Annotated in this window: 53 protein-coding genes, 10 pseudogenes and 1 other annotated feature (2 of these 64 only partly in view); of the genes and pseudogenes, 36 read left to right on the top strand and 27 right to left on the bottom strand. The window is 64.5% G+C overall.

Annotated elements, in window-relative coordinates:
• Positions 1-1,678, bottom strand: partial view of an acyltransferase family protein gene (locus AC3B5T_RS04250; RefSeq protein ID WP_055476159.1) — the 5' portion only. Its footprint begins 515 nt before the window's first position; only the first 1,678 of its 2,193 coding nucleotides appear in the window; the start codon lies at positions 1,676-1,678; its stop codon lies off the left edge, out of view.
• Between the two features lie 138 nt (positions 1,679-1,816).
• Between AC3B5T_RS04250 and AC3B5T_RS04245 the strand changes: the two genes are divergently transcribed.
• The 3 genes from AC3B5T_RS04245 to AC3B5T_RS04235 all read left to right on the top strand — a co-directional run bounded on the left by AC3B5T_RS04245 (position 1,817) and on the right by AC3B5T_RS04235 (position 4,880).
• Positions 1,817-2,374 carry a dihydrofolate reductase family protein gene (locus tag AC3B5T_RS04245; RefSeq protein ID WP_055476158.1) on the top strand — a complete coding sequence of 186 codons (558 nt, stop codon included), beginning with the start codon at positions 1,817-1,819 and terminating at the stop codon, positions 2,372-2,374.
• A gap of 130 nt (positions 2,375-2,504) precedes the next feature.
• A complete protein-coding gene (locus AC3B5T_RS04240; protein WP_010843711.1) occupies positions 2,505-3,863 on the top strand; it encodes a styrene monooxygenase/indole monooxygenase family protein in 1,359 nt (452 codons plus the stop codon).
• 69 nt (positions 3,864-3,932) lie between these two features.
• The gene (locus AC3B5T_RS04235) at positions 3,933-4,880 is read left to right on the top strand and encodes an oxidoreductase (protein ID WP_055476198.1); all 948 of its coding nucleotides are present in this window, start codon (positions 3,933-3,935) and stop codon (positions 4,878-4,880) included.
• 18 nt (positions 4,881-4,898) lie between these two features.
• Here the strand turns inward: AC3B5T_RS04235 and AC3B5T_RS04230 are convergent, their stop codons facing one another.
• The 3 genes from AC3B5T_RS04230 to AC3B5T_RS04220 form a co-directional block, all read right to left on the bottom strand.
• Positions 4,899-5,984, bottom strand: coding sequence for an NAD(P)H-dependent amine dehydrogenase family protein (locus AC3B5T_RS04230; protein WP_055476157.1), 1,086 nt, complete (start codon positions 5,982-5,984; stop codon positions 4,899-4,901).
• Between the two features lie 27 nt (positions 5,985-6,011).
• A complete protein-coding gene (locus AC3B5T_RS04225; RefSeq protein WP_055476156.1) occupies positions 6,012-7,109 on the bottom strand; it encodes a Rieske 2Fe-2S domain-containing protein in 1,098 nt (365 codons plus the stop codon).
• 64 nt (positions 7,110-7,173) lie between these two features.
• Complete coding sequence (locus AC3B5T_RS04220) at positions 7,174-8,196, bottom strand: alpha/beta fold hydrolase (protein ID WP_055476155.1); 1,023 nt, start codon at positions 8,194-8,196, stop codon at positions 7,174-7,176.
• A 128-nt stretch (positions 8,197-8,324) separates the two neighbouring features.
• Between AC3B5T_RS04220 and AC3B5T_RS04215 the strand changes: the two genes are divergently transcribed.
• From AC3B5T_RS04215 to AC3B5T_RS04185, 7 genes are all read left to right on the top strand, one after another.
• The gene (locus AC3B5T_RS04215) at positions 8,325-8,969 is read left to right on the top strand and encodes a TetR/AcrR family transcriptional regulator (protein ID WP_055476154.1); all 645 of its coding nucleotides are present in this window, start codon (positions 8,325-8,327) and stop codon (positions 8,967-8,969) included.
• A gap of 125 nt (positions 8,970-9,094) precedes the next feature.
• On the top strand, positions 9,095-9,586 hold the full coding sequence (locus AC3B5T_RS04210) for a hypothetical protein (RefSeq protein ID WP_055476153.1): 492 nt from the start codon (positions 9,095-9,097) through the stop codon (positions 9,584-9,586).
• A 4-nt stretch (positions 9,587-9,590) separates the two neighbouring features.
• A complete protein-coding gene (locus AC3B5T_RS04205) occupies positions 9,591-10,820 on the top strand; it encodes an Nramp family divalent metal transporter (RefSeq protein ID WP_055476152.1) in 1,230 nt (409 codons plus the stop codon).
• Positions 10,817-11,185, top strand: a complete 369-nt coding sequence (locus AC3B5T_RS04200) for a PRC-barrel domain-containing protein (RefSeq protein WP_010843703.1) — start codon at positions 10,817-10,819, stop codon at positions 11,183-11,185. The genes AC3B5T_RS04205 and AC3B5T_RS04200 overlap by 4 nt, the downstream gene beginning before the upstream one ends.
• On the top strand, positions 11,182-11,535 hold the full coding sequence (locus tag AC3B5T_RS04195) for a PRC-barrel domain-containing protein (RefSeq protein WP_014928235.1): 354 nt from the start codon (positions 11,182-11,184) through the stop codon (positions 11,533-11,535). The genes AC3B5T_RS04200 and AC3B5T_RS04195 overlap by 4 nt, the downstream gene beginning before the upstream one ends.
• A gap of 47 nt (positions 11,536-11,582) precedes the next feature.
• Positions 11,583-13,019, top strand: coding sequence for a cytochrome P450 (locus AC3B5T_RS04190; RefSeq protein WP_084817275.1), 1,437 nt, complete (start codon positions 11,583-11,585; stop codon positions 13,017-13,019).
• Positions 13,020-13,165: 146 nt separating this feature from the next.
• Complete coding sequence (locus tag AC3B5T_RS04185) at positions 13,166-13,450, top strand: hypothetical protein (protein ID WP_014928233.1); 285 nt, start codon at positions 13,166-13,168, stop codon at positions 13,448-13,450.
• Positions 13,451-13,469: 19 nt separating this feature from the next.
• Here AC3B5T_RS04185 and AC3B5T_RS04180 read toward each other — a convergent pair whose 3' ends face one another.
• Positions 13,470-14,192 (bottom strand): cutinase family protein, encoded by a 723-nt coding sequence (locus tag AC3B5T_RS04180; protein ID WP_010843699.1) that lies wholly within the window; start codon positions 14,190-14,192, stop codon positions 13,470-13,472.
• Positions 14,193-14,366: 174 nt separating this feature from the next.
• On the opposite strand from AC3B5T_RS04180, the gene AC3B5T_RS04175 reads away from it, so the two are divergent.
• The 4 genes from AC3B5T_RS04175 to AC3B5T_RS04160 all read left to right on the top strand — a co-directional run bounded on the left by AC3B5T_RS04175 (position 14,367) and on the right by AC3B5T_RS04160 (position 17,679).
• Positions 14,367-15,092 carry a GAF and ANTAR domain-containing protein gene (locus AC3B5T_RS04175; RefSeq protein ID WP_055476151.1) on the top strand — a complete coding sequence of 242 codons (726 nt, stop codon included), beginning with the start codon at positions 14,367-14,369 and terminating at the stop codon, positions 15,090-15,092.
• Positions 15,093-15,154: 62 nt separating this feature from the next.
• Complete coding sequence (locus AC3B5T_RS04170) at positions 15,155-15,562, top strand: SRPBCC family protein (RefSeq protein WP_156354265.1); 408 nt, start codon at positions 15,155-15,157, stop codon at positions 15,560-15,562.
• 65 nt (positions 15,563-15,627) lie between these two features.
• Positions 15,628-16,164 (top strand): alpha/beta fold hydrolase, encoded by a 537-nt coding sequence (locus tag AC3B5T_RS04165; protein WP_055476150.1) that lies wholly within the window; start codon positions 15,628-15,630, stop codon positions 16,162-16,164.
• A gap of 42 nt (positions 16,165-16,206) precedes the next feature.
• Positions 16,207-17,679, top strand: coding sequence for a DHA2 family efflux MFS transporter permease subunit (locus tag AC3B5T_RS04160; RefSeq protein WP_055476149.1), 1,473 nt, complete (start codon positions 16,207-16,209; stop codon positions 17,677-17,679).
• Here the strand turns inward: AC3B5T_RS04160 and AC3B5T_RS04155 are convergent.
• Positions 17,676-18,095, bottom strand: a complete 420-nt coding sequence (locus tag AC3B5T_RS04155; protein ID WP_010843692.1) for a DoxX family protein — start codon at positions 18,093-18,095, stop codon at positions 17,676-17,678. The genes AC3B5T_RS04160 and AC3B5T_RS04155 overlap by 4 nt on opposite strands.
• A gap of 194 nt (positions 18,096-18,289) precedes the next feature.
• Here AC3B5T_RS04155 and AC3B5T_RS04150 point away from each other — a divergent pair, with 194 nt between their 5' ends.
• The 3 genes and pseudogenes from AC3B5T_RS04150 to AC3B5T_RS04140 form a co-directional block, all read left to right on the top strand.
• Positions 18,290-18,472, top strand: coding sequence for a hypothetical protein (locus tag AC3B5T_RS04150; protein WP_010843691.1), 183 nt, complete (start codon positions 18,290-18,292; stop codon positions 18,470-18,472).
• A 61-nt stretch (positions 18,473-18,533) separates the two neighbouring features.
• Entirely contained in the window at positions 18,534-19,148 is a 615-nt protein-coding gene (locus AC3B5T_RS04145) for a VOC family protein (protein WP_055476148.1), read from the top strand.
• Between the two features lie 390 nt (positions 19,149-19,538).
• A pseudogene (locus AC3B5T_RS04140) lies at positions 19,539-20,249 on the top strand (helix-turn-helix domain-containing protein); the annotation flags it as partial.
• A 58-nt stretch (positions 20,250-20,307) separates the two neighbouring features.
• Here AC3B5T_RS04140 and AC3B5T_RS04135 read toward each other — a convergent pair.
• Positions 20,308-21,699 carry an IS256 family transposase gene (locus AC3B5T_RS04135; protein ID WP_045540970.1) on the bottom strand — a complete coding sequence of 464 codons (1,392 nt, stop codon included), beginning with the start codon at positions 21,697-21,699 and terminating at the stop codon, positions 20,308-20,310.
• Positions 21,700-21,756: 57 nt separating this feature from the next.
• Between AC3B5T_RS04135 and AC3B5T_RS04130 the strand changes: the two genes are divergently transcribed.
• On the top strand, positions 21,757-22,182 hold the full coding sequence (locus tag AC3B5T_RS04130) for an integrase core domain-containing protein (protein ID WP_026920503.1): 426 nt from the start codon (positions 21,757-21,759) through the stop codon (positions 22,180-22,182).
• The gene (locus AC3B5T_RS04125; protein WP_026920504.1) at positions 22,172-22,813 is read left to right on the top strand and encodes a Mu transposase domain-containing protein; all 642 of its coding nucleotides are present in this window, start codon (positions 22,172-22,174) and stop codon (positions 22,811-22,813) included. The genes AC3B5T_RS04130 and AC3B5T_RS04125 overlap by 11 nt, the downstream gene beginning before the upstream one ends.
• Before the next feature lie 21 nt (positions 22,814-22,834).
• On the opposite strand, the gene AC3B5T_RS04120 is transcribed toward AC3B5T_RS04125, so the two are convergent.
• From AC3B5T_RS04120 to AC3B5T_RS04110, 3 genes are all read right to left on the bottom strand, one after another.
• Positions 22,835-23,161: a hypothetical protein gene (locus AC3B5T_RS04120; protein WP_020173285.1), complete on the bottom strand. Its 327-nt coding sequence runs from the start codon at positions 23,159-23,161 to the stop codon at positions 22,835-22,837.
• Between the two features lie 330 nt (positions 23,162-23,491).
• Positions 23,492-24,340 (bottom strand): TIGR02391 family protein, encoded by an 849-nt coding sequence (locus AC3B5T_RS04115; protein ID WP_006370051.1) that lies wholly within the window; start codon positions 24,338-24,340, stop codon positions 23,492-23,494.
• Positions 24,341-24,446: 106 nt separating this feature from the next.
• Positions 24,447-24,779, bottom strand: coding sequence for a hypothetical protein (locus AC3B5T_RS04110; RefSeq protein WP_193748650.1), 333 nt, complete (start codon positions 24,777-24,779; stop codon positions 24,447-24,449).
• A gap of 72 nt (positions 24,780-24,851) precedes the next feature.
• Here AC3B5T_RS04110 and AC3B5T_RS04105 point away from each other — a divergent pair, with 72 nt between their 5' ends.
• Positions 24,852-25,142, top strand: a complete 291-nt coding sequence (locus tag AC3B5T_RS04105) for a transposase (protein WP_005195137.1) — start codon at positions 24,852-24,854, stop codon at positions 25,140-25,142.
• Complete coding sequence (locus tag AC3B5T_RS04100) at positions 25,139-26,077, top strand: IS3 family transposase (protein WP_094601264.1); 939 nt, start codon at positions 25,139-25,141, stop codon at positions 26,075-26,077. Before AC3B5T_RS04105 ends, AC3B5T_RS04100 begins: the two co-directional genes overlap by 4 nt.
• Here the strand turns inward: AC3B5T_RS04100 and AC3B5T_RS04095 are convergent.
• The 5 genes from AC3B5T_RS04095 to AC3B5T_RS04075 form a co-directional block, all read right to left on the bottom strand.
• Positions 26,038-26,472: a hypothetical protein gene (locus tag AC3B5T_RS04095; RefSeq protein WP_488358259.1), complete on the bottom strand. Its 435-nt coding sequence runs from the start codon at positions 26,470-26,472 to the stop codon at positions 26,038-26,040. The two genes, AC3B5T_RS04100 and AC3B5T_RS04095, sit on opposite strands and share 40 nt — an antisense overlap.
• A complete protein-coding gene (locus AC3B5T_RS04090) occupies positions 26,459-27,625 on the bottom strand; it encodes an IS481 family transposase (protein ID WP_157226879.1) in 1,167 nt (388 codons plus the stop codon). Before AC3B5T_RS04090 ends, AC3B5T_RS04095 begins: the two co-directional genes overlap by 14 nt.
• Before the next feature lie 804 nt (positions 27,626-28,429).
• Positions 28,430-29,218 carry an IS21-like element helper ATPase IstB gene (gene istB / locus AC3B5T_RS04085; RefSeq protein ID WP_457138401.1) on the bottom strand — a complete coding sequence of 263 codons (789 nt, stop codon included), beginning with the start codon at positions 29,216-29,218 and terminating at the stop codon, positions 28,430-28,432.
• Entirely contained in the window at positions 29,215-30,726 is a 1,512-nt protein-coding gene (gene istA, locus AC3B5T_RS04080; RefSeq protein ID WP_488357826.1) for an IS21 family transposase, read from the bottom strand. Before istA (AC3B5T_RS04080) ends, istB begins: the two co-directional genes overlap by 4 nt.
• Before the next feature lie 542 nt (positions 30,727-31,268).
• Positions 31,269-32,285: a helix-turn-helix domain-containing protein gene (locus AC3B5T_RS04075; protein WP_005195135.1), complete on the bottom strand. Its 1,017-nt coding sequence runs from the start codon at positions 32,283-32,285 to the stop codon at positions 31,269-31,271.
• Positions 32,286-32,385: 100 nt separating this feature from the next.
• On the opposite strand from AC3B5T_RS04075, the pseudogene AC3B5T_RS04070 reads away from it, so the two are divergent.
• The 4 genes and pseudogenes from AC3B5T_RS04070 to AC3B5T_RS04055 all read left to right on the top strand — a co-directional run bounded on the left by AC3B5T_RS04070 (position 32,386) and on the right by AC3B5T_RS04055 (position 35,989).
• Positions 32,386-32,705: pseudogene (locus tag AC3B5T_RS04070) on the top strand (2Fe-2S iron-sulfur cluster-binding protein).
• Positions 32,706-32,730: 25 nt separating this feature from the next.
• Complete coding sequence (locus tag AC3B5T_RS04065) at positions 32,731-34,122, top strand: cytochrome P450 (protein WP_005195133.1); 1,392 nt, start codon at positions 32,731-32,733, stop codon at positions 34,120-34,122.
• Positions 34,119-35,318: an NAD(P)/FAD-dependent oxidoreductase gene (locus tag AC3B5T_RS04060; RefSeq protein WP_005195132.1), complete on the top strand. Its 1,200-nt coding sequence runs from the start codon at positions 34,119-34,121 to the stop codon at positions 35,316-35,318. Before AC3B5T_RS04065 ends, AC3B5T_RS04060 begins: the two co-directional genes overlap by 4 nt.
• Entirely contained in the window at positions 35,315-35,989 is a 675-nt protein-coding gene (locus tag AC3B5T_RS04055) for a transglutaminase-like domain-containing protein (protein ID WP_005195131.1), read from the top strand. Before AC3B5T_RS04060 ends, AC3B5T_RS04055 begins: the two co-directional genes overlap by 4 nt.
• Positions 35,990-36,211: 222 nt before the next feature.
• On the opposite strand, the gene AC3B5T_RS04050 is transcribed toward AC3B5T_RS04055, so the two are convergent.
• A protein-coding gene (locus tag AC3B5T_RS04050; RefSeq protein ID WP_085949120.1) for an IS3 family transposase occupies positions 36,212-37,350 on the bottom strand; the annotation gives its coding sequence in 2 pieces (ribosomal slippage) (positions 36,212-37,080 and positions 37,080-37,350; 1,140 coding nt in all).
• A gap of 208 nt (positions 37,351-37,558) precedes the next feature.
• Positions 37,559-38,035 carry a PaaI family thioesterase gene (locus tag AC3B5T_RS04045; RefSeq protein ID WP_005194688.1) on the bottom strand — a complete coding sequence of 159 codons (477 nt, stop codon included), beginning with the start codon at positions 38,033-38,035 and terminating at the stop codon, positions 37,559-37,561.
• Between the two features lie 108 nt (positions 38,036-38,143).
• Between AC3B5T_RS04045 and AC3B5T_RS04040 the strand changes: the two genes are divergently transcribed.
• The 4 genes and pseudogenes from AC3B5T_RS04040 to AC3B5T_RS04025 form a co-directional block, all read left to right on the top strand.
• A complete protein-coding gene (locus AC3B5T_RS04040) occupies positions 38,144-38,752 on the top strand; it encodes a TetR/AcrR family transcriptional regulator (RefSeq protein ID WP_005194691.1) in 609 nt (202 codons plus the stop codon).
• A 91-nt stretch (positions 38,753-38,843) separates the two neighbouring features.
• The gene (locus AC3B5T_RS04035) at positions 38,844-41,867 is read left to right on the top strand and encodes an MMPL/RND family transporter (RefSeq protein ID WP_005194693.1); all 3,024 of its coding nucleotides are present in this window, start codon (positions 38,844-38,846) and stop codon (positions 41,865-41,867) included.
• A gap of 113 nt (positions 41,868-41,980) precedes the next feature.
• Positions 41,981-42,289, top strand: a complete 309-nt coding sequence (locus AC3B5T_RS04030; RefSeq protein WP_005194694.1) for an IS3 family transposase — start codon at positions 41,981-41,983, stop codon at positions 42,287-42,289.
• A gap of 232 nt (positions 42,290-42,521) precedes the next feature.
• Positions 42,522-42,767, top strand: a pseudogene (locus AC3B5T_RS04025) (IS3 family transposase); the annotation flags it as partial.
• A gap of 61 nt (positions 42,768-42,828) precedes the next feature.
• Here the strand turns inward: AC3B5T_RS04025 and AC3B5T_RS04020 are convergent.
• The 3 genes and pseudogenes from AC3B5T_RS04020 to AC3B5T_RS04010 form a co-directional block, all read right to left on the bottom strand.
• Positions 42,829-43,347: pseudogene (locus tag AC3B5T_RS04020) on the bottom strand (transposase); the annotation flags it as partial.
• A gap of 30 nt (positions 43,348-43,377) precedes the next feature.
• Positions 43,378-44,630 (bottom strand): IS3 family transposase gene (locus AC3B5T_RS04015; protein ID WP_137811086.1). Its coding sequence is split into 2 segments (ribosomal slippage): positions 43,378-44,336 and positions 44,336-44,630, totalling 1,254 coding nucleotides; the frame shifts between segments, so codons are not numbered across the junction.
• Positions 44,215-44,346: a sequence feature (AL1L pseudoknot), on the bottom strand. (Overlaps the previous gene by 132 nt.)
• A 23-nt stretch (positions 44,631-44,653) precedes the next feature.
• A pseudogene (locus AC3B5T_RS04010) lies at positions 44,654-45,421 on the bottom strand (IS256 family transposase); the annotation flags it as partial.
• Positions 45,422-45,558: 137 nt separating this feature from the next.
• Between AC3B5T_RS04010 and AC3B5T_RS04005 the strand changes: the two are divergent.
• Positions 45,559-45,891, top strand: a pseudogene (locus tag AC3B5T_RS04005) (IS3 family transposase); the annotation flags it as partial.
• A 105-nt stretch (positions 45,892-45,996) separates the two neighbouring features.
• Entirely contained in the window at positions 45,997-46,347 is a 351-nt protein-coding gene (locus AC3B5T_RS04000; RefSeq protein ID WP_005194698.1) for an integrase core domain-containing protein, read from the top strand.
• Positions 46,348-46,670: 323 nt separating this feature from the next.
• Here the strand turns inward: AC3B5T_RS04000 and AC3B5T_RS03995 are convergent.
• Positions 46,671-47,929, bottom strand: a protein-coding gene (locus AC3B5T_RS03995) for an IS3 family transposase (RefSeq protein ID WP_085949121.1) whose coding sequence is annotated in 2 segments (ribosomal slippage) — positions 46,671-47,584 and positions 47,584-47,929 — 1,260 coding nt in all. Because the reading frame shifts where the segments join, the coding sequence is not laid out codon by codon here.
• 309 nt (positions 47,930-48,238) lie between these two features.
• On the opposite strand from AC3B5T_RS03995, the gene AC3B5T_RS03990 reads away from it, so the two are divergent.
• The 3 genes and pseudogenes from AC3B5T_RS03990 to AC3B5T_RS03980 all read left to right on the top strand — a co-directional run.
• On the top strand, positions 48,239-48,529 hold the full coding sequence (locus tag AC3B5T_RS03990; protein ID WP_005195137.1) for a transposase: 291 nt from the start codon (positions 48,239-48,241) through the stop codon (positions 48,527-48,529).
• Positions 48,526-49,464: an IS3 family transposase gene (locus tag AC3B5T_RS03985; RefSeq protein ID WP_020169764.1), complete on the top strand. Its 939-nt coding sequence runs from the start codon at positions 48,526-48,528 to the stop codon at positions 49,462-49,464. The genes AC3B5T_RS03990 and AC3B5T_RS03985 overlap by 4 nt, the downstream gene beginning before the upstream one ends.
• An 82-nt stretch (positions 49,465-49,546) precedes the next feature.
• Positions 49,547-50,512, top strand: a pseudogene (locus AC3B5T_RS03980) (IS256 family transposase); the annotation flags it as partial.
• A gap of 33 nt (positions 50,513-50,545) precedes the next feature.
• Here AC3B5T_RS03980 and AC3B5T_RS03975 read toward each other — a convergent pair.
• The 6 genes and pseudogenes from AC3B5T_RS03975 to AC3B5T_RS03950 form a co-directional block, all read right to left on the bottom strand.
• The gene (locus AC3B5T_RS03975; RefSeq protein WP_020169764.1) at positions 50,546-51,484 is read right to left on the bottom strand and encodes an IS3 family transposase; all 939 of its coding nucleotides are present in this window, start codon (positions 51,482-51,484) and stop codon (positions 50,546-50,548) included.
• Positions 51,481-51,771, bottom strand: a complete 291-nt coding sequence (locus AC3B5T_RS03970; RefSeq protein ID WP_005195137.1) for a transposase — start codon at positions 51,769-51,771, stop codon at positions 51,481-51,483. Before AC3B5T_RS03970 ends, AC3B5T_RS03975 begins: the two co-directional genes overlap by 4 nt.
• A 44-nt stretch (positions 51,772-51,815) precedes the next feature.
• A pseudogene (locus AC3B5T_RS03965) lies at positions 51,816-52,253 on the bottom strand (ATP-binding protein); the annotation flags it as partial.
• Positions 52,254-52,259: 6 nt separating this feature from the next.
• Positions 52,260-53,556, bottom strand: a pseudogene (istA, locus tag AC3B5T_RS03960) (IS21 family transposase).
• An 82-nt stretch (positions 53,557-53,638) separates the two neighbouring features.
• A pseudogene (locus tag AC3B5T_RS03955) lies at positions 53,639-54,233 on the bottom strand (IS256 family transposase); the annotation flags it as partial.
• Between the two features lie 172 nt (positions 54,234-54,405).
• Positions 54,406-54,882 (bottom strand): PaaI family thioesterase, encoded by a 477-nt coding sequence (locus tag AC3B5T_RS03950; RefSeq protein ID WP_005194983.1) that lies wholly within the window; start codon positions 54,880-54,882, stop codon positions 54,406-54,408.
• Between the two features lie 256 nt (positions 54,883-55,138).
• On the opposite strand from AC3B5T_RS03950, the gene AC3B5T_RS03945 reads away from it, so the two are divergent.
• Positions 55,139-55,873: an MlaE family ABC transporter permease gene (locus AC3B5T_RS03945; protein WP_005194985.1), complete on the top strand. Its 735-nt coding sequence runs from the start codon at positions 55,139-55,141 to the stop codon at positions 55,871-55,873.
• Positions 55,874-55,883: 10 nt separating this feature from the next.
• Positions 55,884-56,735, top strand: the 5' portion of a protein-coding gene (locus AC3B5T_RS03940; RefSeq protein ID WP_006369623.1) for an ABC transporter permease. It continues 12 nt past the right edge of the window; 852 of the gene's 864 nt are visible here — the first part of the coding sequence; its start codon is at positions 55,884-55,886; its stop codon lies off the right edge, out of view.

Below are 56,735 nucleotides of genomic sequence, written 5' to 3'. Positions count from 1 at the left end.
CGTGCTCGGTCGTGAGAGCACACCCGACCTTGAGGTAGGTGGTCACGCGGAAGCCGTGGCGTTTGCCGATGGCGTCGAGGGCGGTGATCCACTGTTCGGCGTGCGAACCGCCGACGAGCGCGATCGTGCGAGTGGCGTCGACGTCGCCGTAGTACCCGACCTTGATGGACGGGTCCTTCCATCCGCTGATGATCGAGTCGTAGGAGGTGATCGGCCAGTCCATGTCGACGACGTCGGGGCTCGGTTGCGCGGTCACGTTCGGCACCGGCGCCCCGTCGAGGAACGCCCGCGCACCCGGGTAGAGGCGCGGGTCGAGATTCTGGGTGTCGAGGGTGGCGTTCGCGGCGTCGCGCTGCCAGGTCACCGCGGCAGCCCCGGCCGCGACGCTGATGACGACCAGCACCGCGACGAGCGCGCGACGGTAGCCGCGGGTGTCCTGCGGCGCCGGCCGCGCCGTGTCCGCCCGCTTGCGGTCGGCCTTGCCCGCACGCAGCGGCGCCTCGACGTACTTGGTCGTCAGCCAGGCCAGTAGGACCGACACGGCCAGGATGGCGGTGCCCTCGAACCACGAGACGTCGTCCTGATAGCGCCAGGCCAGGTAGAAGATGAGCACCGGCCAGTGCCACAGGTACAGCGCGTACGCGATCGAACCGAGCCACACGAGTCTCGGATGCGCGAGGCCCCGGCTGACCCCGGACCGGATGGAGGTCTGGCCGGCCGTGCCCGCCCGGTCGATGGGGGCGGTCTGCGACGATCCGACCCAGATGAGCAGGAGGGTCGCACCGACCGGGACGAGCGCCCACGCGGCCGGATATTCCTGGACCCCCGCGATCCACCACCCGCACGTGACGATGAGGCCGAGGGCGATGATCCCGAGCAGATCACGCACCCGCTGCGACAACGGGATACGTGGCATCCACACGGCGAGCAGACCACCCACGAGCGGTTCCCACAGGCGGGCGACGGTGTCGTAGTAGGTGAACGGCTGGTTGATCCCGTGGCGGTGGTTCGCCCACGCGAACGAGCCCAGTGCGACGACGCCGAGCGCGATCCCGACGACTCCACGGACCACCTTGGGGTCGGCGAAGAACGCGGATCGGCGGCCCAAGGCGCGCAGCACCGCGCCCAGCGCCAGCGCGCACACGAGGGTGAGGACGAAGAACTGGCCCTGCATCGACATCGACCAGAGATGCTGCATCGGGCTGTTGGCGGAATCGGCGGCCGCGTAGTCCTGTGACTCGAACGCGAGATGCCAGTTCTGGTAGTACAGCGCGCTGGCCTGGAGTTCGGCGCCGAGCGGTCCCCACCGGGTCGTCGGCATGATCAGCGCGATCAGGCCGGCCGTGACCGCGAGCACCAGCAGCAGGGCGGGCAGCAGCCGGCGGAGGAGCCGGGAGAACCGCGGCCACGGATTGATCGCCGCACGCCACGAACTCGTCGCGGGCTGCGTGGCCAGGACATGTTTGAGCAGGGAGGCGACGAAGAAGTAGCCCGACAGGGTGAGGAAGACGTCGACGCCGCCGGACACCCGGCCGAACCAGACGTGGAAGATCGCCACCAGCGCGATCGCGACACCGCGCAGCCCGTCGAGGTCCAACCGGTACCCGGACGTGTTACCGGTCGCGGCGTCCTCGTTCGGGGTTGCGACGGGTGTCGCTTCGGTCAGGGGCGTACGCACAGAGGGCGATGGTACTTGCCGGCACCTGAGGCCGGCCTGGCACGAGCGGGGTGTCGTCGGACCTCACAGCAGACTCATGGGAACACGCTCTCCACGAAGTCCGCGTCGCGGGCCCGGCAGCGCCGTACCATCCCTCGCATGCTGCTCTTGTCGATGGGCGTGTCGGTCGACGGCTTCATCTCCGATCGCGACGGCGACTTCAACTGGACGGTCCCCGACGACGGACTGTTCGCCTTCCACACCGAACGGGTGGCCGAACTCGGCGCATTCGTGTGCGGTCGACGTCTCTACGAGGCGATGGTGGTCTGGGAGACCGACCCGCGGATGCGTGAGAACGAGGCCCACGCCGCGTTCGCCGACATCTGGACGGCGCTGCCCAAGGTGGTCTTCAGTCGCACCCTCACGGCGGTCGAGGGCAATGCCCGGCTGGCTCGGGGCCCGCTGGCCGACGAACTCACCGCGGTGCTGCACTCGACCGACGCCGACGTCGAGATCGGTGGTGCCGACCTGGCGCGGCAGGCCATCGAACTGGGATTCGTCGACGAGTTCCGCATCTTCCGGTATCCGATCATCGTCGGTGGCGGTACACCGTTGCTGCCGCCGGTCACCTCCCCGGTGCAGCTCCGACTCGCCGAGACCCGCACCTACGAGCAGGTGGTCTACGAGCGCTATCTCCGCGTGCGCGACGAGGCGTAGTCCTCCACCCCCAACGGGCGCCGGCGCGCGAGCCATTCGTTCTCGATGCGTCTAACCCTTCATCCGCACCGATCGCCCCGGCACCCTGTCGAGCAGCCATTGCACGCCGACAACCAGGGGAGATCCACACATGACAGCACGACGATCGGTAGCGATCATCGGGGCCGGGCTGGCCGGTACCAGCGCGGCGCTCGGCTTTCTCGACGCCGGGTTCGACGTCACGCTCTACAGCGATCGCGACCGCGAGTCGCTGCGCGACAAGGTGCCGCCGACCGGTGTCGGCGTCCTGTTCGGCAAGTCCCGTGAGTGGGACGCCGAGATCATCGAAGACCTCTACGAGGTCGGCAACACGACCGGCATCAGCGCTCGCCTGTACTCGGGCGTCGGTGACGAGCGTGCCCCGGTCCTCGAGTTCAACCCGGACTACGGCTACGTGGCCCAGGCCGTCGACCTGCGCCTGAAGGCCGACGACCGTCTCGGCCGATTCCTGGACCGCGGTGGCCGATTCGAGGTGGGTCAGGTCGACACCGACCGCCTCGACGCGATCGCCGCCGACGCCGACATCACGCTCGTCGCCACCGGCAAGGGCGGGCTCTCGACGCTCTTCCCGGTCGACGAGTCGCGCACGCACTACCGGGAACCCCAGCGCCGTCTGCTGCAGGTCACGCTCACCGGAGTCGATCACGGCCCCGAGTCCTTCGCCTACCGCAGCAGCGCCGGCGGTGACCACTCGCTGTTCAACCTCGACGCGCAGAACGGTGAGATCTTCGTCGGACCGTTCCTCCACAAGGACGCCGGACCGACGTGGTCCTTCATCGTCTTCGCCAAGCCCGACGGAGCGTGGGCCGGCCGGATCGACGACGTCCACGACGCGGTGTCCGCCCGGCAGACGATCTCCGGCATCTTCGCCGAGTTCTTCCCGGAGGACGCGCCGGTCATCGATCGGCTGCAGGTCATCGAATCCGACCCGGTCTCGTGGCTCAAGGGCGCGGTCACCCCGACGGTCCGGCAGGCCGTCGCCACCACCGCGGGCGGGCACCCCGTCGCGGCGATCGGCGACACCGCGATCGCCGTCGACCCGGTTGCGGGACAGGGCGCGCAGAACACGCTGATCCAGGTCGCCGAGCTCGTGAAGGCTGCGCGGGACCACGACGGCGAGTTCACCGCGGAGTGGCTGTCGGCTGAGTTCGAGAAGCACTGGGAACGACGCGGACGGGCCGCCGTCGAGGTCACCCGGCTCTACCTGGGTGATCCCGACTACGCGACCCACCTGGAGCTGTCGTTTCCGGCTGCCGCCGTCAGTCCCGCGATCGCGTCGGCCCTGTTCGGTCTGCTGTCCGAACCGAATCCGCTCCTCGGTCTGCGGACCCGCGAGGACGTGGAGGGATTCATCTCCGCGGTGGCCGGAGAGCCGCACGACGAGGTCCTCGCCCGGTTCGCGCCGGCCGGGCGGTTCAGCAGCGCCACCCCGGCGGCCGTGAGCGCCTGACACCCGCCCCTCGGCGCCGATGTGATACGAACGACACCGTCGTTCGAGTCGGCGTCGAAGGGGGCAGATGTGAAGTCGGGGTGGACGCTGGCCGACGCGCCGCCGCAGACCGGCCGGGTTGCGGTGGTGACCGGTGCGAATTCGGGGATCGGACGCGAGATCGCGCTCGGGCTGGCGACACTGGGCGCACGTGTCGTGCTGGCGTGCCGCAATCCGGAGACCTCCGCGGAGGCCCGCGACGACATCGTCGGGAAGGTCCCGGGCGCCGAGCTGGAGATCGTCGATCTCGACCTCGCCAGTCTGGATTCCGTCCGTGCGGCCGCCGCCGAGATCGGCGCGCGTCATACCCGGATCGACCTGCTGGTCAACAACGCCGGGGTCATGCGGGCGCGTCGTGACCTGACGCCCGACGGTTTCGAGATGGACTTCGGCACGAACTACCTCGGTCACTACGCGCTCACCGGACTGCTGATGGACCGGATTCTGGCGGCCGATGCCGGGCGGGTGGTCACCGTCGGCAGCCACGCCCATCGAGCAGGCACCATCGACTTCTCCGACATCCCCATGGACCGGACCTTCAGCAGCGCGGGTGCGTACTCCCGTGCGAAGCTCGCACAGATGCTGTTCGCGCTCGAACTCGACCGGCGCATGAGAAGTGCCGAGGTGTCGGCGATTTCGCTCGCCGCCCACCCCGGCGGCACCCGCACCGGGGTGATGCGCGAGCAGAGCAGATTCCTGCAGTGGGCATACCACGCGTCCTCGCTGCGATGGCTCACCGATCGTTTCATCATGGATCCGCCGGACGGAGCCCTCTCGGTCCTCCGCGCCGGCACCGATCCGAAGGCGCAGGGCGGCGAATACTACGGTCCCGTGGGAGGTTTCGGGCTGGCCGGTCCGCCGGTGCTGGTGGAGCCGTCGGCGAAGGCGAAGGACCGCGGCGTCGCTGCGCGACTGTGGGACCTCGGTGCCGAGCTCACCGGGGTGACCATCGACCTCGGCTCATCCTCTGCTCCCTGAGGGCCGCAGCGACTCTCGTCAGATCGCGAACCGTCCGGCGAACGACCGCAGCGGGAGGTCGGTGCTCGTGACGATTCCCGGAGCGGCCTCGACGACCGAGCGGATGGCGTTCAGGGCGGGCAGCCCGGTGACCGTCATGCCGATCGAGGCGAAGTTCTCCGGCTTGGAGAGGTCGAAGCCCTTGCGCGGGAAGATCATGTGTTTGGAATAGATGTTGGGGTCGCCGGTGACCTGGGTGATGTAGCAGGCCTGGATGTTCCACGACGGGTCGGTGTGCGGGGTCATCTGCCATTCGAGATGGGACTCGACGCGGGCCACCCCGTCGACCATGCCCTGGTACTTGATGTGGCTGCCACCGAGTGAACCCTGCGGCAGCTGATACCAGCCGAGGTCGACGTCCTTGGTGCAGGCGCCCAGCTCGTAGGAGAACGCCACCTCGTCGAGTTCGAGTTCGAAGGCGTCGGCCATCAGATAGACCGAGTCAGCGAACACCGCGGTGTACTTGTACAGCGAGTCGGGGATGCTCGGGTCGTCGACCGGCAGGCCGTATCCGACAGCCTTCCAGGTGTCGACGGAGTGGTGACACGAGACGTCGACGGATTCGATGACCGTGACGTTCTCGATGTCGGCCACGTCGGCGGTGTGCACGATGCCGAGAATCTGCGCCAGGCCGGGATTCATGCCGGTGCCGTAGAAGGTGGCGCCACCGCGTGCGCAGGCCTCGGCGATGACGTCGCTGACCTTGCGGCCGGAATGGTGCGGGTGATTGGTGTCGCGATGGAAGCCGGTGATCCAGTCCGCGGTGGTCACGATGTCGATCCCGGCCTCGAGGACTTCGACGTAGAGGTCCTCGTCGGGGAACACGCCGTGGAATGTGAGCACATCCGGACGCGCGGCGATGATCTCGTCCACCGTGCCCGTGGCCGTCACCCCGACCGGATCGAGCCCGACGATCTCGCCGGCGTCGCGTCCGATCTTGTCGGGCGTGTAGCAATGCAGGCCGACCAGTTCGAGGTCGGGGTGGGATCGGATGCGTCCGATCATCTCGGTGCCCAGATTTCCGGTGGCGACTTGGAAGACCCGGATGCGTTCGGCGGCGGTCATGGGAGATCCTTTCGGCGGAGCGACTTGTCAGGGCTGCGCGGCGGCGCGCAGCGCGTCGAGCTCGGATCGGCGGATGCGGACGAACTCCTCGCCCGTCGGGGTCACCGCGCCGCTCGGTGACGAGGGATCGGCACCGTCGGGTCCACCGCCGGGGTAGAACTGACGCGCCCAGTTCCGGAGGGCGGTGAAGCCTTCGAACTCCTTGCGGGACAGCGCGGGCGGATCGGAGTAGCGCTGGTGCGCCCAGATGTCGATGTCGGCGGCGAACTGCTCGATGACGAGATCGGCCATGATGGTGCCGTAGCGGGTGATCTCGCCGGTTTCCTCGCCCGGCTTGCGGCCGATCCACACGGTGAACCGGACGTCGGAGGTGTGCTCGTCGACCGGGGTGACCGCCGGCATCGTGCGATTGTCGACCATGCCCCAGCTCTTGGTGACCGAACAGCCCAGCCCGGCATTGATGGATTCGACTCCGCTCGTGGCATTTTCGAGCGTCGCACCTTCGTCGAAGGCGATGGTGAAGTCGACGTAGGACACCGGTCCGCCGAAGTCGTGCCGCGTGAACTCCGGCATGAACGGTGTCTTGTGGACGAACTTGAAATGGGCGAAGTCGACGCCGTTCTCCATGATGTACTGCGGATGGATCTCGAGTCCCGGCCGGAAGAGGGTGGCCTCCGGGACCGGCGGGTAGTAGTCGGCCGCGGTGCGGTCGTCGCCGAAGTCGCCGAAGATGTCGGGCACGTCGAAATGCGGTGGGCGTCCGTCGATGTCGTGCCAGATCCAGACGGCCTCGTTGCGTTCGACGACGGGGTAGCTGCGGATGCGACGCCCCCGGTTGGGGTGTCGTTCGTACGGGATGCACACGTTGCGACCCTCGCGATTCCACTCCCAGCCGTGGAACGGGCAGACCAGGTTCTCGCCCTCGACGTGGCCGCCGTGTCCGAGGTGGGCGCCGAGGTGCTCGCAGAAGGCGTCGAAGACGGAGACCGTGCCGGACGCGGATCGCCACGCCACCATCTCGCGCCCGAAGTACTTCATGGTGTGGACCGACCTCACCGGGATCTCCGAGCACCAGGCGACCTGGAACCAGCCAGTGGGTGTCATCGAGAGGGGCGTTCTCGCCATGCGGCAACGGTAGGTCTCGTCGCCGCAGAATGCAAGAGGGTTCTATGAAAAGTATCGCGCCTGGTCAGCTGGCGGTTTCGGTGATCTCCGGACTCGGCGACGCCGTATGCATGACGCGGTGTATCTCCGCGGTGAAGTCCTCGGCGGCCTCGATGTTCGACGCATGGCCGGTGTCGAGGACGACGAGGCGGTCGAGTTGGCCGCGAACCGACAGCGCATGGGCGATGCGCTGGGTCATCGCATGTGGGAGGAGCAGGTCGTGCCGACCACCGATCACCGTGGTGGGCACCGAGATCGCTTCGGCGCCGGTGGGGCCCATCGCCAACTGCAGAAGGGCGACCGCGGCCTTGGCGCGGGAGCTCGGCGTGCACGAGCGGGTCATCGCCAGGACGAACGCGGCATGATCGGCGGTCGCCGACCGGCTGTTCAGGATGCGATGCCGGATCACACTTCTCGTGAATCGGTCGCCGGGTAGGGGGAGCGGCACCGCCAGGGCCATCTGCAGCAACCACAGCGGTGCCTTGATGGGGCCGTTGACGAACGGCAGGACACGACTCTCGGTGGCGATCCCGCCCCAGGTCGTGTTGGCGAGAACCATTGCGGCGGCGCGGTCCTCAGCCTGTTGCCGGTGCCGGTGTGCCCACGCCTGGAGCGTGATGCCGCCCATGCTGTGCCCGACGAAGACCGCTTTCGAACCGTCCGGAACCGTCTGGGAGACAACCGTGTGCAGGTCGTCGGCGAGCACATCGGAATCGAACTTCCGCCGGCCCCACGTGCTGTCGCCGTGTCCGCGCTGGTCGTATGCGATGACGTGATAGCGCTCGGCGAGGGCGTTGATCTGCGGATTCCAGTATTCGATGCAGCACGACCACCCGTGGATGAGCACCAGAACAGGAGCCCCCGAAGGGCCGTGATGGTGGACCCGGAGACGTGCGCCGTCGTCGGTGACCGCCCACGACGTCCTGTCCGGTTCTCTCGAGTTGAAGAGGGCGTCGACGTACTGCCGCCGGCGGAGTCGTCGACGTGCTTCTGCCGGACTCAGTCGCGACCGGGCCCGACGGGCGACGGCTGCTCCGCTCACACTCATGGTGTCCTCCTCGACCCCGTGACACGCGTCACAGCAGACGCCCAATGATACAAACCGGGTAACCCCTCGTTCGCAAACGAAACATCTCGCCGGTCACGGCGTCGGCCATCCGGCTACGATCGGCGACCATGCCCACCTCGGACTCCGGCATGCCGGCCGACGGCCCCGCGACAGCCGTCCGACGAGTCAATCGTCGTGGGCAGGCGACGCGCGACGCGATGCTCGACGCCGCGATCACCTCGCTGGCGTCGGGTGACCCGGCATCGGTGTCGGGCAACCGCATCGCCAAGGACATCGGCGCCACGTGGGGTGCGATCAAGTACCAGTTCGACGACATCGACGGTCTGTGGGCCGCGGTGCTGCACCGCACTGCCGAGCATCGCGGCGACCTCCCGGTGAGTGTGAAACCCGAAGCGCCACTGGACCAGCGGGTCGCGGCCATCGTCGACCTCATGTACGACGGGCTGACCGCGCCCGAATCGCGGGCGATCGAGACACTTCGGGCGGCACTGCCGCGGGATCCGGACGAGCTGCGCCGGCAGTTCCCCAAGACCGCAGCCGAGTTCGCTTCTTGGGGGCCGTCGTGGATCGACTCGTGCCAGCGAGCGTTCGCCGACCTGGACGTCGATCCCGAACGTGTGCGCGAGGTGGCGGCATTCCTCCCCGGGGCCATGCGGGGACTGGTGTCGGAGAAGCAGCTCGGCACCTTCCAGGATCAGCAACTCGCCCGCCGCGGCCTGGCCAGGGCCATCGTCGCGCTTCTCGCGGCCTGAGCGCAGGCGGGGAGCAGCGTTCAGGACCCGGTGCCGCTGTCGGCGGCTCCCTCGTCTGGTTTCGTCGCAGGCCGGTTGGGTTATCCCGCGTCCGGAATGTCACGCCTTCACAGAAGGGGACGGTGATGCTTCTGCCGACCGGGCCGAGGGCCGAATCGTTCGCGATGCGCCGGGCGTTGACGTGCGTGCTGTGTCTCCTCCTGCTCGCCGGATGCGCCCGGCAGCCCGGTGGCGTGACGGCCGAACTCTCGCACTCGTCCGGTGACGTGGTCAGCGCGGTTGCTTCCGGAGAGGAAGGGCTGCGTTCGTGGGCCGAGGGTCGTGCACCGCGACAGTACGTTCGCGTCCTCTTCGACGACCTGATCGAGCAGTCGCTGTCCGCCTATGGAGCGGTCGTCAACCTCGACATCGACGACGTCGCGGACGAGCCGATGCGGGCCGGGGCCGAGGACGCGATGGCAGAGGCCACCCGGGTGCTCGTGGCGGCGCGGTCGGTGACGCTGCTCGAACGGGCGGACCCACGGGTGTCCGACTCGCTCGGCGCGCTCACCGAGATCGGCGAACGGCTGCAGCGCTTCGTCGACGATCCGCGTTCCGCGGCCGGTGCGAGGGGATGAGCCGGTGAAGAACGTCATCGGCGTCGCTCTCGGCATCCTGACCGCCATCGGCGGCTTCCTCGACATCGGTGACATCGTGACCAACGCGGTCGTCGGCTCCCGGTTCGGGTTCGGCCTGGTATGGGTCGTGGTGGTCGGCGTCATCGGGATCTGCCTGTTCGCCGAGATGTCGGGACGGGTCGCCGCGGTGAGCGGCCGGAGCACTTTCGAGATCATCCGGGAACGGCTCGGTCCCCGCATGGGCGCCGCCAACCTGGTCGCATCGCTGTTCGTCACCGGTCTCACCCTCACCGCCGAGATCGGCGGTATCGCTCTCGCTCTGCAGCTGGCCAGTGGGGTCGCACCGTTGCTGTGGGTGCCCGTCGCCGCGTTCGGCGTCTGGATCATCGTGTGGCGCGCCAACTTCAAGATCATGGAGAACGTGACGGGCCTGTTGGGGCTGTGCCTGGCGGTGTTCGGCGTGGTCTTCTTCCTGTTGCAACCGCCCTGGGGCCAGGTCTGGGATCAGATCACCGCGCCCGCCATCCCGTCGCAGGAATCGGTACCGACGTACTGGTACTACGCCATCGCGCTGTTCGGTGCGGCCATGACACCGTACGAGGTGTTCTTCTTCTCCTCCGGTGGCATCGAAGAAGGCTGGCGGCGCAAGGATCTCGCCCGTGAGCGATGGAATGTGCTGATCGGCTTCCCGCTCGGGGGTCTGGGGTCGATCGCGATCGCCGGTGTCGCAGCGCTGTACCTGATGCCGGCCGACATCTCGGTGGACTCGTTGTCGCAGGTCGTGTTGCCGGTCGTCCAGGCCGGCGGGCAACTGGCACTGTCGTTCGCCATCATCGGGCTGGTCGCGGCCACGACGGGTGCGGCCTTGGAGACGGCGTTGTCGACCGGTTACACCATCGCCCAGTACGCGGGGTGGCCGTGGGGCGCGGCCAAGAAGCCGCGTCAGGCAGCCCGCTTCCACCTGGTGATCATCGTGTTCCTTCTCGGGGGTGTCCTGATCCTCCTCACCGGGGTCGACCCGATCATGGTCACCGAGTACTCGGTCGTCTTCTCCGCGGTCGCCCTGCCACTGACCTACCTGCCGATCCTCGTCGTGGCGAACGATCGGGAATACATGGGAGACAATGTGAACGGACGAGTGCTGAACTTCTTCGGAACCATCTATCTGGGCATCATCGTGGTCGCCTCGGTGGCGGCGATACCGTTGCTGATCGTGACGGGGGCAGGAAGATGAGCTCCGACGACGACCGTCGGCTGTCGCGCCGCACCACGATCGACCTCCGCCTTCATCTGCTGGACAGGCAGATCCACGACCGGGACGGTGTGCCGCTCGGCGTCGTCGACGACGTCGAGATCGACATGCCCGACGACGGACCGCCGCGGGTGTCCGCGCTGCTCACCGGACGGGCGCTCTTCTATCGACTCATCGGCGGAGGTCCGCATGTGAGCGAGCTCGACCGGATCCCGTTCGACCGCGTCCGCGACATCGACGTCCGGGTCGCGATCGACGACAAGCAGGACGATCTCGAGCTCGCGTGGCCCGAACGATGGTGCCGGGACCACATCGTCGCGCGTATCCCGGGAAGTGGGCAGCGATGATCGCCAGCGACCTGTTGAGCTGTGCCGTCCACGATTCCGGCGGCGATCACCTCGGTCACGTGATCGACCTCCGCTTCGAGGTGGAGGACGACGAACTGCGGCTCGTCGGGTTGCTCGTCAACCGCCGAAACCGCGTGTCCTTCCTCGGCTACGAGCGCCAGGGCGTCTCGCGGCCCTGGGCGCTCAACCGGTTCTTCGCCTGGCTGCATCGCGGCACGGTGCTCATCCCGTGGGCGGACGTGACTTCCGTCGAGGACGGGGCGGTGTGTGTCCGGGACGGTTTCCGTCGCCTCGACGCCTCGCTGGACACCGCGCACGCCGACGGTTTGGGGCGCCCGGTCGACGGGTAGATCTGGGACGGCCGACGCCGCGGTCCGCCCGGCGTGAATACTCTGCGATGGGAGTGTTGTCGCTGATGACGCAGGGACGCGATGATGGCGTGCAGGACAGCGGCGGTGCGGTGACAACGACACCGCGCCTGGCCCGCGCGGGGCTCGGGGACACCGGGCGAGTCCTGCTCGGCGTGCTCGCCCCGGTGATCGCCGAAGGTGTTGTGGCGCGCCGGAAGACGATGGTCCGCCTCGGTGGGCGATTCGACACCCACGGCCGGGCCGCCCGGGTACTCAACGGCCTGCGGTCCCGCCACGACGCCGACGCGCTGGCTCTGACCTTTCCGCGCTCGATGGTGCTCGCGCTGCGCCCGCCGGCGGTGACGGCAACCCTCCACGGCACGCCGGAACCCTTCACCCCTGCGTCGAAGGAGAAGGTCGCAGCACTCTCCCGGTTTCAGCCGACGGGTGTGCTGATCTCGGACAACCGGCATCGGCAGGCGAGGCGGGAGCTGAACGAACTCGCCCTGCAGACATCGGCGGACGTGCACTCTCTTCACCGGCGGTGTGGGGAGATCATCGAATCCGAAGTCGCGGAACTGCTCCCGACCCTCCCCGAGGGCCGTCTCACCTGGGACACCTACGTGGTCGCACACTGGCGCACGGTGCGCCGCTTCGTCTTCGGGGATGCAGCGCGTGACGACGAGACGGTGACGGACCTGCTGACGGTGCTCCGACGAGACGCCAACTGGGGGTACGCCTTCCCTCGTCGATCCGCCACCTACAACAACTTCCGACGACGTCTGGACCATCTGGTGGCCGCGGCTCTCGAGGACTCGTTGGCCGCAGTGGTCCGCGACGCGGTGGGCAAGCCCGGCTCGTTGGACCCGATCGGTCAGATCCCGCACTGGCTGTTCGCGTTCGACGCCGTCGCGGTGGCCATCCATCGGGCACTCGCACTGCTCGCGTCCCACCCCGTGACCGCGGCCGCCGCCCGAACGGAGGCCGCGGTTGTGGACTCCGCGGTGCCTCGGGTCCTGCCGACACTTCGGGCGACCGTCCTCGAATCCCTGCGTCTGTGGCCGACGACCCTCGCCATCCTGCGGGAGGCGACCCGGGATGTCCCGTGGGACGGCGGCGTCGTCGCCGAGGGCGCGACCACGATCGTGATCGGGGAGTTCTTCCAGCGCGACGACGATGCGATGGACTTCGCACAGCGCTTCACCCCGGACGCCTGGACAGATGGACGAGCTCAGGAACTCGCCGGCGTCGTCCCGTTCAGCGACGGGCCGGGCGTATGCCCGGGACGCAATGTGGTGCTGATGTTCGCCACGGCAGTGCTGGCGGCGATCTGCCGCGACGTCGATCTCGACGACAACGTGCTCTCGCCACGGGCGCGAGCCGGTGTCGTGGACATGCCGCACTCGCTGGACCACTTCGGCCTGAGGATCGAGCTCCGAGCCGTGCCGGGGTCGACGCGAGAAATCTCCCGTCCGCACGATTGACCAAAGCGCTTGTTGGGTAAGGACACCGAACCGACGAGCGGTTCGCGAGCGGGAACGACACCGGAGTCCGAGAAGTGGGCTGGTCGTGACCGGGAGAACCGGGGTGCCCAAGGCTGGGTTCGGTGCGGCACGATAGGAGACGACCGATGGGGTCTCACTGCAAGACGACGCGCGATCACGACGAGATCCGGGAATGGGTGACCACCCATCAGGGTGTGCCGGCGCGCGTTCGCGACGTCAGAAGCGTCGGCGGAACCGGAGTGCTCCGTATCGACTTCACCGGCCGGACCGCCGACGAGTGCCTCGAGCACATCAGCTGGGACGAGTGGTTCCGCAACTTCGAGCGTGCCGAGCTCGCTCTCGTCTATCAAGCGGAGAAGTCCGACGCCGGCAGGACTTTCGCGAAAGTCGTGCCGGCGCCGGACTTCTGAGCCGTGTGAACTTCTCCGGTCAGACGCGCCGGGCGACGTATCGGGCGCCCTCCAGCGTCATACCGTTCACCGAGTACAGCACGTGCAGGGCGTTGGGACCGCCGACCGGAGCTCCGTCGCAGATGGTGTCACCGGGGATGCAGTAGCGAACCGTGCGGCTGCGGTACGGCGCGGCGACCTTGACCGGGGGAGCGCCGATGTCGTCGATGAACCGATCCGACGGGGCGCCGTAGAGCACGATCGCGGCGACATTGCGGGCCATGTTCGCCGGCAGCGGCGGCGGGACGAACCGGTCGTAGGTGGCGTACCGCGCCGGCAGGTCGAGTCCCGCGTGGACGGAGTATCCCGCGACGACGGCGCCCTGGGAGTAACCGCCGAGGACGACCTTGGTACCCGGGCACTTCGCCGCCAGGTACTTGATGCGGTTCTGCGTGGTGCGGACGCCGTCGGCGACCGTCTGGGCGAACTTCAGCCGATTGTCGAACTTGTCGCTCGCGGGGTAGGGGACGCCGTAGGAGCTGACGGACTTGCCCGGCAGCTGCGAGCGAACGGCCTCGACGAAGGAGATGCCGGTGAGACCCAGCGGCGGAGACGTCTCGACGGTGCCGCGCGCGAACACCACCTCGACGTCGGAGCACGATGGTGCGGCCTGCGCGGTCGGTGTTCCGACGGCCACCGCCCCCGTGATCGCAGCGATGACACAGAGGACGGAAACACTCAGGCGTTTGATCACCCGCCCCATGGTAGAGATCACAGCGCGGCGGGGTAAGGGCCTCATCGTCTCAAAGAACGAGGGAGTCCACACCCATCCGCGACCGGGTGCGCAACGAAGGACCCCGATGACCAGCCCATGGATTTTGTAGGATCACGTGACGTGCCGGACTCGACCGGCCGCTCGAAGCAGAGGTGAGTGCCGGTGGACGCAGATGTGCATTTCAAGATCGCCGAACTGGCGCGGCAGATGCATGCGGTGCCGGAGACCACCGAGGACACCACCGGTAGGGTCCTGGAGTCGATCACCGCCGGGGCTGTCCAGTATGTGCCCGGCGCGGAGCACGCAGGTGTCCTGGTGGTCGACCAGAAGAAGAACTTCGACACGCTCGCGCCGACCGATCCGCTGATGAACGAGGCCGACCGGATCCAGCGGGAAACCGGGGAGGGTCCGTGCCTGCAGGCCGCCTGGGACCATCACACCGTGCTCGTCAACGACATCCGTCGCGACGAGCGGTTCCCGGCGTTCTCCGCCCGGGTCATCGACGAGACGCCGCTGCGCTCGAGCCTGTCGTTCAAGTTGTTCACCGACAAGGGAACCATCGGTGCGCTCAACGTCTTCTCCGACGAGACCGACGTGTTCGGGGAGGAATCCCTGGAGATCGGGCTCCTGTTCGCGACCCATGCCGCACTGGCGCTGCGGGCGGCTCGCCAGCAGCAGCATTTCCAGAGCGCCCTGGCGAGCCGGGACGTGATCGGCCAGGCCAAGGGCATGATCATGTACCGCTTCCGCATCGACGCGGTCCAAGCGTTCGCGCTGCTCCGGCGGCTGTCCCAGGACACCAACACGCCGCTGGCCAAGGTCGCCGAACAGCTCATCGAGCGGGAACTCGCCGAGCCCGTCGAGGCGGGAAACGGCTCGCCGTCCTGATCCCGGTCTTCCGTCGACTGGGCGCCGTTTTACGTCGACTGTGCACCGGCTAGGTTGGGCTCATGCGCAGCCGGCATGTGAGCGTGGTCATCAACGCCGAGCCCGCGAGGGTCTACGACTTCGCGGCCGAACCCGACAACCTGCCGCGATGGGCCGCTGGGCTGGCGACGTCGGAGGTGACCCGGCGTGGTGACGAACTCCTCGTCGAGTCGCCGATGGGCACCGTCACCGTACGGTTCGTCCCGCGGAACACACTCGGCGTCGTCGACCACGAGGTCGTGCTCCCCACCGGGGACACCGTGCTCAACCCGCTGCGCGTGCTGGCGCATCCGCAGGGCGCGGAGGTGGTCTTCACCATCCGGCAGCTGGCCATGTCCGACGACGAGTTCGACCGCGACACCCAGATGGTGGAGAAGGACCTCGCACAGCTCAAGTCGCTGCTGGAGGCGGGCGGTCCGACTGCACGGTGAGGCGATGAGAACGGCCACGCGCCGAAGTCAACCTTGATGACCGAACGCGACTTCGAGGAGATCCCATGCCCCAGCGTCGACTGTTCTTCATCCACGGTGCGGGCGGTTACGTCGAGGACGGGCCGCTCGCGGACTCGTTGTCGGCTGCCTTTGGCGCGTGTCTCGACATGCCGAGGTTCTCCGACGACGACATGTCGATCGAGGCGTGGGCTCGACCGATCCGACAGCACCTCGTCGGGTTGGGTGCCGACGATCTCGTCGTCGCGCATTCCTTCGGTGCGACGGTACTGCTGCACGTCCTCACGGCGGACGGCGTACCAGAACCGAGAAACGTTGTGCTGCTTGCGATGCCGAACTGGGGACCGGAAGGCTGGGATGTTCCCCAGTACGTACTGGCCGACCACTCGCTCCCGAGCCACGGAGGGCTGACTCTCTCCCTCCACCACTGCATCGACGACGACGTGGTGCCCGTCGAACATCTGGATCTGAACACGGCGCTCCTCCCGGCGGCGACGGTGCAGCGGCACCCGATGGGCGGCCACCAGTTCGACGGGCTCGCCGATGTGCTTGCGCGCGGGCGAGGTGGCCCCGACCCTGGGTAGGTACGCGACCCAGGTCCGGAGGGCACACATGGACGACAACCGATGAGCGAGCACGGCTCGGCCGAGACCGGGTCCCGAGGGGTGCCGGCCGCGTCGCCGGCGGGTCGATGGTTGATCGTCGCCGCGGTCCTCGGTTCGGGCGTCGCCTTCATCGACGGGACCGTCGTCAACGTCGCACTACCGGCCATCGCGCGTGACCTCGACACGGGCTTGCGCGGTCAGCAGTGGGTGCTCGACGGGTATCTGCTGACGCTGAGCTCGCTGTTGCTCATCGGTGGCGTCGCCGGTGACCGGTACGGGCGCCGGCTGGTGTTCGCAGGTGGTCTGGGTGTGTTCGCGGTGGCGACGGTCGCGTGCGGGCTGGCACCGACCGTCGAGCTGCTCGTCGTCGCGCGGATCGTGCAGGGGATCGCCGCGGCCGCCGTGGTCCCCGGAAGTCTGGCGCTGATCAACGCCGAGATCCAGCCGTCCGACCGGGGCGCTGCCGTGGGCTTGTGGGCCGGGATGTCCGGCGCGACCACCGCGCTCGGACCATTCCTCGGCGGCTGGCTCGTCGACGCGGCGTCGTGGCGATGGACGTTCCTGCTGAGCGTGCCGCTCGCCCTGGGCGCGCTGTGGATCGCGGTCCGGCACGTGCCCGAATCGCGGGGCGCGCCGTCCGACGCCCGGCTCGACATCGCGGGCGCGATCGCGATGACCGTCGGTCTCGCCGGCGTGATCTATGCGCTGATCGAGGGGCCGTCGACCGGGTGGAGCGGCGCAACCCTCGCCGCCGGGGTGACCGGTGTCGTGTCGCTCGTCGGTTTCGTGGTGATCGAGTCACGGGTCGAGGCGCCGCTCCTGCCGCTCGGACTGTTCCGCTCGTCGCAGTTCACCGGCGCCAACCTGACGACGCTCCTCGTCTATGCGGCGCTCGGTGGTGCGCTGTTCCTGCTGGCGCTGCAACTGCAGCAGAGTCTCGGCTACTCGGCGTTGGAGGCCGGCGCGGCGATGTTCCCGAGCACGTTCATCATGCTGTTCGGGTCGCCGCTGGTCGGCAGACTCGCGCAGCGCACCGGGCCTCGGCTGCCGATGACGGTCGGCCCGCTCATCGCGGCCGGCGGGTTCGCGCTGATGTCCCGGGTCGAGCCCGGCTCGGGATACGTGGATGCCGTCCTGCCGGGAGTGTTGCTGTTCGGGCTCGGGATGACGGTGACCGTCGCGCCCCTCACCTCGGCGGCACTCGCCGCCGTCGACGACGAACTCGCCGGAACCGCGTCGGGCGTGAACAATGCGGTGGCGCGGCTCGCGGGTCTGCTGGCGGTGGCCGTGCTGCCGGCCGTGGCTGGGATCGATGCCGGGCCCGGGGATCCGCTCGGCGACGGTTTCCGTATGGCGATGTACATCTGCGCGGCGTTCTGCGCGGTCGGCGGTCTCGTCGCGGCGTGCACGATCAGGTCGAGCACCGACGTGCGGCCCCAGGTGCGGGCGGGCATGGACACCGCCTGCCAGGATGCGGCGACCCGGGCGGGTTAGTCGCGACGTTCGCCGGTGCCGGCCGCGATGGCCCAGAGTACGAGGACGGGCTGGAAGAACAGTCGCGTCAGTCGCTTCTCGTCGGTGTCGAGGCCGAAGGCGTCGATGTGCTCGACGTACTGGTTGATGTTGCCGGGGAAGATGACGACGAAGAACGCGGCCACGATCCACGACACCACCTTGCGGTGACGGGGCAGCGCGATGAGCGCGGCGCCCAGAGCGATCTCGACCCCGCCGGAAGCCAGCACCACGAAGTCCTTGCTGAACGGCACCCAGTCGGGCACCTGCGCCTGGAATTCTTCGCGCTGGACGGTGAGATGGCCGACGCCGGCGATCGCCAGTACGGCTCCCAGGGCGATCCGCGCGATGGCCCGGCCCAGCGGCTGACGAGTGGTGGTCGGCGTGACGATCGACATGCAGGCTCCTCGATGGGGGTGGGTTCGGTTCTACCGCACTTCGTGGCGGAAGAGGTTTCGGACGGCCGGCATCGGTGACTTCGCGTCGTCGTGGGTCTTGGGGATTTTCTGGCACAGAAGTACCCACCTGTGATTGCATGTTGTGACCCCGGCCACTCCGACCGGGGTTGCTCGTTGCTCGCAGAGGACCGCCCATGACACTCGACACCGCACAGCCGCACCGACTTTCCGCCCCGTGGCTGCACTCGATGTCCGACGTAGTGCGAGGTGCGGCCGGCGTCGTGGTCACCACCGCGGCGTTCCTCGTCGCCGTCGCGGTCCTGGTGATCGCCCAGATCGTCGTCGTCGTCACCCGGGCCGCGGTCGACCTCACCTGAGGTTCGCGACCGGTCAGGAATCGAGAAGCATCCGGGCGGCTCGACGTCTTAGCGTCGAAGCATGACGAACATCAACGCACTCACACTCGAAGTCTCCGACATTGCGGCGGCACAGACGTTCTACGACAAGGCTTTCGGACTCGGTGACCGGTTGCGCCTTCGCGCGGGAGATTCACCGACGACGGGCTTCCGCGGCTTCGTGGTCTCGCTCGTCGTCGCCGATCCGACGGTCGCCGACTCCTTCCTCCAACCGGCGTTCGACGCCGGCGCCACCGTCCTCAAACCGGCCAAGAAGTCCTTCTGGGGATATGGCGGCGTGGTCCAGGCGCCCGACGGCACGATCTGGAAGGTCGCCACTTCGTCGAAGAAGCCGACTGGCGCGCCGGAACGTAAGGTCGACGATCTGGTCCTGCTGCTCGGCGTCGACGACGTCGCGGCCACCAAACAGTTCTACGTGAGCCACGGATTCGCCGTGGCCAAGAGTTTCGGCCGGAAGTACGTGGAGTTCGAGAGCGGACCCGGCTCGATCAAGCTCGCGCTGTACGGCCGCAAGGCCGCGGCCAAGGATGCGGGTGTTCCCGCGGGCGGTTCGGGTTCCCATCGGCTGGTGATCGGCGGCGACGCCGGGGAACTGACCGATCCGGACGGGTTCGCGTGGGTGCCCACGGCCCTGTAGGATCTCATCCTCTTTGTCAGTCGCGAACTGGGGTTTCTCATGATCTTGTCACCTGTGGGTTCTCACTAACTTGTCAGAATCCTCAGGCCAGCACTGCTCCCCGGCCGGCGCGTCATAGTTCGAGGTTGCAGTGCTGAAGCGGCGGGTTGCTAGGAGACCGCTACGCGACGTGAACTGCGGCTTGTGAATGGTCGAACCGTCCGACCGGCTGAACAAGGGCGATCGAACGCCGGCCGGTGTCGTGGCGATGTTCCCGGATGTGACGTGTAAGGGCTCGGGACATGCTTGACGTCGTGTCGTCGGGACATCGTTGACGTCTCACGCTTGTCGGTGGTCGCAGTCAGAGTGTGGGGGGTGTCCTTCTCTGCTGAGACTGAATCCGATGCTGAGATCGCTGCACGGGTGCGTGTGGAGGTCAGGTTCCGTGCGGTCACCGAAGTCGCCGACGGTGCTCCGGTCATCGAGGTCGCTAACCGTTACGGTGTCTCTCGCCAAACGGTCACGGCGTGGCGCAAGCGCTATGCCGCATCAGGTCTGGGCGGTTTATCGGATCGATCTCGCCGACCGCGTACTAGCCCGAACCAGATCTCTCCACAAGTGGAGGCGACGATCTGCGAAATGCGACGCACCCACCGGCGGTGGGGTGCCCGGCGCATCGTCTACGAACTCGGACGCCTCGACCCTTATGCGCCCGCGCCCGCGCGGGCCACGGTGCACCGCGTGCTGGTACGCAACGGATTGGTCAATCCTCAAGAGCAGCTACATAAACGGGTCTACAAGCGATGGGAGCGGGAAGCTCCGATGCATCTGTGGCAACTCGACCTGGTTGGAGGTGTGTTCCTGGCTGGCGGCCGGGAATGCAAACTGTTGACCGGCATCGACGACCATTCCCGCTTCGTCACCGTCGCCGCGGTTCTCGAGCAGCCCAGTGGCAGTGCCGTGTGTGAAGCGTTCGTCGGGGCGATGAATCGATGGGGCGTGCCGTTCGAGGTGCTCACCGACAACGGCAACCAGTTCACCGGCAGACACACGCGGCCGTTGCCGGTTGAGGTGCTCTTCGAGCGGACGTGTCGCGAGTACGGCATCACCGCGCGGTTGACGAGCTTGTCAAGATGTCTGTGTAAGAACGTGACTCCTGATTTTCTTGTGGTCCGTGGGTTTAGCCGAGGTGCGGTTCGATCCGGTCGGGGTAGGCCAGAGCGAGCTGTCCGAGGGCTTGCTTCCAGTTGGTGACGACCTGTCCCTCGACCAGTCGTCCGAGGGCCTTACGGGGCTGTGACCGCCTGGTCCCGCGTTCTTTGAGGCGTTGAGCGGCTCGTTTGTCTTCGATGTCGCAGATGGCCAGCCACAAGAGTTTGCGGACCGCGATGTCGTTGGGGAAATGTCCGCGGTTCTTGATGACCTTGCGGAGCTGGTAGTTCAGCGACTCGATCGAGTTGGTGGTGTAGATGACTTTGCGCAGCTCGGGCGGGAATGCCAGGAAGGGGATGAACCGATCCCAGGCTCGGTCGAAAGCCATTGCCGCACTCGGATATTTGGCGCCTAGTTCCGAGTCGCGGAAGGCTTCCCACTCGCGGCGGGCGGTCTCGGCGTCGGGGGCGGTGTAGATCGGTTTAATCGCCCGAGCGACGTCTTTGCGGTCTTTGTAGTTCACGAACCGCATCGAGTTGCGGATCAGATGCACCACACAGGTTTGCACGGTGGCCAGCGGCCAGGTCGCCTCGATCGCTTCGGGGAATCCGGTGAGCCCGTCACAGCACACGATCAGCACGTCCTTGACGCCGCGGTTGGCCAGATTCGCACACACCCCGGCCCAGAACTTGGCGCCTTCTTCGGCCTGTATCCAGATTCCCAGCACATGCTTGACGCCGGCCATATCGACGCCAATAGCAATGTGGGCGTGCTTGTTTCGGACATGGGCGCCGTCTTTGACCTTCACCACCAGGGCATCAAGGTAGATGACGGGATACAACGGCTCCAGCGGCCGGTTCTGCCATTCATCGACCGCGTCGAGGACCTCGTCGCAGATCTTCGAGATCGTCTCGTGCGAGAGATCGGTGCCGATCGTGGAGGCCAAATGGTGTTGGATGTCGCGCAACGTCATGCCGCCGGCGTAGAGCGAGATGATGATGTCGTCGAGGCCGCCGAGGCGGCGCGAGCCCTTCGGGACCAGCCGCGGGGTGAACGTGCCGTCACGGTCACGAGGAATGTTCAGCTCGACCGGCCCGGCCTCCGAGGCCACCGTTTTCGGGCTCGACCCGTTACGGGCGTTGGGCAACTCCCGCCCGGCCGGATCGCCCTTGGCATAGCCGAGGTGATCGGTCAGCTCGGCCTTCAGACCGCGTTCGAGGGCCAGTTTGATCAGACCTGGGATCAACCCGCCTTCGCCGGTGATCTGGATCTGGCCGGTATCGATCTGGGCGAGCAGCTCATCGACCATGCCCGAGGCCTGTAATGCCTCGGCGACTTCCGCGGTCGAGCGCGGCTCGGCCAGTTCAGGCAACTGCTCGTCGTCGTGGCCCTGCTGCTTGTCGTCTAACGCCATGCTCATAGATCTTCCTCTCACTGATGAGCACTGGACTTACACAGACCATCTGACACCCCCCGGTTGACCAAACGCCGGTCACCGACCACGACCGGCAAAATCGAACGATTCCATCGCACATTGCGCCGGGAGCTTCTCGACGAGACTGGCGCCTTCGACACCATCGAGACCGCGCAAACGGCTATCGACGAATGGGTCCACGCCTACAACACCTGCAGACCGCATCAGTCGCTGAACATGGCCACCCCTGCCAGCGTGTTCCGCAGTCGCAGCACCGATCCCGACACCATGCCCAGCAAGCCTGTTGGTGCCGAGATCCGACCGGAAGCCGAAGTCGTTCGGCCAGCTCCAACCGTGGCCGATCAGTCGAGTTCCGCCATTGAGTTCGACACTGTCGTGCCGCCGTCCGGTGTAGTGACTATTGCCGGTGTGCAACAGGTGTGGGTCGGAAAGAAACTATGCGCAGCGCAGTGTCGTGATGTGGGCTGACCTGTCGAGCGTGTACATCATCTGCGACGACATCGTGATCAAGACGGTCCGGTCGAAGCTGACCACCGCAGACCTGCAACGACTCCGCGCCCGCGGCACCCGCCCGGGCCGGCCCAGACCGGCGCAAGCCGCGTTCGACACCTCCACCGCCACCCATCGGCCGCGAGCTATCGAGATCGACCGGACCGCGAACCGCGACGGCATCGTCATTGTTCGTGGACATGAACTCGCCCTCGGCGTCGTGACGGCCGGCAGCCGGGTCACCCTGCGGATCGACGGCGAGTTGATCCACGCGACCAACGGCACCCACCTGATCAAGACGCTACCCAATCCTCTTGACCTAGAGAATATTCGCCGCTTGACCGGAGTTCGGGAAGCCAGCACCCCGCTGCCGCCTGCGCCACCGTCAGGGCCGCAGAGCGTGCAGCGCCGGGTTCCCAAGAGCGGTCAGATCATGGTGGCCGGCCAACGCCTCCGAGTCAGTCCGACCTACGCCGGCACCATCGTCACCATCATCGTCGACGATCACCACCTACGAGTGCTCGACGGCGCCAGAGAACTGTCACTGCACGCACGAACCACCACCAAGACCATTCGCAACTTCAACGCCCACCGGCCCCACCGCCGGTAAGCATCTCCCGAGAACACGACGTCACGCATCTCCTGAGACCGCACACGTCAGCTCATTCAAGCTCACGATGGCCGCGGTCGATCGAGTCTCCTCGTACTCTGCATACGCTCGCTCGATCTTCGAACGTGCTATACAGAAATCCATGGCCGCAGACGCCATCGCTCCTGCGAGCTGCTCCACAGCAGGCGCTCCGTTGGCATCATGTGCGAGAAAGTGCGTCCGCACGATAGTCGATGTTTCCGGAACTGTGACGGCGTCCTCGAACGCCGGCAGGAAGCTGATCAGCGAGCTGCTCGTGCCCCGAGCTAGCTCGAGGAACTGTTCGACGACCGCCGATTCGTCAATCATCACTCACCCTTGATCGCGCAGCACGTCCTCCCGCGACCGGGGAGGCACGTAGGCAGGATATCGGCGCGATAGGACATTCTGGCGGCGCCACTCGCTGGGCGCGCTGATCTGCCGCCCTCCCGGAGGTCGGCAGCCGCATGAGCAGATTGGTGACGTTCGCAGCGAGGGGGTGGGCACCCAGAAAGCCGGTCGTGATGAAACGGATGAGAGGACTCGTCATAGCGGATCTAGAGCGGGCCGTTGGTTCTGGTGTGGTCCGGACCTGAGACCGTGAGCAGCGACCCGAGCAATCGTTCCTCGGCGCGGATAGCCGCAAGCCAAGCTTTCGGCTCAGTGGGGTGCGGTCAATCTCCTCATTGAGTCGAGCCGACGATGTACGTAGGAGGAGAGCGAGAACGCGTCGTAGAAATCGTTCAGAACCTCATCATTGAAGATTCGGCTGGAGTGCGCGCGCGGGTTTCGGAAGTGCCCGTGGATCCCAACGAGCAGGCTTTTAAAGCCGCGGTGCTCGCTGATGTCGGAGTCTGATTCATGGGCGTTGATGGACCAGGCGGGATGCTCGCGATTGGTTCCGAGGACGCCGTCGTAAAGAGCTGCGCCATCACCCGCCAACCCCGTGATGCCGCGGACTCTTGCTGGGATGCTCTTCGACGCTTCCGACATTGCATGAAACAGAGAACGCCCGATGAGTTCCTCGTCGCAGTAGCGGAATAACTCGCTGTGACACCCTCGGCGCCTCAGCTCAGTTTGAAGTCGTCCGGCCAGGGCGGCACCCTCGGAGATGCTGGATGCCTTCGCTCCGGATGCGAGCTTGCCCGCTTCGTTAACTGCGTAGCCGTAGTACACGAGGAACTGGTTGAGCTGGTCGCGCAGCTCGTCGAAACGAGCTGGCTGAGCGGCATACCGGCTAGGATTCATGGCCTTTGCGATGAATCCGCCCATGACGTTGCCGGCTTGCTGTCGAACCTGGACGTTGTAGAGAGTGACGTACAGGCTGTCGCGCTTGTTGCCGCCCGGCTCACGCTGCCTGACTCCCACCATCTGGAGCAAGGAGTCGATCTCGGAACCGGTGAGTCCCGGATGATCTGTCTGCGAAAGCACGTCGCACACGCCCTTGACGAAATCCGGGGTGAAGGGAGCAATCTTCGGGGGCGTTTGTTTGGGCATAGTGGTCGACATCGAGTGGCTCTGCTCTTAGAGGCGACTGACCAAGGTCTGGCGCCTTGCGATTAGGTGTTATGACGTTCTTATCATTTCGGACGTGGGTCGGACTCGGAGACTTGGCCTACTCGTCCTCCATCACAGGCTCGGGTTGCTGACCGTGCCGTCGACGCCACAAGTCGCCCATGTCGTCGGCGAACTGGAGATCGACCCGTACGTCGGCTGCTCCGGGAGCGCTGTACATCACCTCAGCTGACTGATCACGCGCGATCACGTCAGGGTATTTGTCGACCATCTGCTTCTGCGCGTTCTGAAAAAGCGAGGAGAGGCCAGGCGCACTCATAAGGTGATCCGAGAACATCCCACCGTAGGAACCGAGGTTCACCGGAACACCGAACATCCCCGGCGGGTATATCGAGTTGGCGCGAGAGCCGATGGCATCAAGCGTTCCGCTCATCCCACCCGCCAAACCCTCACGGAAGAGTGAGGTTCCCCCCGAACCGTAGAGGCATCGATAATGAGGAGCACGATGCCAGAGAAGCGGAAGAAGTACGACCGGGAGTTTCGTGATGGGGCGGTCCGGATCGTCGAGGAGACAGGTAAGCCGATCGCCCAGGTCGCTCGAGACCTGGGGGTCAACGAGGGCACCTTGGGTAACTGGGTCAACCGGGCGCGCGCCGAGCGGGAGGGCCGCGGCGAGCTGACCGTTGATGACGCTGCTGAGCTCAAACGGTTGCGTGACGAGGTCGCCGAGCTGCGCATGGAGCGTGATGTCCTCAAGCGATCAGTGGTCCTGTGGGTGAAGGAGGCGACGAAGTGAGCGTGGCACGCTTTATCGCCGACCAGAGGACCAGCTATCGGGTGCCACACGCGGTGTCCTGCCGGCTGCTCGGGGTCAGCGAGGCGTGGTTCTACAAATGGCATAAGCGGACCCAATCGCCGGGTGCGGCAACGGGTTTGCACACCACCCGCGACTATCGCCGGGACACCATCGACCGGGCCGTGGCGGTGGCGTTCGACAAGGCCCGCGGCCTGCACGGGTCACCGCGCCTGCATGCGGATCTGCGTGCTGACGGGTGGACGGTGACCGAGAAGACTGTCGCTGATTCGATGTGTCGTCAGGGCCTGGTCGCGCGGCGGATCCGCCGGCGCAACGGGCTGACCCGTCAGGACAAGACCGCCCCGAAGTTCCCCGATTTGTTGGGTCGCGATTTCACCGCACAGTGCCCCGATCAGCGGTGGGTCGGCGACATCACCGAGATCCCGACCGCGGCGGGCAAGCTGTATCTGGCCACGGTCATCGACCTCTACAGTCGCCGCCTGCTGGGGGCGGCCACCAGTCGTCACCCGGATGCAGCGTTGGCGTGTGCGGCGATCGAGATGGCGGTCGCCACGCGGGGCGGTATGCAGGCGATATGGCGTGATGACGATGCGCAGAAGCTGATTTTCCACACCGATCGTGGGTCGACGTACACCGCGAAACGGTTCACCAGGCTGTGCCAGAAGATGGGTATCCGGCAGTCGATGGGCCGGGTCGGATCGTGTTTCGACAACGCCGCAGCGGAGGCATTCTTCTCTTCTTTGGAGTGGGAAGTGTTGTCACGCAACGAGTTCCATACTATCATGGAGGCGCAGGCGGTCGTGTTGGAGTGGTGCTACGGCTTCTACAATCACCAGCGTCGCCACAGCGCGATCGGGATGATGAGTCCGGTCGACTACGAGAACACCGCAGTCACCGAGCCCGAAGCCGCATAGAGGAGTCCTCCACGATTCCGGGGGAACCACATATTCTCTAGGTCAAGAGGATTGGGTAGCGTCTTGATCAGGTGGGTGCCGTTGGTCGCGTGGATCAACTCGCCGTCGATCCGCAGGGTGACCCGGCTGCCGGCCGTCACGACGCCGAGGGCGAGTTCATGTCCACGAACAATGACGATGCCGTCGCGGTTCGCGGTCCGGTCGATCTCGATAGCTCGCGGCCGATGGGTGGCGGTGGAGGTGTCGAACGCGGCTTGCGCCGGTCTGGGCCGGCCCGGGCGGGTGCCGCGGGCGCGGAGTCGTTGCAGGTCTGCGGTGGTCAGCTTCGACCGGACCGTCTTGATCACGATGTCGTCGCAGATGATGTACACGCTCGACAGGTCAGCCCACATCACGACACTGCGCTGCGCATAGTTTCTTTCCGACCCACACCTGTTGCACACCGGCAATAGTCACTACACCGGACGGCGGCACGACAGTGTCGAACTCAATGGCGGAACTCGACTGATCGGCCACGGTTGGAGCTGGCCGAACGACTTCGGCTTCCGGTCGGATCTCGGCACCAACAGGCTTGCTGGGCATGGTGTCGGGATCGGTGCTGCGACTGCGGAACACGCTGGCAGGGGTGGCCATGTTCAGCGACTGATGCGGTCTGCAGGTGTTGTAGGCGTGGACCCATTCGTCGATAGCCGTTTGCGCGGTCTCGATGGTGTCGAAGGCGCCAGTCTCGTCGAGAAGCTCCCGGCGCAATGTGCGATGGAATCGTTCGATTTTGCCGGTCGTGGTCGGTGACCGGCGTTTGGTCAACCGCGCGGTGATGCCGTACTCGCGACACGTCCGCTCGAAGAGCACCTCAACCGGCAACGGCCGCGTGTGTCTGCCGGTGAACTGGTTGCCGTTGTCGGTGAGCACCTCGAACGGCACGCCCCATCGATTCATCGCCCCGACGAACGCTTCACACACGGCACTGCCACTGGGCTGCTCGAGAACCGCGGCGACGGTGACGAAGCGGGAATGGTCGTCGATGCCGGTCAACAGTTTGCATTCCCGGCCGCCAGCCAGGAACACACCTCCAACCAGGTCGAGTTGCCACAGATGCATCGGAGCTTCCCGCTCCCATCGCTTGTAGACCCGTTTATGTAGCTGCTCTTGAGGATTGACCAATCCGTTGCGTACCAGCACGCGGTGCACCGTGGCCCGCGCGGGCGCGGGCGCATAAGGGTCGAGGCGTCCGAGTTCGTAGACGATGCGCCGGGCACCCCACCGCCGGTGGGTGCGTCGCATTTCGCAGATCGTCGCCTCCACTTGTGGAGAGATCTGGTTCGGGCTAGTACGCGGTCGGCGAGATCGATCCGATAAACCGCCCAGACCTGATGCGGCATAGCGCTTGCGCCACGCCGTGACCGTTTGGCGAGAGACACCGTAACGGTTAGCGACCTCGATGACCGGAGCACCGTCGGCGACTTCGGTGACCGCACGGAACCTGACCTCCACACGCACCCGTGCAGCGATCTCAGCATCGGATTCAGTCTCAGCAGAGAAGGACACCCCCCACACTCTGACTGCGACCACCGACAAGCGTGAGACGTCAACGATGTCCCGACGACACGACGTCAAGCATGTCCCGAGCCCTTACACGTCAGCATCGCCAGATTCGCGAGGATGACGAGCTGGATTACGTCTGGCTGTCAAGCGACGTCACCCCTGAGGGCGGCATGTCTCATGGAATGGGGCACTCCGGTGAAGGGGTGTTGGCCACTGCCGGAGAAGAAGCCGTAGCTGTTGGCTGAGCAAATCTGGTGCAGGACCAGATCGAGCGGACGGGGATTCAGTGGCCCCGCGGCCGCACGGGAGGCGCCATGGGCGCAGTTCTCATCGGAGGGATAGCAACATGGAGTGGCCGCGACGGCGAGCAAGCAGCGATCGGCTCCCTCTCTGCCTGACTTCGAACCATCGGCCGTCCGCGACATCGGCGGACGTTCGGCGCCGACAACTCGTCCTACTCTGACACGTTTCCTTACCAGCTAAAGCGGCTGTGGCAGAGTCGGTCATGCTCGGTGTCAAATGTATTCGTCACGGGTGCGCGTCTTGGCTGAGGGGTAAAGATGGCGCCCGAGTCGTCCTCCCGCGCCGGCCGGCATCATCCTCGGCCCCATGTCGTATTCGGCAAGCGGGAAATTGCGGCTAGTTAACATTAACATGGCGTGATCGTCGTCACTCGATGCGGCGAATGGCCTCGTTACGTGACGTAGCAGGCCGCCCAGATTGTCGGTCGGTCGGGCAGTTTGTCAACGGCCAGTTTGATGTCCCCGCTGGTGGCCAGGTAAAAGTCCCCACCCTGTGCGGGATGTTCTAGGTGGGTGGCACCTCCGTTCGGTGTGTCATGCGGTAGGAGTCGCCGTCGGTGATGACGATGGTGGCGTGGTGTAGGAGCCGGTCGAGGATGCTGGCGGCGGTGGTGTGTTCGGGCAGGAATCGTCCCCATTGTTCGAAGGGCCAGTGGCTGGCGATCGCGAGAGATCGGCGTTCGTAGGCGCCGGCGACGAGCCGGAACAGTAGTTGGGTGCCGGTGTCGTCGAGTGGTGCGAATCCGATCTCGTCGAGGATGAGCAGATCTTGGCGTAGCAGGGTGTCGATGGTTCTGCCGACGGTGTTGTCGGCCAGTCCGCGATACAGGGTCTCCACGAGGTCGGCGGCGGTGAAGTACCGCACTTTGTGTCCGGCGTGTACTGCGGCGATCCCCAGCCCGATCAGGGTGTGACTCTTACCCGTCCCGGCTGGGCCGATCAAGGCCAGATTGTGTTGGGCTCGAACCCATTCCAGTGAGGATAGGTATTCGAAGGTATTGGCCGGGATGGAGGATGCGGCCACGTCGAACGATTCCAAGGTTTTGGTGACCGGGAACCCGGCAGCTTTTAGTCGGTTGCGGATGTTGGAGGCATCACGAGCGGCGATCTCGGCTTCGACCAGGGTTCGCAGTACTTCTTCGGGTGTCCATCGCTGGGTTTTCGCGGTGAGCAGGACCTCGGGTGCGGTGCGGCGGATCGAGGCGAGCTTCAATCGGCGTAGCGCTTGGTCGAGGTCGGCCGGTAGTGGCGGCACTGTCTGAGGTGCAACGGGTGTCGATGTTGTGGTGGTCATGACACCTCCTTGTCGCCGGCGCCGAGCTTGTAGGCATCCAGCGAGCGGGTGGGCGCGGTAGGCAGGTGCCCGAGCAGTGCTGTGCCGGCCGGTCGCGGGTTGGGGGTGCCGGCTCCGGCATCGAGGATCGAGCGCACATCGGCGGCCTTGAACCGTCGGAATGCCACCGCCCTGGTCAGGGCGGTGAGCACCTGTTCGTGGCCGTGGGAGGTGACGAGCCCGAGGATGTCGTCGAGTTCACCGCCCAGGCGGGTGTTCCCGATGGCCGCGGCACCGACCAGGAACTGCTCAGCAACCTCACCGAGATCGCAGAACTGCTTCTCTGCTGCGGTTTTGGGTCGTGGTGCACGACTGGGCGGGGTGCGTGGCCCCCCGTAGTGGGCATCGTTGAGGACGACCTCTCCGGGTGCGGCCAACAGATGATCGGCGACCACCTCACCGGAGGTAGGTTCGGCGATCAGGAGCCGTTCACCGTCCTGGATGAGGGTCACGGTGGTGCCGATGAGCCGGTTGGGTACCGAGTAGCGGGCCGAGGCGTACCGGATACAGGAGAGGCGATCGACCTTACGGGTGACCGGCGGTGGACCGACCTGGGCCCGCAGAGACGGCAACGGGCTCAATGTGTCTCGTTCGATCGTGAGTTGGTCAGCAGGCACGCACAGTGTGTCGCTGTGACGGCGGGTGTTGACCTCGACACACCAGTCCCGCGCGGCCCGGTTCGCTGCGTGCACATCCAGCTGCACGTCGTCACGACCAGCAGCGATCTTGGCTTCGGTCCACAACGGCTGCGCCAGATCCGACTGCGCGTACCCGCAGAGGTTCTCCACGATCCCTTTCGATTCCGGATCGGCGCCGTGACAGAAGTCCGGGGAAAACCCGTAGTGGGTGGCAAACCGCACATACGTGGGGGTGGGTACGACGACGTTGGCGACGACTCCACCTTTGAGGCAACCCATCCGATCAGCGAGTACCTTGTTGGGCACTCCACCGATCTCTTCTAACGCTTCGGCGATGAATCCGAGTGTGGTGATGGATGTTTCGTTGGTGGCGAACCGAACGAACCGCCACCGCGAGAACGCCAACACCGCGCAGAACATGTGCAGCCCGCCGATTACGGCCCAATCGATGACCAGGTAGTCACCCGGAGCCCACACCGCCGGGCGGCGGCCACGATGATGATCACGGCGCCACTGTGTTTTCTCCTGGGCGACGAGACGACGGAAGTTGCGGGCCGAGCCCTCATAGCCCGCGGCACGTGCTACCGGCAGCAGTCGCTTGGCGGTGATCCGGCCGTGTGACCGCTCGACTCGCTCAGCGACCAACTCGGCGACCGCATCGTAGTTGCGGGCCCGTTCCTTGCGGTCGGGTGGTTGATCGTCGGCCTCGAACCGGTCGACCACACGCTTGACGGTCTTGTGGGTGGTGCCGCACACCTCGGCTGCGGCGCGATAGCTTCCGAGTTCTCGGTAAGCAGAAATGATGTCCATACGGTCCTTCGCAGACTTCAATGGAACTCCCAGGCGGTGATGGTGATCGGTTGGCACCTTCACCGTCATCGCCTGGGCCCTCAGTTCCGGGTCGACACGACGAACACAGGGTGGGGACTTTTATCTGGCCACCAGCGGGGACCTCGACCTGGCCACCAATGGGGACTTTCTCATGGCCATGGACAGCAGTTGGTGTGCGAAAACCGTCGTCGGTGATCATGATCTCGCGGTCGAGGGTGACGACCGAAACATTCTCGTGGCGGTATCGCATATGTGCGTCTATCAAACGTCGTTGCTGCGGTGTTGCAATGTCCCGAAGGCCCGACTGGATTCGTTCGGTGAATGCCATAACGGTGGCTAGAACGAACCGGCTGGTGTCCTCGGCGAGGCGGCAGACGTTGAGGTGTGGCTGAGAATTGCCGCGTAGGCGATGCTGGCTGACTTGTAACGACCGTGCGCTTCGGACGGGGCGGGCCCGGGTTACCGTATCGAAACGTTATGAACCAGTCGCGAAATTCGTTGTGGTGTAATCAGCTGACGCCCCGATTGGGCTGGTCGAGCATTCATGCGGCTGGCGGGCGTGCACGTCGAAGTCGAAACTGCGACGGGGAGCAGCCGACCCACCGAGCAAACGCATGAGAAAAGCTTGCGACGTCGCAGTACCCCAGTTCGGTAGCAATCTGGCCGATTCCGACGCCGGGATCGAGAAGTCGGAGGATGGCGTGCTCCTGCATGAATTGCTGTCGTAGGCGGCGCAGGGTGGTGCCCTCGGCGTGTAGGTGCCGTTTGAGTGTGCTTACCGATACCGACAGCTCTGCTGCGATCCGACTAGCGTTGACTCGAGCAGGGTCTGCATCAAACTGGGCTCGGACGCGCTGCGTGTACGAGTTGTGACGCCGCTGATCGCAGAGCCGTCGCAGTTCGGCGGTACCGATCCGGTAGGCGACGGGATCGGAAAAGCGGCACACCTCATGAAGCGCCTCGGCTGGTATGCGAACAAATGACGCTGGCGCATCGAAGACGACTCGATGCCCTATCTCTCCCACGTTCAGCGGCTCGGTCGGCGCCGGGCAGGTCAGGTGTAACTCTGCTGAGGACACATCTCCTGTGAGTATTTTCACCAGACGCAGAACGGTCAGGCCCCCATAAGTGACGGCAAAGCAGTCGGTACCCGCGCTGTCGGTGCGCCCTGCGAGACCGATGGTAAGACCACTGGCGCCATGATGAAAGTCCGCACTTAGCGCCGTCGAGATCAACGGCAGAAAACGAAGCAACTCGACGATGTCAACGACCGACCCGGCACTGACCAGCGGCAGGCTCAGTGGACCGAAGGAGGTCAGCTGAGCGTGCTCAGCGAATGCGAGGCCCAGCCGAAACCCGTCGTGCGGCCCCATCGTCGGATACACGTCATGAAACCATTGCATCGGCACCTGCGCTTCTTGCGTGATCAACGTTCTGAGGTCGGTGCCCTCCTGGGCCATTATCCGACCGAATGCGCTCGTCGCCTCCGTGCCCAGCGCACCGCTGTCGAGAAGCTGTGCAAACGCCAACGGGGGCACACCGGATTCACCGAGGGTCACGTGAGCCAGATTAACAACAGATTGCGACGTTCACACATGGATCGGTCGGGATCCGCACATTCACACTCAAGGGGAACCTCATACGTGCAAGGAGGTGGCCATGGCCACGATCACATACATCACCCACGATGGAGACGACTACGAAGCCGATCTCGTGGAGGGAAGTCGCTCATGCAGACCGCCGTCGACGAAGCCGTCCCCGGCATCGACGGTGATTGTGGTGGCGAAGCGGCCTGCGGTACGTGTCACGTCATTGTCGACCCGGCGTGGATCAAGACCGTCGGGCGCAGCGGCGAGGGCGAGGAAGAGATGCTGAGCATGCATCCGGAACGGGAAGGAACCTCGCGGCTGTCCTGCCAGATGATCGCGACTGAGGAGTGGGACGGCCTGACTGTTCGCCTCCCGGAATTCCAACTCTGACCCGCAACGACGAAGGAATGCAATCATGAGCATCGCAGCCACCGTCGCCGAGAAGGCGCAATCAATGATCCCGATCGACCTTCAGATCCGGGGGGCGCATGTCTATGACAAGACCCGCCGAATCGTCACAAGGACCGACGGCCAGAAGATCTTCACCGAGACCCCGATCCCGCCGGTGGACGAGGTCGATCTCGCCGAAATCGACCTGAGTAACCCGTTCCTGTATCGCCAGGGTATGTGGCGCTCGTACTTCGAGCGTGTCCGCAACGAGGCGCCGGTGCACTTCCGTTCGGAGAGCCCCTTCGGTCCGTTCTGGTCGGTCACGCGACACGCCGACATCATCGCGGTCGACAAGAATCACGAGGCGTTCTCCGCCGAACCGTTCATCATCATCGGCAGGCCCCCGCGTTTCATGGACATCGCGATGTTCATCGCGATGGATCCGCCCCGGCACGACAAGCAGCGCGCCGCAGTGCAGGGCGTGGTGGCTCCGAAGAACCTTCGTGAGATGGAGGGGCTCATCCGCGCGCGCGTCCGCGAAGTCCTCGACGGCCTCCCACTCAACGAGCCGTTTGACTGGGTCCAGACTGTGTCGATCGAACTCACTGCACGCATGCTCGCGACGCTACTTGACTTCCCTTACGACAAGCGGCACAAGCTGGTCGAATGGTCCGACCTCGCGACCTCGATGGAGCAGGCCAACGGCGGCCCCTCGGACAACGACAGGGTCTTCCGTGAGATGGTCGCGATGGCGCAAGGCCTGAGTTCGCTGTGGCGGGACAAGGCGGCACGTACCGTGGCCGGCGAAGAGCCTGGCTTCGACCTCATCACCATGCTGCAAAGCAACGAGGACACCAAGAACCTCCTCGACGATCGCCCCATGGAGTTCCTCGGTAACCTCGTGCTGCTGATCGTCGGCGGCAATGACACGACCCGCAACTCCATGAGCGGCGGAGTGCTGGCCCTCAACGAATACCCCGAGCAGTTCGAGAAGCTCAAGGCCAACCCCGACCTCATCCCCAACGCGGTGTCGGAGATCATCCGCTGGCAGACCCCTCTTGCTTACATGCGCAGGGTCGCCAAGAAGGACGTCATGCTCGGCGGCCAGTTCATCCGCAAGGGTGACAAGGTGGTGATGTGGTACGCCTCGGGCAACCGAGACGAGCGCGTCTTCGAGCGTCCAGACGAGCTCATCATCGACCGGGCCAACGCCCGCAACCACATCGCGTTCGGTTTCGGTGTACACCGCTGCATGGGCAACCGGCTCGCCGAGCTCCAGCTACGCATCCTGTGGGAGGAGCTCCTCCCTCGCTTCGACAACATCGAGGTGGTGGGTGAGCCGGAGTACGTGCAATCGAACTTTGTCCGTGGGATCAGCAAGATGATGGTTCGCCTGACCCCCAAGGGGGAAATGTGACGGCTGATCAGGTCGTCATCCTCGGCGCGAGCCACGCCGGCGTCCAACTCGCGGGCGCTCTCCGAAAGGAGAAATGGGCCGGGGATGTCTTGCTGATCGGCGACGAGGGCAGGCTCCCCTACCAGCGTCCACCGCTGTCCAAGGCATACCTGGCAGGTGCATCACAGCTTGATGACTGCGCGATCCGCGGACGTCAGTTCTACGACAAGCAGCGGATCGAGCTCGTGGACGGAACGGCGACGGCGATCAACCGTTCCGCGCACACCGTCACCCTCAACAGTGGAGACGTGGTGTCTTACGCCACGCTGGCACTGTGCACCGGCGCGCGCGCCCGCGCGCTGACCGTTCCGGGCGCCGAGTTGACGGGCGTCCACTACTTGCGCACCGCCACCGACGTCGAGGCCATCCGTGCCGCGGTGGTGCCAGGTTGCCGGGCCGTCATCGTCGGCGGCGGCTATATCGGCCTGGAGACGGCCGCCTCACTTCGAGCTCAGGGTGTGGACGTCACTGTTCTCGAGGCTGCGGAACGCGTGCTCGAGCGGGTGACCGCGCCGGTGGTCTCGAGGTTTTTCGACCGTACCCACCGGACCGAGGGTGTCGATGTTCGCACCAGCGCGTTGGTCGAGGGTTTTCGCGGGGAGGGGCGAGTCGAAGAGGTGGTGCTCGCCGACGGTGAGACCCTGGCCGCGGACCTCGTCATCGTCGGTGTCGGCATCATTCCCAACACGGATCTCGCGGTCGCCGCGGGCCTCGAGGTTGACGACGGAGTCATCGTCGACGACCATGCACGCACCAGCGACCCCGACATCGTCGCCGCCGGCGACTGCGTCAACCAACGGATCGCACGGTACGACAGGCGCGTCCGCCTCGAATGTGTGGCGGCCGCCACCGAGCAGGCCAAGGTCGCGGCAGCGACCATCTGCGGCAACGAAGCCGGTCTCACCGCGCTGCCTTGGTTCTGGTCCGATCAATACGATCTGAAGCTGCAGATCGCCGGGCTCAACACCGGGTACGACGAGGTACTGGTCAGCGGTGACCCTGACCACGACCGTGACTTCACCTGTTACTACTTCAACGACGGCGAGCTGATCGCCGCGGACTGCGTCAACAGACCCAAGGATTTCATGAACGCGAAGCGTACGATCGCACAGCGTTCGTCGCTCGACAGGTCCGAACTGATCGGAGCCACACCATGACCACATCACCCGCGGCAGCGGAAAGGCCGGCGGCGGCGCTCACAGCATCGACCTTCCTCGACATCCATCACGCGACCGTGCAGGCCTTCACCCAAGACGCGGTCGGCGACGCGGACACCGATCGCGAGAAGGCGCGGCGCCTCTTCGCCGCAGTCCGAGACCAGATCCGTTACGACCCCTACACCGTCTCTGACAAGCCCGATCATTACCGGGCCAGCCATGTCATCGAGTCCGGACGTGGGTACTGCGTACCCAAAGCGGTCGTACTGACAGCCGCGTTCCGCGCGGCAAACATACCGGCCCGGCTCGGCTTCGCTGATGTACGCAATCATCTGCAGACCGACGCGCTGCGCGAACTCATGGGAACCGACGTCTTCGTATATCACGGATACAGCCACGTCTACATCGAGGGGCGCTGGTTGAAAGCTACACCCGCGTTCAACATTGAATTGTGCACTCGATTCGGGGTCCCACCTATCGACTTCACCGGCGATCGCGACGCGTTGTTTCACGCGCACGCGGCGGACGGCTCCGCGCACATGGAGTACGTGCACGAACGCGGCGTCTACAACGACTTGCCCCTCGAGGAAATCCTGGCGGGCCTGCGGCATGCCTACGGCCCTCTGATCTTCTCGGGACGGCCAGCTCCGTCCGACGCATTCCGCGCATAGTGTGCGCTCCGGCGGGCTACCGCCGCAGGTTACTGCCCGCTCGAACACCCGTGCCACCACCTGTCGGCCAGATCCCGTCGCACAGTGTCCACCACCACTAGGGAGACCATGACAATGTCCGAGTCATTGCTCGACACCTATCCACACCGAATGGGCGGCCATTGCGGCTCCAGCGCGATGCGCGACTTGATGGTGAGGGGGACCCGTTTGGTGGTCCAGTCGCTATGCGGCTTGGGATTGGTGGGTCGTGGTCCACTGTAGAGCGAATTCAGCGGGGCTGAGTTCGCCGTGGGCGCTGTGGGGCCTGGCGGTGTTGTAGTCGGTCCTCCAATCCTCGGTGATCACTTGGGCTTCGAGCAGAGAATCGAAGCGCCACGAGTTGAGCAGTTCATCGCGTAGTCGACCGTTGAACGATTCGATCCAGCCGTTCTGCCATGGCGAACCGGGGTCGATGAACAAGGCTCCGGTGCCGGTGAATCGGCACCAGTCGCGTACGGCGTGGGCGACGAATTCGGGGCCGTTGTCGAACCGCACGTAGACCGGCGCCCCGCGGGTCAAAGCCAGCGTGTCAAGGACTGCGACCACTTGGTCGGCGTCGATTGACCTGCCGATCTCGATGGCCAGGCACTCTCGGGTGTACTCATCAATGATGTTGAGTAGCTTGATCGTACGACCATCAGCGAGGGTGTCGAATTGGAAGTCCATCGCCCAGATCACGTTCGGCCGGATAGGACACATCGCCCCTACGGTGACACCGACGCCGGTCAACCGCTTCTTTTTGCGGCGCTGGGGCACTCGAAGTCCTTCCTCACACCATAGTCGACGAATACGTTTGTCGTTGACCGCCCATCCGGATTTGCGTGCCATCTTCGCTGCTCGCCGCCACCCCCACCGGGGCCGGTCGGTGGAGAACCTGCGTAGCCAGGCCCTCAGCCTGGTGTCCTCGTCGTCCGCTGGTTGTGTCCTCAGGCGCATCGTCGAGCGGTGGATACCGACCACCGCACACGCCCGACGCTGAGACACCCCGAACCGTTCTTGCAGCACCGTCACGGCGCGGCGTTTACGGTTCGGGGTCAAAAGTTTCCCGACGACAGGTCCTTGAGCATGTCAATGTCGAGGGCCTGGTTGGCCACGAGCTTCTTGAGTCGGGCGTTCTCCGCCTCGAGTTCTTTGAGCCGCTTGGCGTCATCAGCTTTCATGCCGCCGTACTGGGCCAGCCAGCGATGCCACGTGGACTCCGCGACTTCGAGGTGCCGGCACACCTCGTCGAGTTCCTGACCAGCGGCGAGGAGCATATTGCCCTCGGCGAGCTTGCGGATGATCTGCTCCGGCGTGTGCCGGCGGCGCTTGTTCGATGTCATGACGTCGTTGATTCTTCCTGCTCGAACAATCGAGCAACAGAGTCCCACAACGACTGGACCACCCAGGAGGGCTCACCTCACAAGCTAAGCGCTCGGTTCACGGGGAGGGCGGTAAGGCGCTGCGAATGGGTTAGATACGTCTCGCCCTCAGGGTTGATGCAGCCTTGCTGTATCGGGTAACACCAGATGCAGGCGCGGTTACGGTATTCTAGTCGGCTTGAAGGAATCGAGTAATCAGGTCTGTGGCGGCGTCCGGGTCTCCGTGGTTCTGAAAGTGACTTAAGTCAACTTTCACGAACACGGCGTTCGCGGTGAAATACGCTTTCTTGCCTACTGTGCCGACCGCTTTGATGGAGAGTGCCCGAGCGGTGTTATCGACGACCGTGGCGACGAGGTGCACGGGTGTGTGCAGTGGCACTGGGTGTCGGTACTCGACGGTGAGTGTTCGAGTGACTGCAGGTGTGCGGGCGATCCACAGGGTGAATCCCATGATGTCGTCGCAGGCTGCTGAGATGGCACCGCCATGGGCTAGGCCGGGTGCTCCTGATTGGCGTTCGTCGAAGGTTAGATCAGCGTAGACGTGGTCGTCATGCCTGTATACCTCGAGCTGGAGTCCGCTGGGGTTGTCGCTGCCACATCCCATACATGATGGCGAGTGCGCTGGTAGCCGCTGATCGAAGCCCATTGGGTGGTCCTCTCTGCGGTCCTCGTTCGGTGTTCGAGCACTCGCAGTTTCGTTCTGTTACCGACGGTATCGTTTGTGCTGTTGGTCTGGAGCGGGAAGTGGGCAAGGGTGGAGATCGCCGATATCGATGATGTGGACCCGAGGCGGGTTCGCTCGCGGGCGCGGTTGTTGGATGCTGCCGCGACCCTGCTCAGCAGCGGTGGGGTCGAAGCGGTCACCGTGGAGGCTGTAACCCGGCTATCTCGCGTAGCCCGCACCACGCTGTATCGACATTTTGAGAGCACCACGGACCTGGTGGCAGCAGCCTTCGAGCGGTTGTTGCCTCAGGTGGACAACCCTGAAACCTCGCAATCGATTCGCGATGACCTGGTCACATTGATGCAACGCCAGGCTGCTCTCATCGAACAGGCTCCGTTGCAGTTGACCACACTGGCTTGGTTGGCAATGGTTCCCAAGCAACCTGGCGAAGAACCAAACGCATTGGGGCCGTTGCGGATGCGCGTAGTCAACCAGTACCGAGAACCCTTTGATCGAGTGTTGACAAGTAGCGCGGCCGCCGCTGAACTCGACGATCCGGACTTGACCATGGCGATCACTCAGCTGGCAGGCCCTCTGGTCTTCGCCAAGCTCACCGGGATTCGCGCGATGGATGTCGCTGATCTCGAGCGCCTCGTCGATGACTTTCTTGCGGCGCACAGGCGGCGCCCGCCTACATAGCCTCACCGCCTTCCACTTTTACGCTACAACTTGTAGCGTAGCGCTACCGATGGTTCCACTGTGGGCCAGATGAGTTGGTGAGGTACTGCGTATGGTGGTCCATCGTCCCGATGACAAGCGCTTGGCAAGGCGGCCGTTGGTCGAGCGCAGCGAGTACAGCTCCACGTTGGGACGAATCGCGCGGTTCACTTTGACGCACAAGTCCCTGGTCATCGGGGTGTGGATAGCTGTCGGGGTGGTGTTGGCGGTGCTGTTTCCTCAGTTGGAGACGGTGGTGCGGCAGCAATCGGTAGATCCGATCCCTGCAGGGGTTCCGTCCTTTCAAGCTCTTGATCAAATGGGTGGCGCATTCGGGGAAAAGGGCGCTAAGACCACTGTCTTCGTGACCATGGAGAACCCGAATGGGCTTACAGAGGTCACGCGAGAGCGATACGACGCGTTGGTCCTACAGCTCCGTGAAAATTTTGACGATGTGCAATCGGTTCGTGACTTGCTGTCGGATCCGATCACTGCCCGCCAGGCGTTGAGTGAGGATGGCAAGGCCTGGTATCTGCCCGTCGGGGTCTCGGGGACCCTGGGCGGTCCGGCGGCGACTCATGCGGTGGAAACCGTCCGCGAAACCGCACGCCGGGTGTTTGAAGATACTGGTACCGCGGTTCATGTCACCGGACCCGCAGCCACCTTCAGTGATCAGATCGTGAGTGCCGAGAGCGACCTGGTCGTGATCACTTTGGCCACAGTCGCGCTGATCGCCCTGATCTTGCTGGTGGTGTACCGATCGCTGTTCACAGCACTGGTGCCGTTGCTGGTGATTGGTGTCAGCCTTGGGGTGGGCCGCGGCGTCTTGTCCGCACTAGGTGAGCTCGGAATGCCGGTGTCTCAGTTCACCGTCGCATTCATGACGGTCATTCTGCTCGGGGCCGGGGTGGACTACTCAGTCTTTTTCATCAGCCGCTATCACGAGCGGTTGCGCCAAGGCGCGCCTACCGCGGATGCTCTTGTGGACGCTACAGCGACGATCGGACGGGTCATCTTGGCCTCGGCGGCGACGGTGGCACTGGCATTCCTGGCTATGGCGTTCGGCGAACTGAGCGTCTTTTCCACCTTGGGTCCGGCCTGCGCGATCGCGATCCTCATCGGGTTCCTCGCCACTGTCACCTTGCTGCCGCCGGTGCTGCAGTGGGCAGCCCGCTTCGGTTGGGGCAACCCCCGACGAGACCTCACGCGCAAGTACTGGAATCGCGTGGCGGTGCTTGTCGTCCGCCGCCCAGTCCCCCTTCTCGCTATAACGATGGTGGGGCTGATCGTGCTGAGCACGATCGCGATGGGTATCCACATCACCTATGACGACCGCCAGGGCCAACCCGCGACGACCGACAGCAACCAGGGATATGCGCTGCTTGACCGCCATTTCCCCACAGATGTGACGGTTGCTGAGTTTCTTGTGGTGGATGCGCCGATCGACCTACGCACCGCCAGCGGACTTGCCGACCTCGAGCAGATGGCTTCGCGGGTATCCCAAATTCCCGGGGTGACTCGCGTCATCGGCGTCACCCGCCCCACCGGCGACAAACTCGAACAGGCCGAGCTGTCGTGGCAGAACGGTCAGATCGGGGACCAGGTGGCAGGCGCCGTCGCAGACGGCCAGCAACGAAAAGGCGACCTCGAGCAGTTGCGCTCCGGTGCCAACCAGCTCGCCGACGGGCTGGCCCAACTCGACACCCAGCTACGCCTCAACCTGACGCCACTCGCCGGTATCCTCACCCAAGCAAGCACCGCCGGTCAACAAATCCAGCAGTACCAACCACTCCTGCGCCAGCTCGCCGCGTCCGCGCCCGCACTCGACCGCGCCTCACAGAACGCCCCACAACTTGCCGCCCTGACCCGCCAAACATCCGCGGCGCTGACAACAGTGACCTCAATCCTACCCCTCCTCGACTCAGCGCCCTGGTGCGCCCAAGTCCCCCAGTGCGCAACCCTGCGCGCACAGATTCGCGACCTCAACGCCACACTAGGGAGTGGACTGCTCGACCAGATCACCACCCTGTCAACACAACTCGCACAACTAGACACACCCCTCACGACGGTCACCGACCAACTCACCGCAACCGTCAACTCCCTCAACTCCACCCTGAGCACCATCAACAACCAAGACCTGCCCGCTAAGATCACTCAACTCCAAACTGGCGTGAGTCAGCTCGCCGCAGGATCACGACAACTCGCCGACGGCGTGTCCGCGCTGATCGACAGCAACCTTCAGCAACTAGCCGGGATGGCCACCCTAGCCACGCAACTCCAAACCTCCGCCCGCGAAACCGCCGGAACAGACTCCGCGACCGGCTTCTACCTGCCACCTCAAGCCAACGCAGACCGCCGCTTTGTCGATGTCGCTCGCCAATTCGTCTCGCCCGACGGCCATACCGTGCGCTACGCAATACAAACCAGCTTCGACCCCTACAGCACCGAAGCCATACAACTGACCAACACCATCACCGATGTTGCAAACGCCGCCAGACCGAACACCACCCTGGAGGACTCCCACATCGCAATCGCCGGATTCCCCGCCATCAACGCCGACCTGCAACGCCTACTCGCCGACGACTTTCAACTCCTGGCACTGGCAACCCTCATCATCGTCGGCCTGATCCTAATCCTTCTCCTCCGAGCACTCATCGCACCGCTGTATCTCCTAGGAACCGTCGTCCTCAACTACACCGCGGCACTGGGCATCGGCGTCCTAATCTTCCAACACATCCTCAAAACCGAGATCGCCTGGCCTGTACCGCTATTGGCTTTCATAGTCCTCGTCGCCGTCGGCGCAGACTACAACATGCTGCTCATCTCTCGCCTACGCGAGGAATCCCAGAACAACATACGAATCGGCGTTCTACGAACCGTCACCAACACCGGATCGGTCATCACCTCGGCCGGCCTCATCTTCGCTGCCAGCATGTTCGGCCTCATGGCTGGCTCGATCTCCATCATGACCCAAGTTGGACTGATCATCGGTATCGGACTACTGCTCGACACCTTTATAGTGCGCACCATCGTCGTGCCGGCCATCGCGACACTACTAGGCAAAACCAGCTGGTGGCCGAACAACGAAACCGTTTAACGTACTCCTGGTTTAGTTCCCCAGTATCCGCGCGGGACTGTCGCTAGGGACTGCTGCACGGATAGGTGACATCTGATCTGGCTTGCCTTCGGGCGGTCGGGAAGGATGTAGCTGTGCCCAAGCCGTACCCCCAGGAGCTCCGAGACGATGCGATCCGGGTGGCTCGTGATCGTGGAGAAGGCGTCACGATCGAGCAGGTCGCCAACGACTTCGGTGTGCACCCGATGACGCTGCACAAGTGGATGCGACGCGCGAATATTGATGGGGGCCGCAGCCCTGGCGTGACCTCGACCGAGTCCGCTGAACTGCGCGAGGCCCGTAAGCGGATCCGCCTGCTTGAGCAGGAGAACGAGGTGCTGCGTCGAGCGGCGGCGTATCTATCGCAGGCGAACCTGCCGGGAAAAGGCTGTACCCGCTCGTGAAAGAGCTCGCCGCCGACGGGATTGCCGTCGCGTGTCGTGTCGGGTACTTCAGCTCTCGCGCCAGCCCTACTACCGGTGGCTGGCCAGCCCGGTCACCAATGCCAAGCTGGCCGCGGCGTATCGGGCGAATGCCCTGTTCGATGCCCACCGCGAGGACCCGGAATTCGGCTACCGATTCCTCGCCGGGGAAGCCGCCACCGTGGGTGAGTCGATGGCCGAGCGGACCGCGTGGCGGATCTGCCGCGACAACGCCTGGTGGTCGGTGTTCGGCAAGAAGCGAGGTCGTAACGGCCGACGACCGGGACCACCAGTCCACGATGATCTGGTCCAGCGCGACTTCACCGCCGAGGAGCCACATCGGTTGTGGCTCACTGGTATCACCGAACACCACACCCGTGAGGGCAAGCTCTATCTGTGTGCAATCAAGGACGTGCACTCAGGGCGGATCGTCGGCTACAGCATCGATTCCCGGATGAAAGTCCCGACTGGGTCAAGTCCCAAGTAGTGGTGTAACTCGTTTCTGATCCTTCGTCGGGCTTTCAGGCAGGCAGTTCGATCAGCGGGTCGGTAGTGGCCTCCGTTGTTGTGGTGGTGTCGGTGGTCAGGGTCAGTCGGCATCGGTTGAGGACCTCGAGGCCGAGGTATCGGCGGCCTTCGGCCCACTCGTCGGTCTGCTCGGCCAGGACCGCGCCGATGAGTCGGATGATGGCGTCACGGTTGGGGAAGATACCCACAACGTCAGTGCGGCGGCGGATTTCGCGGTTGAGTCGTTCGGTGGGGTTGTTGGACCAGATCTGTCGCCACACGTCATCGGGGAAGCCTGTGAAGGCCAACAGGTCCTCTCGAGCGTCACCGAGATGGTCAGCAACCTTGGGGAGTCTGCCTTCGGTGTATTCCAGGAGTCGGTCGAACTGCTCGTGCACGGCGGTGGCGGTGGGCTGGTCATAAACGCTGTGCAGCATCGCTTTGACCGCCGGCCACATGGACTTGGGGCACACCGCCATGAGGTTGGCCGCGTAGTGGGTACGGCACCGTTGCCACACGGCGCCGGGCAGGTTGAACCGTCCTGGATCGGATGGAGACCTCGTTTAGGCCACCGCCATCTCGGAGGTGGCTGTCTCACGGTAGCGCCTCTCGTACTCAATGGGCGGGCAGTAGCCGATCGATGAGTGCAGCCGCTCGGTGTTGTACCAGTGCACCCAGGCGGCGGTCTCGCGCTCGACTTCTGCGCGCCCGGTCCACGATCGCTGGCGCTCGATCAGTTCGGTCTTGTACAACCCGATGGCTGATTCCATCAACGCATTGTCGAGTGCATCGCCGACCGACCCGATCGATCCGGCCAAGCCGGAGTCGCGTAATGCTTCGGTGAACGCCAGCGCTGTGTACTGACTTCCGGCATCGCTGTGATGAATCAAACCTGTTGCAGTGAACGAGAAGTCGGTTCTACGTCGGGTGAACAAGGCCTGTTCGAGAACGCTGGTCACCAACGGTGTCGACTTGCTCGTCATCACCCGCCACCCGAGGATTCGACGCGAGTACACATCGACGAGAAACGCGGTGTAAACGAACCCTGCCAGGGTCCAGCAGTAGGTGAAATCAGCCACCCACCACTGATCTGGCCTGGCCGGCAATGACCACTTGCGCTCCACCAGATCAGGATGCCGCGGCGCGCGATCATCGCGCTGGGTCGTGATCGTGCGATGTTTTCCGCGGGTGACTCCGGCGATCCCGCAGATCCCCATCAGTCGGCCCACCTGATCACGGCCCATCTCACGGCCCTCGCGGCGCATCGTGTGCCAGATTTTGCGGACGCCGTACACGCCACGATTGCGATGAAACGCCTGGTAGACCGCGTGAGCGTCGTACGCCTCGGCCAATCGTGTCACCGAGACCGGACCCGCTTGCGTGCGGGCGTAGTAGGTGGACGGGGCGATCTGCACGCCGTGCTCAGTGAGCACTCGGCAGATCGGGGCGACCCCGAACCGACCCTTGTGAGCGTCGATGTAATCAACGATCACCGCAGTCGGCGGTCGACCTCCGCCGCGGCGAAAAACGCCGACGCTGTCTTCAAAATCTCATTGGCCCTTCGCAATTCAGCGTTCTCCTTGCGAAGCGCCGCCAACTCGGCGTCCTGCTCGCCCACCGTCATCGTTCCCCGCGCAGTCACGATCGGCCGGTCCTTCTCGATCCAGTTCCGCAACGTCGCCTGGTTGATATCGAGCAATGCGCCCACGTGTTTCCGGGCGGCGAGCTTTCCGCCGCCATGCTCGGCGAGGTGGTCGTGATACATCCTCACAGCCCGCTCACGCGTCTCTGGATCAAACTTCCTCAGTGCACCCATACCGGCATTCTCCTGGTGAGATCACGGTCTCCACCAGACCCAGGACGGTTCAGGTTCGCCGCGATCGCCTCGACCAGTCCGGCGTGGGCATCAGAGGTCACCAGACGCACCCCGCCCAGCCCGCGGGCGACCAGATCGGCGAAGAAGGTGTTCCAGGAGGCTTTGGTTTCGCTGGTCGCTACTTGCATGCCCAACACTTCACGGTGGCCATCGCCGTTGACGCCGGTGGCCAGCAGGACAACGGCTTTGACGACCTGCTTGTTCTCGCGGACTTTGATCGTCAGGGCATCTGCGGTGACGAAGGTGAACGGCCCGACCTCGTCGAGGCGACGATGGCGGAACGCTGTGACCTGCTCGTCGAGGTCGGTGGCCATGCGTGAGACCTGTGACTTCGACAGCGAGTCGATGCCGAGAGTTTTGACCAGCTTGTCCATCCGGCGGGTCGAGACTCCAGCGAGGTAGCAGTCGGCCACGACGGTGATCAGTGCTGACTCGGCCCGCTTGCGGCGTTCGAGGAGCCATTCGGGGAAGTAGCTGCCCGAACGTAGTTTGGGTACCGCGATATCGACGGTCCCGACGCGGGTATCCAGTGGCCGGTGGCGGTAGCCGTTGCGGTGGTTGGTGCGCTCTGGTGTGCGTTGGTTCCATTCGGCTCCGCAGACCGCGTCGGCATCGGCCGACAGCAGCGCGTTGATCATGGTTTGCAGCAGCTCACGCATCAGATCTGGTGATGCCTCGGCCAGGGCTTGGCCAAGAAGGCCTGCAGGGTCGACAATGTGGGGTGCGGTCATCGCGATGACTCCTCGAGGATTCTGTGGAAGGTTGACTCGAAGGATCACGCGGTGGCCGCTCTGCATCCGTTAACGACACGACGTCGATAACGAACTCGGCCACCGAGTTACACCACTCTATGGGGCGCTACCCCCGACTGGCCGTGGCAGCGTTGCACAGCGCGCTGGCCCGTCGTGGTGAGGTGGCCGGCTGCATCGTTCACTCGGATCGAGGGTCACAGCTCCGGTCGCGGAAATTCCTACACGCCTTGAATACTCACGGTCCAACGGGGTCGATGGGCAAGGTCGGGGCGTGAGGGGACAACGCAGCTATGGAGATCTTCTTCGCGCTCCTGCAACGCAACGTGCTCGACCGTCAACGCTGGGACACCCGTGAACAGCTACGGATCGCAATCGTCACCTGGATCGAACGGACCTACCACCGCCGGCGCCGGCCACCACATCGGCCGAGAATCAGACCCGGCGGCTGATGCGACTGGCCGGGGTCCGCGGAGTGCAGCGGGCAGCGAAGGCTTTCACCACCCGTCCCGACCCGACCACGGCCAGACCTACCGACCGAGTTCAGCGACAGTTTCGTGCCGATCGACCCAACCAGCTACGGGTCGTCCCAGCTATGGGTCGTCGACATCACCTGCGTGCGAACCTGGCAGGGCTTCGCCTACACCGAATTTGTCACCGATGCCTGCACCCGCGTGATCGTCGGTTGGCATGTTGCGGCTACCATACGGACCGAGCTGATCAGGCAGCGTCGGCCTTGGCGCACCGTCGAGCAGGTGGGGCTTGCCACCTGCGAATGGGTCTGGTGGTACAACCAACAGCGTCTACACGAAGCGCTCGACTATCAACCACCCACAGAGTTCGAGGCCGCCCTCAACGGCGCCTCAGCTATCTGCGAGTCGGCCGCCCCGGCCCTCGCAACCACATAGGAACTAAACCTGGGGTACTTCATGGTCTTGCGTCGACCAAATGAACCCCCAATACATATCGCTGGCCTATGCCGACCGGCTGATCGAGTTTAAAGTCGACCCCTCGGTCAGCACTGTGCGCGACTCCTCCGACAACACTCTCGCCGAAGCGTCAGGTACCGCGAGTGTCATTTGCCACGGTGAAGGGACCGCTGTGAGCTGATTTTTGCCATCGGGATGGGACCACCTGGATTGCCAGTTATGGGACCACCGGCGCGTTGCGCTGGTGGTCTCTTGTTTTGTCCGTTGGGCCTTGACCCCGGATCTTGGACACAGGGTGGGATTTATGCTGCGTGTAGAAGTGTAGCAGCGTAACGGTTTTCGTAGGTGAGTGGTGATTGGTGCCCGCACCACGAGTGTCTTCGGCGGTTGTTGTAACGCACGAGCCACCCAAAGACTTCACGCCGGCAGGTGAACTCATCGGGCCAGGACTGCTCATCTTGAAGGACCTCGCGTTTGAGCGTGGCGTTGAACGACTCGGCCATCGCATTGTCGGCGCTGGTGCCCACCGCTCCCATGGACTGGGTCACGCCGAGTTCAGCGCACAGGTTGGCGTAGGCCTTGCTGGTGTAGACCGAGCCGTGATCGGAGTGAAAGACCGCTCCCGACAACGACCCTCGCGTCTGTTGTGCCGCTTGCAAGGCATCGGCAACGAGATCGGTGCGCATATGATCGGCCACCGCCCACCCCGTCAACCGTCGGGAGTAGCAGTCGATCACCGTAGCCAGGTACAGGTTGGAGCCATCGGCGATCGGCAGATACGTGATATCGCCGACATACACCCGGTTCGTGGCGGGCGCGGTGAAATCGCGTTCCACCAGGTCAGGGACTATGCGATCGGCAGGTTCAGGGATCGTGGTGACCACACGACGGCGCCGCCGATAACCGACAATGCCGTGGGCGCGCATCACCCGCGCCACCCGTTTGTGATTGACCCGGTTCTCCAGCGCCACCCCATCGTTGAGTTCCGCGGTAATCCGCGGTGCACCACAGGTGCTGTCACCATCGTGAACCTCACGAATACGTTGCGCCAAAACATGATCAGCTTCCGCACGAGCCGCCCGGCGCGGGGCCGCCTTGCGCCAGGCGTAAAACGACGAACACGCGATCTCGAGGAGATCGCATAGCCACTTGACCGGGTAGGTGTCGAGGTGGTCGGCGACGAACTGGAAGCGGCTCACCAGTTCGTCTCCCCGGCGAAATACTTGGCCGCCTGACGCAAAATCTCCCGTTCGGTGCTCAGCTTGAGCTTCTCGCTACGCAGTGCCGCGTTCTCCCTCTCCAACCGTGCGATCTTGGCCTCAGCGCTTTCTGGCCCCACCACAGCGGGCCCATCGCCGTTGCGGGCCTTGAGCGGGCTGACCGCCCCGCTGCCATCGGCAGCGGTCTTGCGGCCGGTGCCGTAGCGCTCAAGCCAGTGACGCAACGTGCCGCGCTCGACCCCAAGATCGGCGGCGATACCGCGCACCGTGGCCCCGGGGGTCGACTCGTACAAGTCCACCGCGTCCTGACGAAACTGCTCTGAATAGTGTCTCCGAGCCATACCTTGATCATCTCGCTTCTCCCCGCGAACTGCGGGATTCAACGTGTCCAAGGTCCGGGGTCAGGTCCCGTTGACTCGGCCGTGACGAGCAGTCATGGAAGGGGCGGCGGCATGGGCTATCGGGAGGTTGCTGTGGAAGAGATCAGAGAAGTCCTGCGGTTGTGGCTGGGTCTGGCGGTGGGGTTACCGTCGCCGGGGCTGCGCACGATCGCCGCGCATGCGGGGGTGTCCGTGGCCATGAGAAAGTCCCCACTGGTGGGGGGTTGAGGTTCCCCCCGAACCGTAGAGGCATCGATAATGAGGAGCACGATGCCAGAGAAGCGGAAGAAGTACGACCGGGAGTTTCGTGATGGGGCGGTCCGGATCGTCGAGGAGACAGGTAAGCCGATCGCCCAGGTCGCTCGAGACCTGGGGGTCAACGAGGGCACCTTGGGTAACTGGGTCAACCGGGCGCGCGCCGAGCGGGAGGGCCGCGGCGAGCTGACCGTTGATGACGCTGCTGAGCTCAAACGGTTGCGTGACGAGGTCGCCGAGCTGCGCATGGAGCGTGATGTCCTCAAGCGATCAGTGGTCCTGTGGGTGAAGGAGGCGACGAAGTGAGCGTGGCACGCTTTATCGCCGACCAGAGGACCAACTATCGGGTGCCACACGCGGTGTCCTGCCGGCTGCTCGGGGTCAGCGAGGCGTGGTTCTACAAATGGCATAAGCGGACCCAATCGCCGGGTGCGGCAACGGGTTTGCACACCACCCGCGACTATCGCCGGGACACCATCGACCGGGCCGTGGCGGTGGCGCTCGACAAGGCCCGCGGCCTGCACGGGTCACCGCGCCTGCATGCGGATCTGCGTGCTGACGGGTGGACGGTGACCGAGAAGACTGTCGCTGATTCGATGTGTCGTCAGGGCCTGGTCGCGCGGCGGATCCGCCGGCGCAACGGGCTGACCCGTCAGGACAAGACCGCCCCGAAGTTCCCCGATTTGTTGGGTCGCGATTTCACCGCACAGTGCCCCGATCAGCGGTGGGTCGGCGACATCACCGAGATCCCGACCGCGGCGGGCAAGCTGTATCTGGCCACGGTCATCGACCTCTACAGTCGCCGCCTGCTGGGGGCGGCCACCAGTCGTCACCCGGATGCAGCGTTGGCGTGTGCGGCGATCGAGATGGCGGTCGCCACGCGGGGCGGTATGCAGGCGATATGGCGTGATGACGATGCGCAGAAGCTGATTTTCCACACCGATCGTGGGTCGACGTACACCGCGAAACGGTTCACCAGGCTGTGCCAGAAGATGGGTATCCGGCAGTCGATGGGCCGGGTCGGATCGTGTTTCGACAACGCCGCAGCGGAGGCATTCTTCTCTTCTTTGGAGTGGGAAGTGTTGTCACGCAACGAGTTCCATACTATCATGGAGGCGCAGGCGGTCGTGTTGGAGTGGTGCTACGGCTTCTACAATCACCAGCGTCGCCACAGCGCGATCGGGATGATGAGTCCGGTCGACTACGAGAACACCGCAGTCACCGAGCCCGAAGCCGCATAGAGGAGTCCTCCACGATTCCGGGGGAACCACAGGTGTCAGATGGTCTGTGTAAGTCCAGTGCTCATCAGTGAGAGGAAGATCTATGAGCATGGCGTTAGACGACAAGCAGCAGGGCCACGACGACGAGCAGTTGCCTGAACTGGCCGAGCCGCGCTCGACCGCGGAAGTCGCCGAGGCATTACAGGCCTCGGGCATGGTCGATGAGCTGCTCGCCCAGATCGATACCGGCCAGGTCCAGATCACCGGCGAAGGCGGGTTGATCCCAGGTCTGATCAAACTGGCCCTCGAACGCGGTCTGAAGGCCGAGCTGACCGATCACCTCGGCTATGCCAAGGGCGATCCGGCCGGGCGGGAGTTGCCCAACGCCCGTAACGGGTCGAGCCCGAAAACGGTGGCCTCGCAGGCCGGGCCGGTCGAGCCGAACATTCCTCGTGACCGTGACGGCACGTTCACCCCGCGGCTGGTCCCGAAGGGCTCGCGCCGCCTCGGCGGCCTCGACGACATCATCATCTCGCTCTACGCCGGCGGCATGACGTTGCGCGACATCCAACACCATTTGGCCTCCACGATCGGCACCGATCTCTCGCACGAGACGATCTCGAAGATCTGCGACGAGGTCCTCGACGCGGTCGATGAATGGCAGAACCGGCCGCTGGAGCCGTTGTATCCCGTCATCTACCTTGACGCCCTGGTGGTGAAGGTCAAAGACGGCGCCCATGTCCGAAACAAGCACGCCCACATTGCTATTGGCGTCGATATGGCCGGCGTCAAGCATGTGCTGGGAATCTGGATACAGGCCGAAGAAGGCGCCAAGTTCTGGGCCGGGGTGTGTGCGAATCTGGCCAACCGCGGCGTCAAGGACGTGCTGATCGTGTGCTGTGACGGGCTCACCGGATTCCCCGAAGCGATCGAGGCGACCTGGCCGCTGGCCACCGTGCAAACCTGTCTGGTGCATCTGATCCGCAACTCGATGCGGTTCGTGAACTACAAAGACCGCAAAGACGTCGCTCGGGCGATTAAACCGATCTACACCGCCCCCGACGCCGAGACTGTGGTTCCCCCGGAATCGTGGAGGACTCCTCTATGCGGCTTCGGGCTCGGTGACTGCGGTGTTCTCGTAGTCGACCGGACTCATCATCCCGATCGCGCTGTGGCGACGCTGGTGATTGTAGAAGCCGTAGCACCACTCCAACACGACCGCCTGCGCCTCCATGATAGTATGGAACTCGTTGCGTGACAACACTTCCCACTCCAAAGAAGAGAAGAATGCCTCCGCTGCGGCGTTGTCGAAACACGATCCGACCCGGCCCATCGACTGCCGGATACCCATCTTCTGGCACAGCCTGGTGAACCGTTTCGCGGTGTACGTCGACCCACGATCGGTGTGGAAAATCAGCTTCTGCGCATCGTCATCACGCCATATCGCCTGCATACCGCCCCGCGTGGCGACCGCCATCTCGATCGCCGCACACGCCAACGCTGCATCCGGGTGACGACTGGTGGCCGCCCCCAGCAGGCGGCGACTGTAGAGGTCGATGACCGTGGCCAGATACAGCTTGCCCGCCGCGGTCGGGATCTCGGTGATGTCGCCGACCCACCGCTGATCGGGGCACTGTGCGGTGAAATCGCGACCCAACAAATCGGGGAACTTCGGGGCGGTCTTGTCCTGACGGGTCAGCCCGTTGCGCCGGCGGATCCGCCGCGCGACCAGGCCCTGACGACACATCGAATCAGCGACAGTCTTCTCGGTCACCGTCCACCCGTCAGCACGCAGATCCGCATGCAGGCGCGGTGACCCGTGCAGGCCGCGGGCCTTGTCGAGCGCCACCGCCACGGCCCGGTCGATGGTGTCCCGGCGATAGTCGCGGGTGGTGTGCAAACCCGTTGCCGCACCCGGCGATTGGGTCCGCTTATGCCATTTGTAGAACCACGCCTCGCTGACCCCGAGCAGCCGGCAGGACACCGCGTGTGGCACCCGATAGTTGGTCCTCTGGTCGGCGATAAAGCGTGCCACGCTCACTTCGTCGCCTCCTTCACCCACAGGACCACTGATCGCTTGAGGACATCACGCTCCATGCGCAGCTCGGCGACCTCGTCACGCAACCGTTTGAGCTCAGCAGCGTCATCAACGGTCAGCTCGCCGCGGCCCTCCCGCTCGGCGCGCGCCCGGTTGACCCAGTTACCCAAGGTGCCCTCGTTGACCCCCAGGTCTCGAGCGACCTGGGCGATCGGCTTACCTGTCTCCTCGACGATCCGGACCGCCCCATCACGAAACTCCCGGTCGTACTTCTTCCGCTTCTCTGGCATCGTGCTCCTCATTATCGATGCCTCTACGGTTCGGGGGGAACCTCAAGGCGGGTGACCCATCCGGTGGTGGTGTCGAAGAGCACAGGGTAGGCGTTGTGCGCGGCTTTGATCCCGAGCGCGATCGCGAGGTGGGTCTTACCCACTCCAGGTGGTCCGAGAAGGATCACGTTGTCGCTCTTGGCGATCCAGGTGCTGGTGGCCAGATGGGCGATAACATCGCGACGCAATCCTGGAAGGCGGTCGAAGTTGAAGTCCTCGAGTGTCTTGACCGCGGGGAAGCGAGCGCCACTGATCCGCAGCACGGTGCCGTTGGCTTCGCGTTCACTGACCTGGCGGTCAAGGATCGCTGCGAGGTACTCCTCGTGGGTCCAGTTGTCGGTGCGGGCCCGCTCGGCCAACTCGGCCCAGCAGCGGCGGATCGCTGGCATCTTCAACGCCCGCGCCGCGAACTCGATCTGCTTACCTGTGTGATTGTCGGACATGGTATTTCACCTTTCAGTGATAGTGGACGGGGTGGGTGGTTGAGCACCTGACGGGGTAGCAAAGTGCACCCCGAACAGGTCGTCGTAGTCTGGTAGCGCCCGGATCGGTACCTCGTGGCCGTCGGGGTGGGCGCGGATGCGGGCGGCGTTTCGGGCCCGGTTGGCGAGGTCTTGGCGGCGGTAGTCGCGGCGCAGTTCTTTGGCTGCCCGCACGTGCTGAGGGTCGGCGATGGTGACGTGGTTGGCCCAGCTGCGAGCGTGGTCGGCGACGGTGACCTCGCCGCACTGGATGCGCACCTGCTGCAGGTCGGCGGTGATGTCGACGAAGCGACCGATCACCGACGGGTGCACCGAATAGTCATTGCCGGCCACACGTACGTAGTAGTCGCGACCGAGTCGCACCCGGCTACTCAACCCGATATGAGGTGCGGTCGGGGGAAGCCCGGCCATCTGCTCGAGGTCCTCGGCGAGCGCATCACACGGGCGTCGATCACCGATCGCGCGCACCACTCGGGTGTTGGCATGATCGGCCAGCCACCGATCGAACTGGGCGGTGAAATCGTCCGGTGAGGCGAACTGGCGGCCCGGCAGGAACGAGGTCTCGAAGAATCGGTTGTTGCGTTCGACCATGCCCTTGTACTCGGGGTCTCGCGGTGGCGCCAGCTCCAGCCGAGTGCCCAAGGTGCCCACGAATCCTGCGGCCAGCGCGGTGGGTGTGCCCTTGGGGCCGATCGCGGCTTCGCGGTCCCACACCAGCTTGCGGGTCACCGCGCCCAGTTGCGACAGCAGCAGCCACATCCCCGTCAGGATGTCTCCGCCCTGGCGCGACGGGATCATCACCGCCGACCGGTATCGGGAGAACGCCAATGTCATCACCAATACCGGTAACATGGCGAATTGATTGTGGCCCACTGGGATTCGGTAGTCCGGGAACCACAGATCCCACTGCGAACAGCCGCCGGGCTCATAGATCACCCGATCGGCCGGATCTACCCCACGAAACTCCGGGCGAATCACCCGGACCCGGTCTTTGAGGACAGTCAACGATCTCGTCCACCCGATCCGCTCCGCGATCACCGTCGCCGGCATCGTCGGATACTCCCGCAACAACGCCCGGATCTGCGGTTCGAACGCATCGACCACCGAGCCCTTCGCCGGTCGCGAGTACTTCGGCGCGGTGTCTGAGGCCAACGCCGCCCGCACCGTGTTACGGGCCACCCCCAACCGGCGCGATCTCCTTGATCGGCACACCCTCACTGCGATGCAAACGGCGGATCTCCGCCCACTGCTCCACTGAAATCACCCTCCTAACAAGACGGGGGTCAAAATTCACCCGTCGTCAGGGGGTCAGTTTTCAGGCGCCGTCAACATACCCTTCGGGATCGATCCAACGACCGCGTCACCAGGTAGAGCGTTTTGAGTGCGGACTGCTCGTTCGGGAAGTGCCCTCGAGCGCGCACCGCACGCCGCTAGCGGGGCGTTGAGACTTTCGATAGCGTTGGTGGAGCACAACACTCGTCGAATTTCGACGTCGTTGTCAAGGAACGGGATGAACTCCTCCCACGCACTCTCCCACAGGGTCACGATCGCCGGGTACGGCGTGCCCCACTTCTCAGCGAATTCCTCCCATCGCAGCCGGGCCTCAGCGGCGGTCAGCGCGGTGTAGATCGGTCTGAGATCGGCGCTGATCTTGTCCCTATACTTGCGGGAGGCGTACTTGAAGGTGTTCCGGATCAAATGGATGATGCACGTCTGTACCGTGGCCAACGGAAACGCGGCGGACACACTGTCGGGCGACCCTTTCAAGCCGTCACAGACAAGGGAGAAGATGCCCCTGGCACCCCGGTTCTTGAGGTCGGTGAGCACCGCCCGCCGGAACGTGGCCGACTCGCTGCCGCCGTCGCCAGCCCACATGCCGAGGATGTCTTTGTGCCCATCGAGATCAACCCCGATCGCGGCGTAGATCGGCCGGCTACTCACTCACGCACCTCATCCGCGGTGGTGACATCGTGTTCTTGACCAGTCTCAACTGGCCCTGCCACCAGGGCATCCACGCCCTCGACTGTGTCGGTCATCGTCGTGATTCCTCCTGCCCCACGCCGGGGGCGATCAAACCACTTACACCGAATCAGCGACAGTCCCCCCTGCGGCGTCAGTCTGTACGCGTGAAGTTGGCGAAGAAGTCATCGATTGTTGATAGGTCGGCATACCGTCGAAAATGAGCGACGTCGACCTTGACGAAGACACCGCTAGAGGTGAAATACGTTCGATCATCGAACGATCCAACGGCCGCGATGTGCAGTAGGCGATCCGACTCGTGGTCAATCCAAGCAGAGAGGCGAATGGGAGTGTGCAGAGGGACCGGCTGACGGTATTCGACGGTCAGGGTGCGGGTCACCGCGGGGGTCCGCGCGATCCACAGGGTGAAACCCATGATGTCGTCGCAAGCGGCCGAGATCGCTCCGCCGTGCGCCAACCCGGGCGCGCCAAGGTGCCTCTCGTCGAAGGTGTGATCGGCGTACACCCGCTCGCCACTCCGGTAGACCTCAAGTTGAAGTCCGTGGGGGTTTTCGCTTCCGCAGCCCATGCACTGGGACGAGTGCGCCGGCAGTCTTGCTTCTGAGGTCATCTTCTGATCGTTGTCCTTACTAAGCCGCCACCTACTCAAACAGGGTGCGGGGGTCGATGAGGTGTGGGAGCAGGTCCCGACACGGTCTTTCTGTAAACACTATAGGTAATACTGCCAGTACCTGGTACCGTCCATAACGCGCACCAGCATTAAGCGGCGCATACCCCGTGTACGAGGGAAGGAGAGGTCCATCACCACTCGGACCGGCGCCAACCGTTTCCTGGACGGCGCCGCCACTTTCGGTAGCACCCTCGGCTTGGCTGGCCAGGCCCTGCGGTGGGTAGCGGTAGACATTGCTACGGGACGGTTTCCGTTTCGCGAAGCCGTATCGCAGACTTGGTTCGTTATTGTCGTGACGACTCTGCCCGCGATTCTGGTAGCTGTGCCATTCGGTGTCATCGTGTCGGTACAAGTGGGAAGCCTCACTCAGCAAGTTGGGGCCACGTCAATTGCTGGCGCCGCTGGGGGCCTCGGGATCATTCAACAGGGAGCGCCCATCGTTACCGCCCTTCTACTCGGGGGCGCGGCCGGATCAGCGATTGCCTCTGATTTGGGCGCTCGAACGATTCGCGAAGAAATTGCCGCCATGGAGACACTCGGACTCAACCCCACCAGGCGCGTCGTAGCACCTCGGTTCGTATCTGTGTTGATCACTGCGCCGATGCTCTGCATGCTGATCGTCTTCACCGGGCTGCTGGCGGGCTACGCCATCAGCGTCGATGTCCAAGGCATCACACCCGGCAGCTATGTTGCATCGTTCGCGTCGTTCGCATCGGTAACCGACATCGTTGTCGCTCTATGCAAATCGCTTGTGTTCGGACTTGTCGTGGTGACGATTGCTTGTCACCGCGGGCTGTCGACGAAGGGCGGCCCTAAAGGCGTCGCAACCTCGGTCAATGCCACCGTAGTGCTGGGTGTCGTCGCGTGCTTCGTGATCAATGTCTTTATCACGCAACTAACAACCATGTTCGTCCCCCAAACCATTGGATGAGAAACGCCTCGTGACCACCGTTCCCTCCCGGAGGTTCTCCGCCGCCACCCGGCCGGTCGGTGCCGTGATCGCGCCCGTTGCACAAGTACCTGAACGCTTGGGGCACGTCGCGACCTTTGTGATCGCCGCGGTCCTCGGCATCCGCCATGTCATCACCACATACCGGCGCCAAACCCTGCTCTACATACAAGAATTCGCCTGGGGTAGAGGTGCAGTCTTGGTCGGTGGTGGAACGGCCATCGTCCTCGCCATCCTCGGCATCGCCGTCGGCGCCTCAATCGGTATCCAGGGTTACGCCTCGCTGGACCTCGTAGGGATGGGTTCACTGACTGGATTCATCTCTTCCTACGCTAACACCCGAGAGCTTGCGCCAATGATCGCTGCGATCGGGTTCGCAGCACAAGCCGGCTGCCGGTTGACAGCTGAGATAGGCTCGATGCGCATTTCCGAGGAGATCGACGCTCTCGAGGCTATGGCGGTACGTCCCATTCCCTTCGTCGTCAGCACTCGCGTAGTGGCGTCGATCACGACCGTGATTCCTTTGTACATCATCGCGCTTATTCTCGGATTCGCGGCCGCTAAGCTCGTCGTCACACAGGTACACGGCCAATCCGGCGGCACTTATGATTTCTATTTCGACCAGTTCCTCAAACCTCAGGACCTTATCTTCTCGCTCATCAAAGTTCTTGTATTTGTCGTTTCCGTAGTGATTATCCATAGCTATCAGGGCTACTTCGCCACAGGCGGAGCTGAGGGGGTAGGCCGGGCGTCCGGCCGAGCGATCCGCACGAGCCTCATCGTCATCGTCGTGGAGGACATGATTCTGACACTTCTGATGTGGGGATTCGATTCCGGCGTACGG

This window comes from Gordonia sp. G4, from assembly GCF_057770005.1.
The sequence above is the reverse complement of the archived record's forward strand: the minus strand, read 5'-3'. Positions and strand labels throughout refer to the sequence as shown.

Coding starts and splice junctions, on each gene's coding strand:
- AC3B5T_RS04245 (WP_055476158.1), top strand. CDS start 1,817: ATGCTGCTCTTGTCGATGGGCGTGTCGGTCGACGGCTTCATCTCCGAT.
- AC3B5T_RS04240 (WP_010843711.1), top strand. CDS start 2,505: ATGACAGCACGACGATCGGTAGCGATCATCGGGGCCGGGCTGGCCGGT.
- AC3B5T_RS04230 (WP_055476157.1), bottom strand. CDS start 5,984: ATGACCGCCGCCGAACGCATCCGGGTCTTCCAAGTCGCCACCGGAAAT.
- AC3B5T_RS04225 (WP_055476156.1), bottom strand. CDS start 7,109: ATGGCGAGAACGCCCCTCTCGATGACACCCACTGGCTGGTTCCAGGTC.
- AC3B5T_RS04220 (WP_055476155.1), bottom strand. CDS start 8,196: ATGAGTGTGAGCGGAGCAGCCGTCGCCCGTCGGGCCCGGTCGCGACTG.
- AC3B5T_RS04215 (WP_055476154.1), top strand. CDS start 8,325: ATGCCCACCTCGGACTCCGGCATGCCGGCCGACGGCCCCGCGACAGCC.
- AC3B5T_RS04210 (WP_055476153.1), top strand. CDS start 9,095: ATGCTTCTGCCGACCGGGCCGAGGGCCGAATCGTTCGCGATGCGCCGG.
- AC3B5T_RS04200 (WP_010843703.1), top strand. CDS start 10,817: ATGAGCTCCGACGACGACCGTCGGCTGTCGCGCCGCACCACGATCGAC.
- AC3B5T_RS04195 (WP_014928235.1), top strand. CDS start 11,182: ATGATCGCCAGCGACCTGTTGAGCTGTGCCGTCCACGATTCCGGCGGC.
- AC3B5T_RS04190 (WP_084817275.1), top strand. CDS start 11,583: ATGGGAGTGTTGTCGCTGATGACGCAGGGACGCGATGATGGCGTGCAG.
- AC3B5T_RS04185 (WP_014928233.1), top strand. CDS start 13,166: ATGGGGTCTCACTGCAAGACGACGCGCGATCACGACGAGATCCGGGAA.
- AC3B5T_RS04180 (WP_010843699.1), bottom strand. CDS start 14,192: ATGGGGCGGGTGATCAAACGCCTGAGTGTTTCCGTCCTCTGTGTCATC.
- AC3B5T_RS04170 (WP_156354265.1), top strand. CDS start 15,155: ATGCGCAGCCGGCATGTGAGCGTGGTCATCAACGCCGAGCCCGCGAGG.
- AC3B5T_RS04165 (WP_055476150.1), top strand. CDS start 15,628: ATGCCCCAGCGTCGACTGTTCTTCATCCACGGTGCGGGCGGTTACGTC.
- AC3B5T_RS04160 (WP_055476149.1), top strand. CDS start 16,207: ATGAGCGAGCACGGCTCGGCCGAGACCGGGTCCCGAGGGGTGCCGGCC.
- AC3B5T_RS04155 (WP_010843692.1), bottom strand. CDS start 18,095: ATGTCGATCGTCACGCCGACCACCACTCGTCAGCCGCTGGGCCGGGCC.
- AC3B5T_RS04150 (WP_010843691.1), top strand. CDS start 18,290: ATGACACTCGACACCGCACAGCCGCACCGACTTTCCGCCCCGTGGCTG.
- AC3B5T_RS04145 (WP_055476148.1), top strand. CDS start 18,534: ATGACGAACATCAACGCACTCACACTCGAAGTCTCCGACATTGCGGCG.
- AC3B5T_RS04135 (WP_045540970.1), bottom strand. CDS start 21,699: ATGAGCATGGCGTTAGACGACAAGCAGCAGGGCCACGACGACGAGCAG.
- AC3B5T_RS04125 (WP_026920504.1), top strand. CDS start 22,172: ATGTGGGCTGACCTGTCGAGCGTGTACATCATCTGCGACGACATCGTG.
- AC3B5T_RS04120 (WP_020173285.1), bottom strand. CDS start 23,161: ATGATTGACGAATCGGCGGTCGTCGAACAGTTCCTCGAGCTAGCTCGG.
- AC3B5T_RS04115 (WP_006370051.1), bottom strand. CDS start 24,340: ATGTCGACCACTATGCCCAAACAAACGCCCCCGAAGATTGCTCCCTTC.
- AC3B5T_RS04110 (WP_193748650.1), bottom strand. CDS start 24,779: ATGAGCGGAACGCTTGATGCCATCGGCTCTCGCGCCAACTCGATATAC.
- AC3B5T_RS04105 (WP_005195137.1), top strand. CDS start 24,852: ATGCCAGAGAAGCGGAAGAAGTACGACCGGGAGTTTCGTGATGGGGCG.
- istB (WP_457138401.1), bottom strand. CDS start 29,218: ATGACCACCACAACATCGACACCCGTTGCACCTCAGACAGTGCCGCCA.
- AC3B5T_RS04065 (WP_005195133.1), top strand. CDS start 32,731: ATGAGCATCGCAGCCACCGTCGCCGAGAAGGCGCAATCAATGATCCCG.
- AC3B5T_RS04055 (WP_005195131.1), top strand. CDS start 35,315: ATGACCACATCACCCGCGGCAGCGGAAAGGCCGGCGGCGGCGCTCACA.
- AC3B5T_RS04045 (WP_005194688.1), bottom strand. CDS start 38,035: ATGGGCTTCGATCAGCGGCTACCAGCGCACTCGCCATCATGTATGGGA.
- AC3B5T_RS04035 (WP_005194693.1), top strand. CDS start 38,844: ATGGTGGTCCATCGTCCCGATGACAAGCGCTTGGCAAGGCGGCCGTTG.
- AC3B5T_RS03990 (WP_005195137.1), top strand. CDS start 48,239: ATGCCAGAGAAGCGGAAGAAGTACGACCGGGAGTTTCGTGATGGGGCG.
- AC3B5T_RS03970 (WP_005195137.1), bottom strand. CDS start 51,771: ATGCCAGAGAAGCGGAAGAAGTACGACCGGGAGTTTCGTGATGGGGCG.
- AC3B5T_RS03950 (WP_005194983.1), bottom strand. CDS start 54,882: ATGACCTCAGAAGCAAGACTGCCGGCGCACTCGTCCCAGTGCATGGGC.